Annotated in this window: 64 protein-coding genes and 2 pseudogenes (2 of these 66 cut by a window edge); 39 read left to right on the plus strand and 27 right to left on the minus strand. The window is 44.0% G+C overall.

What is annotated here, in order from left to right; all coding sequences use genetic code 11:
* Both recA and E8Q33_RS04555 read right to left on the minus strand, forming a co-directional pair.
* Nucleotides 1-91: the beginning of a recombinase RecA gene (recA, locus tag E8Q33_RS04550; protein WP_136553137.1), read on the minus strand. 950 nt of this gene lie to the left of the window's left edge; 91 of the gene's 1041 nt are visible here — the first part of the coding sequence; the start codon lies at nt 89-91; the stop codon falls past the left edge of the window.
* 120 nt (nt 92-211) lie between these two features.
* Nucleotides 212-724, minus strand: coding sequence for a CinA family protein (locus tag E8Q33_RS04555; RefSeq protein WP_136553139.1), 513 nt, complete (start codon nt 722-724; stop codon nt 212-214).
* A 16-nt stretch (nt 725-740) separates the two neighbouring features.
* Here E8Q33_RS04555 and mutS point away from each other — a divergent pair.
* Nucleotides 741-3289, plus strand: a pseudogene (mutS, locus tag E8Q33_RS04560) (DNA mismatch repair protein MutS).
* Nucleotide 3290: 1 nt separating this feature from the next.
* Here mutS and E8Q33_RS04565 read toward each other — a convergent pair.
* The 3 genes from E8Q33_RS04565 to E8Q33_RS04575 are packed head-to-tail and all read right to left on the minus strand — an operon-like array spanning nt 3291 to nt 4419.
* Nucleotides 3291-3566 carry a YcgL domain-containing protein gene (locus tag E8Q33_RS04565; protein WP_069295260.1) on the minus strand — a complete coding sequence of 92 codons (276 nt, stop codon included), beginning with the start codon at nt 3564-3566 and terminating at the stop codon, nt 3291-3293.
* Between the two features lie 12 nt (nt 3567-3578).
* Nucleotides 3579-3968: a VOC family protein gene (locus tag E8Q33_RS04570; RefSeq protein WP_069295259.1), complete on the minus strand. Its 390-nt coding sequence runs from the start codon at nt 3966-3968 to the stop codon at nt 3579-3581.
* Between the two features lie 31 nt (nt 3969-3999).
* The gene (locus E8Q33_RS04575; RefSeq protein ID WP_136553140.1) at nt 4000-4419 is read right to left on the minus strand and encodes an OsmC family protein; all 420 of its coding nucleotides are present in this window, start codon (nt 4417-4419) and stop codon (nt 4000-4002) included.
* Nucleotides 4420-4524: 105 nt separating this feature from the next.
* Here E8Q33_RS04575 and crp point away from each other — a divergent pair, with 105 nt between their 5' ends.
* Complete coding sequence (gene crp, locus E8Q33_RS04580; protein ID WP_069295257.1) at nt 4525-5211, plus strand: cAMP-activated global transcriptional regulator CRP; 687 nt, start codon at nt 4525-4527, stop codon at nt 5209-5211.
* Here crp and trpC read toward each other — a convergent pair.
* The 5 genes from trpC to rpe all read right to left on the minus strand — a co-directional run bounded on the left by trpC (nt 5191) and on the right by rpe (nt 10065).
* Nucleotides 5191-5988, minus strand: coding sequence for an indole-3-glycerol phosphate synthase TrpC (trpC, locus tag E8Q33_RS04585; protein ID WP_069295256.1), 798 nt, complete (start codon nt 5986-5988; stop codon nt 5191-5193). The two genes, crp and trpC, sit on opposite strands and share 21 nt — an antisense overlap.
* Before the next feature lie 14 nt (nt 5989-6002).
* The gene (gene trpD / locus E8Q33_RS04590; RefSeq protein WP_136553143.1) at nt 6003-7031 is read right to left on the minus strand and encodes an anthranilate phosphoribosyltransferase; all 1029 of its coding nucleotides are present in this window, start codon (nt 7029-7031) and stop codon (nt 6003-6005) included.
* Nucleotides 7024-7611 carry an aminodeoxychorismate/anthranilate synthase component II gene (locus E8Q33_RS04595; RefSeq protein ID WP_136553145.1) on the minus strand — a complete coding sequence of 196 codons (588 nt, stop codon included), beginning with the start codon at nt 7609-7611 and terminating at the stop codon, nt 7024-7026. Before E8Q33_RS04595 ends, trpD begins: the two co-directional genes overlap by 8 nt.
* Before the next feature lie 15 nt (nt 7612-7626).
* On the minus strand, nt 7627-9120 hold the full coding sequence (gene trpE / locus E8Q33_RS04600) for an anthranilate synthase component I (protein ID WP_136553147.1): 1494 nt from the start codon (nt 9118-9120) through the stop codon (nt 7627-7629).
* 252 nt (nt 9121-9372) lie between these two features.
* Nucleotides 9373-10065, minus strand: a complete 693-nt coding sequence (rpe, locus tag E8Q33_RS04610; RefSeq protein ID WP_069295252.1) for a ribulose-phosphate 3-epimerase — start codon at nt 10063-10065, stop codon at nt 9373-9375.
* Nucleotides 10066-10208: 143 nt separating this feature from the next.
* On the opposite strand from rpe, the gene E8Q33_RS04615 reads away from it, so the two are divergent.
* The 7 genes from E8Q33_RS04615 (at nt 10209) to E8Q33_RS04640 (ending at nt 16064) form a co-directional block, all read left to right on the plus strand.
* Nucleotides 10209-10991: a DUF3530 family protein gene (locus tag E8Q33_RS04615; protein WP_168800149.1), complete on the plus strand. Its 783-nt coding sequence runs from the start codon at nt 10209-10211 to the stop codon at nt 10989-10991.
* Between the two features lie 14 nt (nt 10992-11005).
* A complete protein-coding gene (locus E8Q33_RS15430; RefSeq protein ID WP_168800150.1) occupies nt 11006-11149 on the plus strand; it encodes a hypothetical protein in 144 nt (47 codons plus the stop codon).
* Entirely contained in the window at nt 11149-11955 is an 807-nt protein-coding gene (locus tag E8Q33_RS04620; RefSeq protein WP_136553152.1) for a spermidine synthase, read from the plus strand. Before E8Q33_RS15430 ends, E8Q33_RS04620 begins: the two co-directional genes overlap by 1 nt.
* Before the next feature lie 129 nt (nt 11956-12084).
* Nucleotides 12085-12630, plus strand: a complete 546-nt coding sequence (locus tag E8Q33_RS04625) for a murein L,D-transpeptidase family protein (protein WP_247869925.1) — start codon at nt 12085-12087, stop codon at nt 12628-12630.
* Nucleotides 12631-12671: 41 nt separating this feature from the next.
* Nucleotides 12672-14861 carry a YgiQ family radical SAM protein gene (locus tag E8Q33_RS04630; RefSeq protein ID WP_069295248.1) on the plus strand — a complete coding sequence of 730 codons (2190 nt, stop codon included), beginning with the start codon at nt 12672-12674 and terminating at the stop codon, nt 14859-14861.
* A 71-nt stretch (nt 14862-14932) separates the two neighbouring features.
* Nucleotides 14933-15478: a cytochrome b gene (locus E8Q33_RS04635; RefSeq protein WP_136553154.1), complete on the plus strand. Its 546-nt coding sequence runs from the start codon at nt 14933-14935 to the stop codon at nt 15476-15478.
* A gap of 16 nt (nt 15479-15494) precedes the next feature.
* The gene (locus tag E8Q33_RS04640) at nt 15495-16064 is read left to right on the plus strand and encodes a YceI family protein (protein ID WP_069295246.1); all 570 of its coding nucleotides are present in this window, start codon (nt 15495-15497) and stop codon (nt 16062-16064) included.
* Nucleotides 16065-16071: 7 nt separating this feature from the next.
* On the opposite strand, the gene E8Q33_RS04645 is transcribed toward E8Q33_RS04640, so the two are convergent.
* Entirely contained in the window at nt 16072-16311 is a 240-nt protein-coding gene (locus tag E8Q33_RS04645; protein ID WP_136553156.1) for a hypothetical protein, read from the minus strand.
* A gap of 14 nt (nt 16312-16325) precedes the next feature.
* On the minus strand, nt 16326-16454 hold the full coding sequence (locus tag E8Q33_RS16405) for a hypothetical protein (protein WP_256369435.1): 129 nt from the start codon (nt 16452-16454) through the stop codon (nt 16326-16328).
* Nucleotides 16455-16532: 78 nt separating this feature from the next.
* Here E8Q33_RS16405 and tsaB point away from each other — a divergent pair, with 78 nt between their 5' ends.
* The 3 genes from tsaB to cmoB are packed head-to-tail and all read left to right on the plus strand — an operon-like array spanning nt 16533 to nt 18915.
* The gene (gene tsaB, locus E8Q33_RS04650) at nt 16533-17219 is read left to right on the plus strand and encodes a tRNA (adenosine(37)-N6)-threonylcarbamoyltransferase complex dimerization subunit type 1 TsaB (RefSeq protein ID WP_136553157.1); all 687 of its coding nucleotides are present in this window, start codon (nt 16533-16535) and stop codon (nt 17217-17219) included.
* Complete coding sequence (gene cmoA / locus E8Q33_RS04655) at nt 17216-17947, plus strand: carboxy-S-adenosyl-L-methionine synthase CmoA (protein ID WP_136553159.1); 732 nt, start codon at nt 17216-17218, stop codon at nt 17945-17947. Before tsaB ends, cmoA begins: the two co-directional genes overlap by 4 nt.
* The gene (gene cmoB / locus E8Q33_RS04660; RefSeq protein ID WP_136553161.1) at nt 17944-18915 is read left to right on the plus strand and encodes a tRNA 5-methoxyuridine(34)/uridine 5-oxyacetic acid(34) synthase CmoB; all 972 of its coding nucleotides are present in this window, start codon (nt 17944-17946) and stop codon (nt 18913-18915) included. Before cmoA ends, cmoB begins: the two co-directional genes overlap by 4 nt.
* Nucleotides 18916-18974: 59 nt before the next feature.
* Here the strand turns inward: cmoB and E8Q33_RS04665 are convergent, their stop codons facing one another.
* Together E8Q33_RS04665 and E8Q33_RS04670 are read right to left on the minus strand one after the other, a co-directional pair.
* A complete protein-coding gene (locus E8Q33_RS04665; protein WP_245652031.1) occupies nt 18975-19358 on the minus strand; it encodes a hypothetical protein in 384 nt (127 codons plus the stop codon).
* 208 nt (nt 19359-19566) lie between these two features.
* Nucleotides 19567-19758, minus strand: a complete 192-nt coding sequence (locus E8Q33_RS04670; protein WP_069295241.1) for a CPXCG motif-containing cysteine-rich protein — start codon at nt 19756-19758, stop codon at nt 19567-19569.
* 140 nt (nt 19759-19898) lie between these two features.
* On the opposite strand from E8Q33_RS04670, the gene E8Q33_RS04675 reads away from it, so the two are divergent.
* A complete protein-coding gene (locus E8Q33_RS04675) occupies nt 19899-20831 on the plus strand; it encodes a ZIP family metal transporter (RefSeq protein WP_136553163.1) in 933 nt (310 codons plus the stop codon).
* Here the strand turns inward: E8Q33_RS04675 and E8Q33_RS04680 are convergent.
* Together E8Q33_RS04680 and E8Q33_RS04685 are read right to left on the minus strand one after the other, a co-directional pair.
* Entirely contained in the window at nt 20820-21278 is a 459-nt protein-coding gene (locus E8Q33_RS04680; RefSeq protein ID WP_245652030.1) for a GNAT family N-acetyltransferase, read from the minus strand. The genes E8Q33_RS04675 and E8Q33_RS04680 overlap by 12 nt on opposite strands.
* 49 nt (nt 21279-21327) lie before the next feature.
* A complete protein-coding gene (locus E8Q33_RS04685; protein WP_136553165.1) occupies nt 21328-23100 on the minus strand; it encodes an SLC13 family permease in 1773 nt (590 codons plus the stop codon).
* A 392-nt stretch (nt 23101-23492) separates the two neighbouring features.
* Between E8Q33_RS04685 and E8Q33_RS04690 the strand changes: the two genes are divergently transcribed.
* From E8Q33_RS04690 to E8Q33_RS04730, 9 genes and pseudogenes are all read left to right on the plus strand, one after another.
* Complete coding sequence (locus E8Q33_RS04690; RefSeq protein ID WP_168800151.1) at nt 23493-24860, plus strand: OprO/OprP family phosphate-selective porin; 1368 nt, start codon at nt 23493-23495, stop codon at nt 24858-24860.
* Between the two features lie 29 nt (nt 24861-24889).
* Nucleotides 24890-25903 (plus strand): sulfate ABC transporter substrate-binding protein, encoded by a 1014-nt coding sequence (locus E8Q33_RS04695; RefSeq protein ID WP_136553169.1) that lies wholly within the window; start codon nt 24890-24892, stop codon nt 25901-25903.
* 59 nt (nt 25904-25962) lie between these two features.
* Nucleotides 25963-26187 carry a molybdopterin-binding protein gene (locus E8Q33_RS04700; protein WP_136553171.1) on the plus strand — a complete coding sequence of 75 codons (225 nt, stop codon included), beginning with the start codon at nt 25963-25965 and terminating at the stop codon, nt 26185-26187.
* Nucleotides 26188-26214: 27 nt separating this feature from the next.
* A complete protein-coding gene (locus E8Q33_RS04705) occupies nt 26215-26901 on the plus strand; it encodes an alpha/beta hydrolase (RefSeq protein WP_136553173.1) in 687 nt (228 codons plus the stop codon).
* A gap of 29 nt (nt 26902-26930) precedes the next feature.
* Entirely contained in the window at nt 26931-27563 is a 633-nt protein-coding gene (locus E8Q33_RS04710; protein WP_069295236.1) for a peroxiredoxin, read from the plus strand.
* A gap of 388 nt (nt 27564-27951) precedes the next feature.
* Nucleotides 27952-28791, plus strand: coding sequence for a sulfate ABC transporter permease subunit CysT (gene cysT / locus E8Q33_RS04715; protein ID WP_136553175.1), 840 nt, complete (start codon nt 27952-27954; stop codon nt 28789-28791).
* Nucleotides 28792-29690: pseudogene (gene cysW, locus E8Q33_RS04720) on the plus strand (sulfate ABC transporter permease subunit CysW).
* Between the two features lie 17 nt (nt 29691-29707).
* On the plus strand, nt 29708-30799 hold the full coding sequence (locus E8Q33_RS04725; protein ID WP_136553177.1) for a sulfate/molybdate ABC transporter ATP-binding protein: 1092 nt from the start codon (nt 29708-29710) through the stop codon (nt 30797-30799).
* Entirely contained in the window at nt 30796-31716 is a 921-nt protein-coding gene (locus tag E8Q33_RS04730) for a CysB family HTH-type transcriptional regulator (RefSeq protein ID WP_136553179.1), read from the plus strand. The genes E8Q33_RS04725 and E8Q33_RS04730 overlap by 4 nt, the downstream gene beginning before the upstream one ends.
* Before the next feature lie 16 nt (nt 31717-31732).
* On the opposite strand, the gene E8Q33_RS04735 is transcribed toward E8Q33_RS04730, so the two are convergent.
* The 3 genes from E8Q33_RS04735 to E8Q33_RS04745 all read right to left on the minus strand — a co-directional run bounded on the left by E8Q33_RS04735 (nt 31733) and on the right by E8Q33_RS04745 (nt 33740).
* Entirely contained in the window at nt 31733-32263 is a 531-nt protein-coding gene (locus E8Q33_RS04735; RefSeq protein ID WP_136553181.1) for a lipocalin family protein, read from the minus strand.
* Between the two features lie 91 nt (nt 32264-32354).
* Nucleotides 32355-33164 (minus strand): ion transporter, encoded by an 810-nt coding sequence (locus E8Q33_RS04740; RefSeq protein WP_136553183.1) that lies wholly within the window; start codon nt 33162-33164, stop codon nt 32355-32357.
* A gap of 78 nt (nt 33165-33242) precedes the next feature.
* A complete protein-coding gene (locus tag E8Q33_RS04745) occupies nt 33243-33740 on the minus strand; it encodes an Arc family DNA-binding protein (protein WP_084002884.1) in 498 nt (165 codons plus the stop codon).
* A 192-nt stretch (nt 33741-33932) separates the two neighbouring features.
* Between E8Q33_RS04745 and E8Q33_RS04750 the strand changes: the two genes are divergently transcribed.
* From E8Q33_RS04750 to E8Q33_RS04810, 13 genes are all read left to right on the plus strand, one after another.
* A complete protein-coding gene (locus E8Q33_RS04750) occupies nt 33933-35993 on the plus strand; it encodes a GGDEF domain-containing phosphodiesterase (RefSeq protein ID WP_168800152.1) in 2061 nt (686 codons plus the stop codon).
* A 79-nt stretch (nt 35994-36072) separates the two neighbouring features.
* The gene (locus E8Q33_RS04755) at nt 36073-36453 is read left to right on the plus strand and encodes a MerC domain-containing protein (protein ID WP_069295227.1); all 381 of its coding nucleotides are present in this window, start codon (nt 36073-36075) and stop codon (nt 36451-36453) included.
* Nucleotides 36446-36856, plus strand: coding sequence for a TraR/DksA C4-type zinc finger protein (locus E8Q33_RS04760; RefSeq protein WP_136553187.1), 411 nt, complete (start codon nt 36446-36448; stop codon nt 36854-36856). The genes E8Q33_RS04755 and E8Q33_RS04760 overlap by 8 nt, the downstream gene beginning before the upstream one ends.
* Nucleotides 36837-38048: a zinc metallochaperone GTPase ZigA gene (zigA, locus tag E8Q33_RS04765; RefSeq protein WP_136553189.1), complete on the plus strand. Its 1212-nt coding sequence runs from the start codon at nt 36837-36839 to the stop codon at nt 38046-38048. The genes E8Q33_RS04760 and zigA overlap by 20 nt, the downstream gene beginning before the upstream one ends.
* 1 nt (nt 38049) lies before the next feature.
* On the plus strand, nt 38050-38712 hold the full coding sequence (locus tag E8Q33_RS04770; RefSeq protein ID WP_168800153.1) for a DUF1826 domain-containing protein: 663 nt from the start codon (nt 38050-38052) through the stop codon (nt 38710-38712).
* Between the two features lie 16 nt (nt 38713-38728).
* Nucleotides 38729-39295, plus strand: a complete 567-nt coding sequence (locus E8Q33_RS04775; RefSeq protein ID WP_136553193.1) for a DUF2796 domain-containing protein — start codon at nt 38729-38731, stop codon at nt 39293-39295.
* Complete coding sequence (locus tag E8Q33_RS04780; RefSeq protein WP_136553195.1) at nt 39295-39759, plus strand: Fur family transcriptional regulator; 465 nt, start codon at nt 39295-39297, stop codon at nt 39757-39759. The genes E8Q33_RS04775 and E8Q33_RS04780 overlap by 1 nt, the downstream gene beginning before the upstream one ends.
* Before the next feature lie 122 nt (nt 39760-39881).
* A complete protein-coding gene (locus E8Q33_RS04785; RefSeq protein ID WP_136553197.1) occupies nt 39882-40583 on the plus strand; it encodes an ABC transporter ATP-binding protein in 702 nt (233 codons plus the stop codon).
* A gap of 280 nt (nt 40584-40863) precedes the next feature.
* A complete protein-coding gene (locus E8Q33_RS04790; RefSeq protein ID WP_136553199.1) occupies nt 40864-42855 on the plus strand; it encodes a TonB-dependent receptor in 1992 nt (663 codons plus the stop codon).
* Nucleotides 42856-42857: 2 nt separating this feature from the next.
* On the plus strand, nt 42858-44276 hold the full coding sequence (locus E8Q33_RS04795; RefSeq protein WP_136553201.1) for a DUF3526 domain-containing protein: 1419 nt from the start codon (nt 42858-42860) through the stop codon (nt 44274-44276).
* The gene (locus E8Q33_RS04800) at nt 44277-45641 is read left to right on the plus strand and encodes a DUF3526 domain-containing protein (RefSeq protein WP_247869929.1); all 1365 of its coding nucleotides are present in this window, start codon (nt 44277-44279) and stop codon (nt 45639-45641) included. It begins immediately after the preceding gene.
* Nucleotides 45634-46665, plus strand: coding sequence for a GTP-binding protein (locus tag E8Q33_RS04805; protein ID WP_136553203.1), 1032 nt, complete (start codon nt 45634-45636; stop codon nt 46663-46665). The genes E8Q33_RS04800 and E8Q33_RS04805 overlap by 8 nt, the downstream gene beginning before the upstream one ends.
* On the plus strand, nt 46649-48292 hold the full coding sequence (locus E8Q33_RS04810; RefSeq protein WP_136553205.1) for a formylmethanofuran dehydrogenase subunit A: 1644 nt from the start codon (nt 46649-46651) through the stop codon (nt 48290-48292). Before E8Q33_RS04805 ends, E8Q33_RS04810 begins: the two co-directional genes overlap by 17 nt.
* 4 nt (nt 48293-48296) lie before the next feature.
* Here E8Q33_RS04810 and E8Q33_RS04815 read toward each other — a convergent pair whose 3' ends face one another.
* Nucleotides 48297-48872 (minus strand): DUF3299 domain-containing protein, encoded by a 576-nt coding sequence (locus E8Q33_RS04815; protein ID WP_136553207.1) that lies wholly within the window; start codon nt 48870-48872, stop codon nt 48297-48299.
* 94 nt (nt 48873-48966) lie between these two features.
* Here E8Q33_RS04815 and E8Q33_RS04820 point away from each other — a divergent pair, with 94 nt between their 5' ends.
* The gene (locus tag E8Q33_RS04820) at nt 48967-49662 is read left to right on the plus strand and encodes an ABC transporter ATP-binding protein (RefSeq protein WP_136553208.1); all 696 of its coding nucleotides are present in this window, start codon (nt 48967-48969) and stop codon (nt 49660-49662) included.
* Nucleotides 49652-50890, plus strand: coding sequence for an FtsX-like permease family protein (locus E8Q33_RS04825; protein WP_136553210.1), 1239 nt, complete (start codon nt 49652-49654; stop codon nt 50888-50890). Before E8Q33_RS04820 ends, E8Q33_RS04825 begins: the two co-directional genes overlap by 11 nt.
* 1 nt (nt 50891) lies before the next feature.
* On the opposite strand, the gene E8Q33_RS04830 is transcribed toward E8Q33_RS04825, so the two are convergent.
* On the minus strand, nt 50892-51257 hold the full coding sequence (locus E8Q33_RS04830) for a hypothetical protein (protein WP_069295213.1): 366 nt from the start codon (nt 51255-51257) through the stop codon (nt 50892-50894).
* 156 nt (nt 51258-51413) lie between these two features.
* Here E8Q33_RS04830 and E8Q33_RS04835 point away from each other — a divergent pair, with 156 nt between their 5' ends.
* Both E8Q33_RS04835 and E8Q33_RS04840 read left to right on the plus strand, forming a co-directional pair.
* Nucleotides 51414-51728: a hypothetical protein gene (locus E8Q33_RS04835; protein WP_245652027.1), complete on the plus strand. Its 315-nt coding sequence runs from the start codon at nt 51414-51416 to the stop codon at nt 51726-51728.
* A 42-nt stretch (nt 51729-51770) separates the two neighbouring features.
* A complete protein-coding gene (locus tag E8Q33_RS04840; RefSeq protein ID WP_247869930.1) occupies nt 51771-52568 on the plus strand; it encodes a hypothetical protein in 798 nt (265 codons plus the stop codon).
* Nucleotides 52569-52574: 6 nt separating this feature from the next.
* Here the strand turns inward: E8Q33_RS04840 and E8Q33_RS04845 are convergent, their stop codons facing one another.
* The 6 genes from E8Q33_RS04845 to E8Q33_RS04870 all read right to left on the minus strand — a co-directional run.
* Nucleotides 52575-53150, minus strand: coding sequence for a TetR/AcrR family transcriptional regulator (locus E8Q33_RS04845; RefSeq protein WP_136553211.1), 576 nt, complete (start codon nt 53148-53150; stop codon nt 52575-52577).
* A gap of 104 nt (nt 53151-53254) precedes the next feature.
* The gene (gene pqqA / locus E8Q33_RS04850; protein WP_081443609.1) at nt 53255-53326 is read right to left on the minus strand and encodes a pyrroloquinoline quinone precursor peptide PqqA; all 72 of its coding nucleotides are present in this window, start codon (nt 53324-53326) and stop codon (nt 53255-53257) included.
* A gap of 97 nt (nt 53327-53423) precedes the next feature.
* A complete protein-coding gene (locus E8Q33_RS04855; RefSeq protein WP_069295209.1) occupies nt 53424-54755 on the minus strand; it encodes a mechanosensitive ion channel family protein in 1332 nt (443 codons plus the stop codon).
* A gap of 438 nt (nt 54756-55193) precedes the next feature.
* Nucleotides 55194-55397 (minus strand): cold-shock protein, encoded by a 204-nt coding sequence (locus tag E8Q33_RS04860; protein ID WP_014706925.1) that lies wholly within the window; start codon nt 55395-55397, stop codon nt 55194-55196.
* A 281-nt stretch (nt 55398-55678) separates the two neighbouring features.
* Entirely contained in the window at nt 55679-56713 is a 1035-nt protein-coding gene (locus E8Q33_RS04865) for an acyltransferase (protein ID WP_136553213.1), read from the minus strand.
* 179 nt (nt 56714-56892) lie between these two features.
* On the minus strand, nt 56893-57671 hold the 3' portion of the coding sequence (locus E8Q33_RS04870; protein WP_247869932.1) for a sensor domain-containing diguanylate cyclase. Its footprint extends 229 nt past the window's final position; only the last 779 of its 1008 coding nucleotides appear in the window; the start codon falls outside the window, past its right edge; the stop codon is at nt 56893-56895.

Here is a 57671-nt window from a genome sequence, read left to right on the forward strand (position 1 = left end):
CATCGCCCAAACGCATGACCGCACCTTTGCCAAATTGTTTTTCGATTTGACCTAAGGCTGCGCCAAGCGCTTTCTTCTTGTTTTCATCCATTTGGTGTGCCCTTTAGCTGATATCAAAGAACTATGGATTATCACACAGATAGCCATGTCTCACCAGCGTCTATTCGTGTTTCAAGCAAGCATTTTGAGGATAATAATTTTGTAGTGGAGGTCAGGCGTAATATTCGGTGGAAGCTAACTTTTTAACTAAACCGTCAAGTGCGATAAATACCGCTTGGCGACGAATGAATTCGCGATTGCCACGCAGAAGAAATGTATTACAAAAGGCACTTTGTTTATCAGCCCAGGCAAAACAAACTGTTCCGACTGGCTTTTCTGCTGAACCACCATCCGGACCTGCAATGCCACTTATCGCAACAGCAATATCTGCGTCGAAATTATTGACTGCGCCGGTTGCCATTTCTATCACCGTTTGTTCGCTGACAGCGCCAAATTGCTCCAAGGTGCTGAGTTTGACATCCAGATGCTGTTGTTTGATTTGATTGCTGTAACTGACGATGCCGCCTTCAAACCAGGTGGAGCTGCCAGGCAAATCTGTGCAACATTTTGCCAGCCAGCCTCCAGTGCAGGATTCGGCTGTAACTAATCGCAAGCCTTTTGATTGAAGCGCTTGTGCCAGTTGCTGGGTAAGCTGATAAAGTGTTGCGTCAGAATAATCTTGCATACGCTAAACTATAAAAATGACTGAAAAACCCAATCATACGCCAATGATGCAGCAATATCTGCGCATCAAGGCCGAGCATCCAGAATTGTTATTGTTTTATCGAATGGGCGACTTTTATGAGTTGTTTTTCGATGATGCGCATAAAGCTGCTGAATTGCTGGACATTACGCTAACAGCTCGTGGCAATAGCAATGGTGCGCCGATTCCAATGGCGGGTGTGCCTTACCATGCTGCAGATGGCTATCTGGCACGTTTACTTAAAGCCGGAGTAGCGGTTGCTATTTGCGAGCAAATTGGTGATCCGGCAACCAGCAAAGGCCCGGTAGATCGTAAAGTGGTGAGGGTGTTAACGCCCGGCACATTAACCGATGAAGCCTTGCTCGACAGTAAACAGGAAAATCTACTGGTTGCGATTGCAAAGCAAAAGGATCACTACGGACTGGCTGTTGCTGAGATCAGCAGTGGACGATTTGAGGTATGTCAGCATCAATCGTTAAATGATTTATTAGCTGATTTAGCCAGACTGAAACCAGCAGAAATGCTGATTGATGATAGTCATGGCAATACATTTAACAGCTATGAGAAACAACTGAAATTTGTGCCAGAATGGCATTTTGGACTTGATGCAGCCCGTCGTCGCTTATGTGAGCATTTTGGTACCACGGATTTAAAGGGTTTTGGCTGTGATGATTTGCCGCTAGCCATTATGGCGGCAGGATGTTTATTGAATTACGCTCAGCAGACACATCGCACAGCACTGCCTCAATTACGCAAAATCACCGTTGAAACGCCAGCCGACAGTATTCGTATCGATCCTCAATCCAGACGTAATCTTGAGCTGGAACAAAACCTGTCGGGTGGTCGTGAAAATACCTTATTGTCAGTGATTGATAATACTGTTATGCCGATGGGAACACGTTTACTTCGACGCTGGTTATTACAGCCAAAACGCGATTTAACCATTCTGCAACAACGCCAGGCGGCGATTGGCAACCTTATTGAACAAGATGTCATTGCTGCTGTTCAAACCCTGTTAAAACCGTTAGGTGATATTGAACGCATTGTTACCCGAGTAGCGCTTGGCAGTGCCAGACCTCGAGACTTTGTGCAATTACGTCGAATGCTGACGGCGTTACCGAGTCTGCATCAAGAATTATCAGGCTCTCAAGCCCGATTGTTGAAACAGATTGATCGTGAGTTGGGTACCTTTCCGGAATTGCTTGAATTATTAAATGAAGCGATTGTGGAAGAGCCGCCGGTACTTATACGTGATGGAGGGGTGATTGCGGAGGGTTACCACGCGGAACTGGATCGGTTGCGTAATCTGCATCTGAATGCCAACGACTTTCTACGCGAACTGGAACTGCGAGAGCGTGAGCGTACAGGGGTTAACACCTTAAAGGTTGGCTATAACAAAGTTCATGGTTTTTATATCGAAATCAGTCGCGCTCACAACATTCAGTTACCGGCCGACTATCAACGCAGACAAACACTGAAAAATGCCGAGCGTTATATTACTGCAGAGCTGAAAACCCATGAGGATCAGGTGCTCAGTGCCAGTGAAAAAGCATTGGCCTTGGAAAAATCTTTGTATGAAGAGCTGTTTAAATTAATTCATCCGGAGCTGGCAGCACTGACCCATTGTGCAGCTGCATTAGCTGAGCTTGATGTGTTGAGTAATCTGGCGGAACGGGCACAAACGCTAAATTATGTCGCGCCGCAGTTAACTTCGGACAAAGGATTGTCGATTCAGGCCGGACGCCATCCTGTGGTTGAGGCGGTGCAGAAAACCCATTTCTGCCCCAATGATTTACAGTTAAATGAGCAATCGATGCTGGTGATTACTGGACCGAATATGGGCGGGAAATCCACCTATATGCGACAGACGGCATTGATTGTGATCATGGCGAATATGGGAAGTTATGTTCCCGCAGAATCGGCCGTTATCGGTCCGATTGATCAGATTTTTACTCGCATTGGTGCCAGTGATGATCTGGCTTCAGGTCGTTCAACCTTTATGGTGGAAATGAACGAAGCAGCCAATATTCTGAATAACGCTACAGCACAAAGTTTGGTGTTAATGGATGAAGTGGGGCGCGCACCAGCACGTTTGACGGGTTGGCGCTGGCCTGGAGCTGCGCTGAAAAACTGGTGCGAGATATCGGTGCTTATACTTTATTTGCCACACATTATTTCGAAATGACCCAGTTGCCAGGGTTGTATGACAAAGCCTTAAATGTGCATCTTGATGCGATTGAGCATGGCGACAAGATTGTATTTCTGCATCAATTAAAACCAGGTGCGGCCAATCAGAGTTATGGACTGCAGGTGGCGCAACTTGCCGGGGTACCCAATGATGTGATTCAAGCTGCTAAACATAAATTGGCGAATTTGGAATCACAACGAACTGTAGGTTCAAATATGCAGGAACAACTACCGCAACCTGATTTATTTGCTCAACAGGATAATTCAGTTCTGCTGAACAAAATTGAACAAATCAATCCTGATGAATTAACGCCTAAAGCCGCTTTGGAATTACTCTACGAGCTTAAAAAGCTCATTTGAATTAATGCAGTTGACCTGTTCGCTCACGATGCAGCAACAAATCGTTAGTGGGTGGCATTTGCACATGAAAGCCCTGACTTTGCAGATTATGAATAACTTTATTTACATCTTCGCGGGCCAGCTTTCGATCCGGACTAAGATCCAGTTCCATCACAAATAACGGCTCATTGCCCATTGAGCTATAAAGACTTGGCGGTACTTCTGAAAAATCATCTTTTTTGCTTAGATAAAGATACAGTTCTTCTTTTTTTCGGCTCTTGTAAATATACGTTTTCATAATCACTCTTTTTTACGAAATCGGGGGATGGTAGATGATCTGCACCACAGTGCCAGCCGGATCATAACAATAAAAGCTGCGGGCCCCATCACGATGGGTGCGGGGCGGTTGGCGCATGGGTACTGCATGATGATCCAGAAATGCATACCATTCATCAACCTGTTCAGGGGTCGGAATAATAAAACCAATATGATCCAAAGGTTGGACTGGGGATTTGTTAATGTTTTCTCCGCGGTGCAAGGCAAGGTTGTCATTGCCAGAAGTCAGATACACATTTTCTGTATCGGGTCGCCATTCGACTTCCATACCTAACAAATCAACATAAAATTGTTCGCAGGCTTCAAGATTTTCGACGGTTAATGCTACATGACGCAAACCGCCGGTTCGTGTTGGTCGCTGCATGGTTATGCTCCGTTATTAGGAAAAGTAGTATTTAGACTTGTTCAATCACTTCATAGTCGTGGGTGATTTCAGCTGTTTTTGCCAGCATGATTGAAGCTGAGCAGTATTTTTCGGTTGAAAGTTTAACCGCGCGATCTACAAAGTTAGCTTTAAGATTACGGCCAGTGACTGTGTAGTGCACATGAATTTTAGTAAAGACCTTTGGCGCTTCTTCACTGCGCTCTGCGGAAACTTCAACTACACAATCTGTTACATCCTGACGCGACTTTTTTAAAATATCGATGACATCAAATGAAGTGCAACCACCCAGACCTAGTAAAAGGAGCTCCATAGGCCGCATGCCGGTGCCGTGACCACCAGCTTCTTCTGGGCCGTCCATTACCACGGTATGTCCGGTTCCGGACTCACCGACAAATAAAACATCTTCGACCCACTTTACTCTTGCTTTCATTTAACTCATCCTGCATAAATTACGCGTAACAACGTTTAATTTTGCCATAATCATCGGAATTGGGCAGAATTAATCCTTATAAAAATAAAGCTGGGCCTTCAAGACATGGATTATTTAAAACATAAAGAGAGAGAAGAGCAGTTGGCAGAGTTTTTCAAACATTGCCATAGCAAAGTCTACCCTGCCAAAACAATGTTGGCTCGACCGGGTGATATTCCCGACAAGCTTTATTATATTCGTGAGGGTTCTGTCAGCATCTGTGTTGAAAATGAAGAGGGTGAAGAGTTAATCGTTGCCTATCTCAATCAGGGCGATTTTATCGGTGAAGTTGGTTACTTTCACGACATCAGTGATCGTATATCACTGGTCAAAGCCAGAACCGATTGTCGTACTGAAGAAATCAGTTATCAAACATTAAAAGCGCTTTCCAAAACAGAATTAAAAAGTTGTTACCCATACTTGCTGGAAACCTTAGGCGAACAGATGTCTAAACGTCTGCTGACCACCACCCGTAAAGCAACCAATATGGCATTTATGGATGTGTCAGGCCGAGTAGAAGAAGCATTAAAAGATCTGGCAGGACAACCCGATGCAATGCGTCACGAACAAGGCCGCCAAATTAAGATCACTCGTCAGGAAGTCAGTCGCATTGTGGGTTGTTCGCGAGAAATGGTTGGCCGGGTATTAAAAGAATTACAAGAACGCGGCGTTTTATGGGCGCATGGCAAAACGATGATCCTGTTTGACGAAGATCATCGCGGTGTTAATGCCTCAATTAAAAAGGTTGGCTAAAGCTTCACCTGGGTCATCAGCACGCATAAAGGCTTCGCCAACCAAAAACCCGTTTACGCCATGTTCACGCATCAAAGCGACATCTTCTTTGCCAAGGATGCCGCTTTCAGTGATGACAATGGTTTCATCAGGAATGAAGTTGAGTAACTTAATCGTTGTTTCTAACGACGTTTCAAACGTATGCAAATCCCGGTTATTGATCCCCATCAGTGGAAGATTCAAAACCATTGCACGATGTAATTCTTCTTCATTATGCACTTCGACCAATACATCCATTTCCAGCTGTATGGCCAACTGACTTAATTGTTCAAGTTGATCGTCATCCAACGCGGCAACAATCAGCAATATACAATCGGCACCAATTGCTCGTGCTTCAAATACTTGGTAAGGGTCAATAATAAAATCTTTACGGATCACCGGTAACTGACAGGCAAAACGTGCTTGTTTCAGATAATCTTCATGGCCTTGAAAAAAATCCTGATCGGTGAGGACTGATAAACAGGCCGCGCCACCATTTTGATAAGACAATGCAATTTCGGCTGGTTTGAAGTCTGCCCGCAGTACACCTTTACTGGGCGAAGCTTTTTTAACTTCAGCAATAACGGCACTTTGTCCTGCAGCCAGTTTACGTTCAATAGCTTCAACGAAACCCCGGACGGGATCTGCATTTTCAGCCAGTTGCTGTAATAAATTTATCGGCAAACGTTTACTGCGTTCAGCAATTTCCTGTTGTTTGCGCTGCAGAATTTTTTTCAGAATATCGGGAGTGTCAGTCATAAACGATCTTTAAATTAAAGTTGGCTGCACTTTATAAGTGCATCTAATTTTTGTTGGGCAATACCAGTATCGATAAAGTGTTTAGCCTGACGAACACCTTCGGCAAGGCTATCAGCCAGATCCGCTGTATAAATTGCCGCACCAGCATTGAGAACCACAATATCGCGGGCCGGACCGGGTTCACCGGCAAATACACGCTTAATAATATCCAGACTTTGCTGTGCATTGGTGACAGTCAGCTGACTGATATCAACACGTTGCATCACAAAATCTTCGGGTTTAATGGTGTAGGTAGAAATCTCACCATCTTTCAGCTCAGCCACAAAGGTGTCTGCGCCGATACTAATTTCATCCATACCATCATCGGCATGCACCACCATGACATGTTTACTGCCAAGTTTCTGCAGCACTTGGGCAATAGGTTCAACCCACTTCTTATCAAAAACGCCCATCACCTGATGTTTGGCTTTAGCTGGATTTGTCAATGGTCCAAGTAAATTAAAAATGGTTCTCACACCCATTTCACGGCGCGGCCCGACAGTATGTTTCATCGCCCCGTGATGACGTTGAGCAAACATAAAGCCAACGCCAGTAGTTTCAACACAGTGTGCCACTTGCTCAGGTGTTAATTCGAGATTAACGCCAGCTGTCTCCAACACATCAGCACTGCCACAAGTACTGCTGATAGAACGATTACCATGTTTAGCGACTTTTGCACCGGCTGCCGCCACTACAAATGCACTGGCCGTTGACACGTTAAAACTGCTGGCCCCATCACCACCGGTACCACAGGTATCAATTACATGATCGCCAGTGACATTAACCGGCGTGGCTAATTCACGCATAACTGAAGCAGCCGCTGCAATTTCAGTAACGGTTTCGCCTTTCATCTGTAAACCAATCAAAAAGCCGCCAATCTGGGCATCGGTTGCCGCGCCAGTCATAATCAAGCGCATTGCTGCAGACATTTGTTGTTCAGACAGATGTTGGTGCTGGGTAATTAGTTTGATTGCAGCTTGCATGGTGAATTCTGTATCAGCCATGATGTTCATCCAGAAAGTTTTTCAATAATTGATGACCTTGTTCGGTCAAGATGGATTCTGGATGAAACTGCACACCTTCAATCGGCAGCGTTTTATGTCGAACACCCATAATTTCATCAATAGTACCGTCGGCATTTTCTGTCCAGGCGGTTACTTCGAAACAATCAGGTAATGTTTCTTTTTTGATTACCAGTGAGTGGTAGCGGGTGGCTTGCAGTGGATTATTCAGGCCTTTAAAGACTCCGACATTGTTGTGATGTACTGGAGACGTTTTGCCATGCATGATTTGCCGAGCATGTACCACATTTCCGCCAAAAGCCTGACCGATAGCCTGATGCCCAAGACACACACCTAAAATCGGTTTCTTGCCAGCAAAGTGATGAATAACCTCTAATGAAATACCGGCTTCATTTGGCGTACAAGGGCCAGGAGATATCACAATAAGCTCAGGATTAAGGGTTTCTATGTCATTAATCGTCAGTTTATCGTTACGCTGCACTTCAACCTCAGCACCCAGCTCAGCAAAATACTGCACCAGGTTGTAGGTGAATGAGTCATAGTTATCAATCATTAACAGCATATTTTGTCCTGATAGTTATTCAGTCGGTTTTGGCGGTTCAAGACCAGCCTCGGCCATGGCAACCGCTTTGAATATTGCGCGAGCTTTATTCATCGTTTCTTCCCATTCCATCTCTGGAACAGAGTCGTAAACAATGCCTGCACCGGCCTGGATATGCAGTTGTTTATCCTTAATCACAGCGGTACGAATCGCAATAGCGGTATCCATATTCCCAGACCATGATAAATAACCAATGGCGCCAGCATAGACACCTCGTTTCACCGGTTCTAACTCATCGATAATTTCCATCGCCCGTACTTTTGGGGCACCACTAACGGTGCCTGCCGGGAAGGTCGCGCGAAGGGCATCCATAGCCGTCATGCCGGGCAACACCTGTCCGGTAACATTGGAAACGATATGCATCACATGCGAATAACGTTCAATCACCATTTTATCGGTCAGATTCACTGTGCCTGTCTGACTGACCCGACCTACATCATTGCGGCCCAGATCTATTAGCATTAAATGTTCGGCCAACTCTTTTGGATCGTTGAGCAGTTCCTGCTCCAAAGCTTTATCCTGTTCAGCGGTCACACCACGCCGCCGTGTGCCGGCAATTGGGCGAACAGTCACTTCGTTATCTTCCATGCGAACCAGAATTTCCGGAGAGGATCCGACGATATGGAAGTCTTCCAAGTTCAGGTAATACATATAAGGTGAAGGATTTAAGGTGCGTAAAGCACGATATAAATCGATTTCTGCAGCATGAAATGGCACTGACAAACGTTGTGACAATACCACCTGCATGATGTCACCATCATTGATATATTGTTTTGCCTTATTGACTGCTTCGATAAAACCATCATGAGTAAAACCGGAGACAAAATCCTGCTCTGATACCGAGTTTTGTGGACGCTTGTCGCTGAATTTAGGAGCTGATTCACGTAAATCTTTAATCAATTTATCCAAACGTTGCTGTGCTTGATCGTAGGCATCGGGCAATGTTGGATCAGCGTGCACGATCAAGAACAATCGTCCGCTAAGATTATCAAACACCACGAGTTCATCCGAAATCATCAGCAACACATCGGGGCAGCCCAAAGGATCATTTTCTGGTGCTTCACCCAAACGGGTTTCAACATAACGTACAGTGTCATAACCGAAATAGCCGACCATTCCGCCATTGAATTTCGGTAGATGTTCCAACACAGGAACATTAAATTTTGCTTGGAACTCCGCGATCCAGGTCAGCGGATCGTCGTGCTGAATTTCATTTATCAATACATCGCGTTGATAAATTTTGATCTGATCGCCGAAGACTTTGATAATCGATTCACAAGGCAGGCCAATAATCGAATAACGTCCCCATTTTTCACCGCCATGAACGGATTCAAATAGATAGGAATAGGGCGCATCTGCCAATTTAAGATAGGTACTTAATGGCGTATCCAAATCAGCGAGCACTTCGCGATAAAGTGGGATGCGGTTATAGCCTTCACTGGCCAGTTGGTCGAATTGTGCCTGTTTCATATCCGGCTTCTAAAAAAGAGTGTTTAACCCAGTAAAACTTTCAATAACCGCATCTGGATTAACCGAGCGGATATTATTCCCGTGATTGTTACCATAATTCATAAAAACAATTTAACTGACGGCGCGCTAATTTTTAACAGCACCACCTTTGTCACTTAACATCAAAAAAAACATGCCGAAAACGGCACACTGACAAGCAGTGTACCGTCTAAAATCAATGGTTTGAAAGCCGGCTGTTCTTGCATTGTTTGCTTAGATTTTAGCTTGGGCCAATTCAGCACGCAGTGCAGCAATCACTGTTTCATATTTGTTTGGATCACTGTCCTGAGCTGCGCCAAAAACTGCAGAACCTGCAACAAAAGTACGAGCACCGGCTTCAGCAATTTCGCGAATGTTTTGTACGTTCACCCCGCCATCGATTTCAAGGTCGATATCGTAGCCGCTTTCATCAATCATTTTGCGTGCCTGACGTAATTTTTCCAGCGTGTGAGGGATAAATTTCTGGCCACCAAAACCAGGGTTGACCGACATCAGCAGAATACGGTCCACTTTATCTAAAACATGTTCTGCCAACGTCAGTGGCGTAGCAGGATTAAATACCAAACCGGCTTTACAGCCCTCAGCTTTAATCAATTGCAGGCTGCGATCAATGTGTTCGGAAGCTTCTGGATGAAAAGTGATGAAACTGGCACCAGCTTTGGCAAAATCTGGAATGATGCGATCAACTGGTTTAACCATTAAATGCACATCAATTTCCGCTGTTACACCATGCTTGCGCAAAGCTTCACAGACTAAAGGTCCGATTGTCAGGTTAGGCACATAATGATTATCCATTACGTCGAAATGAACGATATCAGCGCCTGAGGCCAGTACATTTACCACTTCTTCACCAAGTCGGGCAAAGTCAGCGGAGAGGATGGATGGGGCAATTTTGAATTCGGCCATGTCGGATTCTCTTTAAGTTAGTTAAAAATTTGTTGTAAAAACCCGTTACTCTACCGTAAAAGATGGGTTTTTTCAGCTTTTGAAATTCACCGGCCCTCATTATACTGACGCGAATTGCTTAACCGACACTAATAGGAAAATTGGTGAAAATCCCAAGACTAACCATTCCAGCATTTTTTACACTGATTTATCTCAGTGTGGTTTTGTTTGCTGGCACGACGGAGAGCGTTGCTGCAGATAAATCACAAATTCTGCGCCAGGATTCGGTGACCAAAGGCTATGCACCGTTGGCGGTTGGTGATCAAAGTATTGCGGCTGCTTATTTACCACAAACTTTAGGTACGCCGCGTGGCGCAGTATTGCTGTTGCACGACATAAATGAGCATATTGATAGTGCGGCTATCGGCTTATTGAGACGGCAATTGCCCAGCCATGGTTGGAATACATTGGCGATCAAAATTATTCGTTTTAGTGAAATTAACGAACAGGCTGTACCTGATTTAGAAACCGCATCAGATCCCGCTGTCGATGCTGAAGTGCCGGCTGAAGCAGATGAAACAGCAGAATCTCCGGAAACCGAAGTAGAGGAGGCTTCTGCTGAAACTCCCGATACAGAAACAACCGATGCCAATGAAGAAACGGTTGCCCCACAGGAAACATTTGCTGAGATCACTACCGCCCAGCGTATCGATGCAGCTTTATTAAAGTTGCAGCAAGAAGGCCATGAAAATATTGTATTGATTGGACAGGGGGCTGGTGGACAATTGGCCTTAAAGACAGTCAATGAAACCGCTGTACCAGTGGCCGCTTTGATTATGATTAATACCGCTGAGTTAACTGAAGGCATGAGCATAACCGATGTCACCGTTCAACGTTGGAGATACTGGGCAGCCGGCAGCAGGATAATGTTAAACAAGCCATCATGACACGGCAGACACAAATGAAAACCGAGCAGAGAGACAACTACCACTTACGGCAGATTACTGGAGCAGATCATTATTTCAGTAGTGTGCCGCAACAACTAACTAATCAGGTTCATGGTTGGCTATTTAAGCAATTGCTGGATGAAGAGGCTGAACGTTAATGCAGTTGTATTATGGTGGGCATGTTGTCTATCAGGCGGCATCCGATGAGGGTGTTATTGAGGTCGTAGATATCGAGAATACGCGATCCTTACATTTCGGGACTTACCCTCGGCAGAGCAGCATGTCTTTGCAATCTCCGCATTCGCTGGAATTAAGTTACACCCGTGCGATGATGGCTGGATTATTGTTTCAACCACAACCCAAAAATATTTGTGTGATCGGTTTGGGCGGCGGATCGCTGGTTAAATTTTTATTACATCATTTCAAAAACTGTCAGATTGATGTGATCGAATACCGACAAGACGTTATTGATGTAGCGCAGCGCTATTTCAAAGTGCCAAACAATGATGCCCGGTTAAGAATTCATCATGGCGATGGTTACCGATTTGTCAGTGACCAATTTTTCACCAATGGTGCTTTTTATGACATGTTGTTGGTGGATGCCTATGATCATTTAGGTATGTCTGCCAGTGTTGAAGGACAGGCTTTTTTTGATGCTTGTTTCGGCGTGCTCAATGAGCAGGGCTTGATGAGTATTAATTTGTGGGGAACTGACCGACCGGGATTCAGTCAATCTATGCAGCGAATTAATCGTAGTTTTGCCGATCAGACTTTAGTGTTGCCGGTTGCTGATAAAGGCAATGTGATTGGTCTGGCATTAAAGCAAAAATTCAATGTAAGTCAGTTAAAAAAACACCGTGATTTAGCAGAAAACCTCGATCAGCAGTTTGATGTAGGATTACCACAATTCTTGCGCGATCTGATAAAGCAAAATATTTCCTTTTTAAATCGATTATTTCTTTAAAAATATTTATTTACGGGTGATAATTAAGGCGTTTTATGATAAAAGTCGTTTCACAATTCTTAGCGGATTAATTGCCATATGTTCAGGCTGCTTTTCATAGCCCTTTTATTTCACCTCCCAACCAGTGCGATGGCAACATCGGGCGAGATTGAGTTGGTCATCGTCCGCTCCGAAAACAAATTACTGGTTAGAAAAGACGATAAAACTCTGCGAAGTTTTAAAGTGGCTTTAGGCAGTGGTGGCAGACAGCCAAAAGTGCAGGAAGGTGATCGCAGAACGCCTAAAGGACATTATCGGATCAGGGATATCCGCAGCAGTGAACGTTTTTATCTGTTTATGCATCTGGATTACCCCAACATGGATGATGCAAAACAAGCTTTGAAAGAAGGACGCATTACCCGCAAAGAGTATCGCCAAATTCTAGCCGCATTCATTTATAACGAAACCCCGCCGCAAAATACACCTTTAGGTGGACAGATCGGTATTCATGGAATTGGTGATGAGACGCCTGACAAACTCGATATTCATGAGGTGTCCAATTGGACTCAAGGCTGTATCGCCATGCGTAATTCTGAAGTTCGAGAACTTGCCATGTGGTCGAAAAAGGCACACCAGTCATTATCGTTGATTCTCTGGATTCATTTAAAGCGGCCGTTAATCCCTAGTCTTTGTTAGAATAAGCCTTTGATTTTTCGCTATTGTTGATCTGAGGTTCTATGCAAGCCGCTCCTGATATTTTTTCCTACCGCAAGTTTTGGGCTCACCGCTTTGGTGTTGCACCACAATTGCCTATGTCACGCAGCGAAATGGAAGCTCTGGGTTGGGACAGTTGTGATGTCATCATCATTACCGGCGATGCTTATGTGGATCATCCTAGTTTTGGTATGGCATTAATCGGCCGATTGCTTGAATCACAGGGTTTTCGTGTCGGTATAATCTCGCAGCCCGATTGGAACAGCACTAAAGATTTTCAACGATTAGGTAAACCGAATCTGTTTTTTGGCGTCACTGGCGGCAATATGGATTCGATGGTCAATCGATACACTTCAGACAAAAAAATCCGTCGTAATGATGCTTACACCGCTGATGGAGAGGGTGGTAAACGCCCTGATCACAGCGTCGTTGTATATAGTCAACGTTGCCGCGAAGCTTATAAAGGTGTGCCAATTGTTATTGGTGGTATCGAAGCCAGTCTGCGTCGAATTGCACATTACGATTACTGGTCAGAAAAAGTACGTCGCAGTGTGATTATGGATTCCAAGGCTGATTTGCTGGTTTATGGAAACGGCGAACGACAGGTGGTAGAAATAGCCCATCGACTGGCACAGGGTGAAGCAGTAAGTGAACTGACAGATGTTCGTGGCACGGTCTATACAAAACGCCATGGCCGCCGTGAAAACTGGTGGGAGAAAGATTCCACCAGTATTGATAAACCCGGCCAGCTTAATCCACCCATTGATCCGTATCAAATGCAGACCGAAGAGAGCTGCGAGCAATCCAAGGCTGAAACTGCTGAGCAAACCGCTGTTCCGGCTGAACCTGCTACCAATGTCATTAAAATTCATCGTGTCTCACCACGCAATGCCGATAAAACGGTTATTCGTCTTCCGCCTTACGAAACCGTTAAAGATGATCCGATTATCTATGCACATACTTCGCGGATTCTGCATTTGGAGACTAATCCCGGTAATGCGCTGGCTTTAGTACAACAACACGGAGATCAGGATGTCTGGCTGAACCCGCCACCAATCCCTTTAACCACCAAAGAGATGGACGCGGTGTTTGACCTGCCTTATAGCCGTTTGCCACATAAAGAATATGGCAAAGCCAATATTCCGGCTTATGAAATGATTCGTTTTTCAGTGAATATCATGCGTGGCTGTTTTGGTGGGTGTACCTTCTGTTCGATTACCGAGCATGAAGGTCGCATTATTCAGAGCCGCAGCGAAGATTCGATTATTCGAGAGATTGAAGCGATTCGCGATACCACCCCGGGTTTTACCGGCATTATCTCGGATCTGGGCGGGCCGACCGCCAATATGTACCGACTGGCCTGTAACAGCGAAGAAATTGAAGCCAGTTGTCGTCGTTTATCCTGTGTTTTCCCTGGTGTTTGTAAAAACCTCAATACCGACCATACGCCGTTAATTAATTTATACCGTCGTGCCCGCAGTTTGCCGGGTATCAAGAAGATCCTGATTGCTTCCGGACTGCGTTATGACCTCGCCGTTCTATCGCCGGAATACGTTAAAGAACTGGTGACCCATCATGTCGGCGGCTATCTGAAAATTGCTCCGGAACATACCGAAGAAGGTCCATTGTCGCAGATGATGAAACCCGGCATTGGCACCTATGACAAGTTCAAGGCCATGTTTGATAAATTCTCTAAACAGGCCGGTAAAGAACAATATTTGATTCCTTATTTTATTGCGGCTCATCCGGGTACTACTGATGAAGACATGCTGAATTTGGCGCTATGGCTGAAGAATAATGGCTTTCGTGCTGATCAGGTTCAGGCATATTTGCCCTCACCGATGTCTGCAGCCGCAGCAATGTATCACTCAGGCAAGGACACCTTGCATAAAGTCCGACGTCAGGGCGGAGATATTACGGTACCAAAAGGTTTAAAAGTACGTCGTTTACATAAAGCATTTTTGCGTTATCACGACCCAGAGAACTGGCCATTGTTACGTGACGCCTTGAAGAGCATGGGAAGATCTGATTTGATCGGTAATGGGAAAAAACATTTGATACCCAGCTTTCAACCCAAAGGCACTGGCGAAATGGGTGAGGGTAAACGAATTACCCATAAGGCAAAAACGCCGTCAACGCAGCCGGCTTTTCGCACCCAGCATGTACGATCCAAAAAGGTTAAAAGTGGAACGCAACGTTCCCGTAAACGCTAATCATTAACGGAACCCTACGAAAACAGTAGGGTCAGATTGTCATTCTGAAAGTTTCCTACGGAGAGGAATGCATGCGTTTTAAGAACAGCTCTGAACGTTATGGATTGATCAGCATATTGCTGCACTGGTCTGTCGCACTGCTGACTATCGGTTTGTTTGTTCTCGGTCTATGGATGGTTGATCTTGGTTATTACGATGACTGGTATTACCAGGCACCGTGGTGGCATAAAGGTCTTGGATTTATTGTCTTGCTTTTGGTATTGATACGCTGGCTATGGCGTCCGTTTGCCGGCAAACCTGCAGCAATTTCAACTACCCCGGTTTGGCAGAACTTAGCAGCAAAAACAGTACATCAACTGATGAATTTGGCGATTATCGTATTGGCTGTTACCGGCTATCTAATTGTCACCGCGAAAGGCCAGCCACTGGGTATTTTTGACTGGTTCAATATTCCTGCTCTCACTCAACTAACTGTCTCGACCAGCGATTTGGTTAGCAAACTGCATTTATGGTCAGCGTATTTCATTATTGCGTTGGCCTCAATTCACGCCCTGGCGGCGTTAAAACATCATTTCATTAATAAAGACGCCACCTTGCGTCGCATGCTTAATCTTTAAACCAACAGGAGTTCACATGAAAAAAACCATTTTTGCCTTAGCGATAAGTTCGGCATTTGTATTGCCAGCACAAGCGGCTGACTATGTGATTGATACTGAAAAAGCACATGCTTTTATTGATTTTCGCATTCAGCATCTGGGCTTTAGCTGGATGAGCGGACGTTTTAATGATTTTGAAGGCACGTTCAGCTATGACGCAGAGAACCCAGAAGCATCAAAAATTGATGTGAAGATTGATGTCGCCAGTGTCGATACCAACTTTGCTGAACGTGACAAACACTTGCGTGAGCAATTTCTGAATACGGCCAAGCATCCAGAAGCACGTTTCACCTCAACCAGCTTTGAACAGCAGGCAGATGGCACTTTATTGATGAAAGGTGATTTTACTTTGCATGGCGTGACCAAACCGATGACTATCCCGGTGGAAAAAATTGGTGAAGGTGAAGATCCATGGGGTGGTTACCGTGTGGGCTTTCATGGTGAAACCAGCTTTATCATCGAAGATTATGGCATTGATGTCAGCAAATTAGGTCCAAGCTCACAGGAAGTGTTTCTGACACTTTCTATTGAAGGCATCAGAAAATAATTCTGAGTTAAGCTTTACCGGCGAGTGTATACAGTCTTTGTAACTCGACATCTAAACTGTTTGCTGGTACAACCTCGTTTGCTCGGTTGTACCAGTAAGCAGCGTTGGAAAGATCACCTTCAATTCGATGCAGGTATCCATGGATTAAACAAGCCAGTGGATCACTGTATTGCTGTATAAGCTGATGAGCATCATCCCACTCTTTATCACGAATTTTATCCAGTGCTTGCAGATGAATGACGCTCATTTAGTTCCTCAATATTATGATTGCCAGGTAACGCTTCCCAGCATTAGCAAACTGCCAACGACCGCGAAAGGTGATGTTACCACCACAAACAACAGTTTCATCAATTCACGAAAAATATAGATGGTATCAGCGATATAACCCATAGCGAACCTCCTTTGTAGTCGACGGTTGAATTATAATGCGCGTCTATGACGTTCAAATGACATGATGATAACCAACCAATGAATCTGCTTGCCCTTGATACCAGTACCGAAAGTTGTTCTGCCGCAATCACCATTAACGGCGTGTTGTATCAGCAGCAGCAAATGACTCAACGTGGTCACTCAACCCTTATATTGGGGATGCTCGATCAGCTTTTCAAGCAAGCAGATGCGTCAATTGCTGATATTGATGCTTTGGCATTTGGTCGTGGGCCCGGCTCATTCACCGGGGTTAGAATCGGTGTGGGTGTTGCTCAAGGAATTGCGTTTGCTCGTGAGCTTCCGGTTATTCCAGTCTCCACTTTAGCAGCAGTCGCCCAAGCTGCTTATGAGCAGACCCAACAACAAAATATAGCGGTAGCGATGGATGCGCGAATGGATGAAATCTATGCCGCCAGTTTTCAGGTGCAAGATGGAAGCGTTGTGCTGATAGGAGAAGAAAAAGTATGTCCTGCAGAACAATTCTTACCCGCTAATACTGAGAAGTGGTTAGGTGCAGGCACTGGCTGGCAAGTTTATGCAGATCCATTGCAAAGCAATTTTTCCGGACAATTAATTGGTCAGCAACCCGATATTTATCCGCAAGCCGCGATTATTTTGAAACTTGCCGAGCAATTATACGCACGGGGCGAATATGTCAGTGCTGAAAAAGCTTTACCCGTTTACCTACGCAATGATGTGGCTAAAAAGAAGGCACAACAGGGATGATAAAAAAAGCCGATAACATTTTTGCTTCACCACTGGAACAGATGGTGGACTTTCGCTTTGATGAACGTGTGGTGGACGTGTTTCCCGATATGATCCAGCGCTCGGTACCTGGCTATGGCACTCTGATCTCCAATATCGGCATTCTGACCGCTCGTTATGCTCAGGAAAACAGCAGTTGCTATGACCTGGGCAGTTCATTAGGAGCCGTTACTTTATCAATGCGCCAGCGTATTAAAGCTGAAGGCTGTCAGATAATTGCGGTTGATAATTCAGCCGCAATGATTGAACGGGCGGAGAAAATTATCGCGGCTGATAATAATCGAGTTCCGGTTGAGCTGCGCTGTGAAGATATTAACCAGACGCTTATTGAAAATGCCTCGGTAGTGGTGATGAATTTCACGCTGCAGTTTATTGCACCGGCTTTACGGGATGAGTTGATTCGACAGATTTATCAGGGCTTGAAACCGGGCGGCGTATTTATCCTGTCGGAAAAACTGGCTTTTGACAGTGATGAGCAACAGACTTTTTTTACTGAAGCACATCATGATTTCAAACGCGCTAATGGCTACAGTGATCTGGAAATCAGCCAGAAACGCAGCGCGTTGGAAAATGTATTAATCCCCGAAACTCTTTCAACACATCAACATCGTCTCAGCCAAGCGGGTTTTTCTCGCAGCGAATGCTGGTTTCAATGTTTTAACTTTGCCTCTTTGATAGCTTTTAAATGACCGTATATGAACCGTTTTACCGTTGGCTGGAGTCCGTTGGACAAGCTGACTGGGCCGAGCAATTGGCAACTTTTACTGCTGAAAGGCTGGCTGATGATTTTCATGGCAAGATGCCGTTATGGCAACAGGCATTGGCGAATTTACCCTCTGTAAAACCTGCACAAGTAGAGCTAAAACAAGCCGTGCAGATCGGCACATCGGAGGATATATCCAGTATTGATAAACAAGCCTTTATTGAGCTGATCAAAACTTTTCACCCGTGGCGCAAAGGTCCGTATCAATTATTTGATATCGATATTGATACTGAATGGCGTTCCGACTGGAAGTGGGATCGGGTTTTACCTCATCTCAGCTCTCTGCAGGGTCGTAAGGTTCTGGATGTCGGTGGTGGCAATGGCTATCACGGCTGGCGCATGGTGGGTGAGGGTGCCAGCATGGTGATGGGCATAGATCCGACACTGGTTTTCAGTATGCAGTATCAACTGATGCAGTTTTTTATCCAGAGTGATAGGCATTTTGTCTTGCCGATTGGTATTGAACATATGCCGGACAAATTACACCTGTTTGATACGGTGTTTTCGATGGGCGTTTTATATCATCGCCGTTCACCATTAAAGCATTTAATGGAATTGCGCCATTGTCTTCGCTCAGGTGGCGAACTGGTACTGGAAACTCTGATCATTGATGGGGAAGAAGGCATGAGTCTGATACCAGAAGAACGTTACGCCAAAATGCGTAATGTCTGGTTTATCCCATCGGTGCCAACCATGTTGTTATGGTTGCGTAAATGCGGATATAAAAATGTGCGATGTGTGGATGAAAATCTCACCAGTCTTGAAGAACAACGTGCTACCGAGTGGATGACGTTCGAGTCATTACGGGATTTTCTGCATCCCCTGGATATTAGTAAAACGGTTGAAGGTTATCCTGCACCCAAGCGGGCTGTCTTTATCGCGGATGCGCCCTAAGAAATCTTGATTGGTACATTTCAGCCACAACAGAAGTGGCTATGAGAACTCAACAGCCCCTAAAAAGCCATTGAGCTAGGCGAAACAGAAATCCATTTACCACTGCGATGCTGACATGCGTCCAGCGATTTTTCCTGCAAATCTTCACCGTTTTTAATTTTTAACTGATAGGCCAGACAAGGATAGTGGCCATAAGAATAGCTGCGTAACAGCTTGATTTGATATTGAATTCCTGTGTGGTCATTATGCCAGACATGCTCGGATTCAAAATTATTGGAGGATAGGGCTTCCTGAGTTCGATCCAAATCAATGGTGGTCATCGCAGTATCGGTTTCAATACCTGCTTCTACGCCCGCTAACAAATCCAGTGATGCGTAGGCTTGCGGTAATAATAGCGCGATGAGCAGGGCAGGATAAAAAGCATTATGCCAAATACGATTCAATGTTCATTCCCATCATTGGTTTTGTTCCATTAGATAATGAAATATAACATCCTTCAATAAGCAAACTATCCTTGTTTATACAGGATATTTTTCCTTTAAATCCAGGAGCTTAATATTTGATTCATCCCAATCATCACGCGGTACGATTGAATATCAAGATTGTTAGGAAAGTTAGTGTTGATAAAAAGACGTTTAAAATCCTTTATTTTTAAGCATTTTCATCGGTTGCATCGACCTGAAAAGTGCCATCACCATTTACACTGACCGAAAATTGTATGGGTCTGCAACACACAAAACAATCCTCGATATATTGTTGATAATCAATCGTGCAATCCAGCAAAACCTCAATGGTTTCGCCGCAATAAGGACAGCTTAGCGAATGTTCTTGTAAAGCCTGCATCGTCCTGCTCCAAATTTTGTTGCTCTAACATATGAAAATAGCGAGAAGCAATTAGTTCGAGTCAACCACAGTTCAATTTGTTATTTGTGTTTGTGCTCTCAATCTTTTATAAGGTTGATGAAGTTATTCGAGATAAATCAATGCAGCAGGCCATTAGACAAACCCTATCGTTGCTTTTAAAAAGTTGGCGTGAACAATTTAATACTCGGCCGGGCATCTCGATCTTCATTTTGTCTGCCATCAGCTTAATTGTCGGATTGTTGCTGGTGAGTCTGCTGAATATTCACTCTAATATCGATCCACAATTTTTAAAATGGGCCTTGATTGGCGGTGGCGTCGGAGCATTGTCGACAGCATTAGGTGCTGCACCTGGTTTATTTGTAAAAAAACTTCCAACAATTACTGAAGACACGATGCTCGGTATGGCAGCTGGCATGATGTTGGGGGCAAGCTTTTTTTCTTTGATAATTCCTGGAATTGAGGTTGCCACTGACTTAACAGGCCATGCCGTAAGTGGTGTTGCAATCATTATTTTCGGCATGATAGGTGGCGTGCTGTTGATGTTGGGGTTGGATTATTACTTGCCCCATGAACATCAACATTCCGGCCCTTGTGGTGCCGGACATCAACAGGTTGGCAGAGTCAGTCTGTTTGTGTTGGCTATTGCTCTGCACAACTTTCCCGAAGGCATGGCGATTGGCGTAAGTTACACCGATGGTAATTTGTCAGTTGGTATTCCACTGACAGCGGCGATCGCTTTACAAAATATCCCTGAAGGGCTAGCGGTTGTGTTGGCACTCAGACGAATCAATATATCTGCTGGCAAAGCTGTGGCGATTGCAGCAGCTACCGGATTGGTTGAGCCCATAGGAGCGTTGGTCGGCATAATATTGTCCAGCGGTTTACCGGTTTCCTATCCTTTAGGTTTAGGCATTGCTGCTGGTGCGATGATTTTTGTGGTATCTCACGAAGTGATTCCTGAAACACATCGAAATGGACATCAAACAAGAGCGACCGTTGGCCTCATGGGCGGTTTGTTTGCCATTATGCTAATTGATACATTATTGGGATGAATGCGCGAACTCAAACAGGTATCGATGATCGCCCAAGCCAATACCTTCAGCGATCTGCTTGAAGCCGAATTTTCGATAAAAATCCAATAACTCCGGATAATGAGAGACAGCATCCAATTGCATCGTACCGTCACCGATTAAGCCCAGACAATATTGGAGTAATAATCGTCCATAACCAGCTTGTTGATGATCAGGATGAACAGCCAATTGGGTCAGATAAAAATCAGCAGCTGGGATATCGGGCCAGCAATCAGCATAATGATCAGCAGGGTTTAGGCCCAGTGCAACACAGCCAATAATCTTTGAATCCTGTTTGATGATATAAACTGATTTTTGCAGCAGATTTTGGCGTACAAATTCCTCATCATAAAGGTCGAGCCAATGCGACATGCCATTTAGATGCATATGATGGGCACATTCATTTAATAATGAAGCAATAGCAGGCACATCCTTCCAGCAGGCGAGTTGAATCTGAGTGTTAACCATAAGAGTAAATTTAGTTTAAAGGCCAAATCAGCATGATCACGCTGAATGTAACTGCGCCGATAAATAAATTCATCGGCACACCGACTTTTAAAAAGTCACGGAAGTGGTAGCCGCCCGGACCATAAACCATAAGATTGGTTTGATAACCTAGCGGGGTGGCAAAACTTGCCGAAGCCGCCATCATAATGGCAAATACAAACGGCTCATTATGTAGCCCGGCTTTCGCGGTTAACTCAAGCACGATGGGTAACATCAATACAGCCGCAGCATTATTGGTAATGACTTCGGTTAATACCGAAACAGCAATATAAGTCATGACTAACATTAACCAGGGTTGATTCTGACTAAGCGAGACGATACCTGTCGCTACAAAGTCTGCTACCCCAGTTTGCTGTAATGCGACACCTAACGCAAATGATGCGGCAATAGTTAAAATAACCGTCAAATCCAGACTTCGTTCTGCCTGACTCACTGAGCAACAGCCAGTCAGTATCATTAACGTTGCACCAATTAACGATGCGTGAAGCATATCGATTAAACCAAATCCTGCAGCGGTGACCAAGGTTATTAAAATCACCCAGGCAAGGGCGGCTTTATCGTGATTGGGAGATTCTTTACCCAAATCATTTATCAATAAAAAGTCTTTGTTATAACGTTGACGACTGACAAAAGCAGGGCGCGCCTCCAATAGCAGAGTATCACCAGCCTGCAAAACAATATTGCTTAAGTTGCCTGGAATACGTTCACCATTTCTTGCTACTGCCATGATGACGGCACCATACCGCTCCAAAAACATCGCATCACGAATGGTTTCACCAATAGCAGCACAATGCGGAGACACAACGGCTTCAACTAGGCTACGTTCAGGTCTTTCTGAGGCCAGCACGCTACTTTCTGCATCAGAAGTTGACGCGACAATACCGCGAATGCGAAGCAAGTCCGTAATGCCTTGCGTGTCTCCGGCAAAAACGAGGCGATCGCCACTCTGTAATCGTTCTTCAGAAGGAACGGCGGTTAATAATGTGCCGTTACGCTCAATTTCGACCAAATAAACACTTTTCTGATCCCTCAACCCAGCCTGTTGAACACTTTGACCTACCAATACTCCATCCGTCTCAACCATCACTTCAAGAGTGAATTCGCGAACATTCTCAAAAGCATGATTTTTGCCGATGTCAGGTAACCATTTAGGGAAAAATAACCAGATGAAAATCAAACCGCAAATGGCAACTGGCAAACCAATAATAGTAATGGAAAAAATTGAAAAACCGGCCTCACCCGTTAAGGATTGATACTGGCCATTCAACACAAGATTAGTACTCGTGCCAATCAAAGTGAGAGTGCCACCCAAGATAGCGGTATAGCTAAGCGGAATCATGATTTTGGATGGATTGATATTAATTCGTTTACACCAGGCAAGCAGGCCTGGAACCATAGTGGCGACTACGGGAGTATTGTTTAAAAATGCACTGAGGAAAACCACCGGGGTAAACATTCTAAGATAAGAACCGCGAATAGATTTGGGGGAACCCAACAGCGACTTAACTAAAATATCGACGCCACCAGAAGCATGCAAACCAGCAGCAACTATGAACATGGCTGCAACGGTAATAAGGCCTGCATTACTGAATCCTGCCAATGCCTGTTGTCCATTGAGAATTCCCGTAGCCAATAATGTAGTCATCGCCGTAATCATGGCGATATGTGGTCTGACACGAGTAAAGGTCAGAACCAACAATACGGACAATGTAACGGCTATGGTAAACCAGCCTTCCCAACTCATTTTCAACCTCAAAGCATTTTCAAAGCGCTAATAATGACAGGTTTATAAATAAGTGGAATTAATAAGCAAGAATATATATATCTTTAAAAGTTATATAGAAAGAAAATTTTTGCCTTAAAGTTTAATGAAATCCATACCTCAAACTTTCTCCGCCGCATCCACATCCCATACTTAGCTTGTGAGTTTAAACGCGCTTAACAAAATTAATTTCTTACTAAATACCCTGTTTTAATAAATTAAATCACCATTTTGATAGCTGTCTTTTATGGCTAAACCTGCATTTTTATTTACTTAACATACCAGTGAATAAACAATCCAATTTTTATTGGTTCGGATTATAAAGCCGCTTTCCTACTATCTCCCTGCACTTAACACAACCAGGAGATAGCAAGGTGTCATTCAAACTCAAACCTATTACACAGAATCTATTTTTGGCCGGTTTAATCAGCACGTTTCCCATTGGTGTTTACGCTGCTGATAGTGAATCCGAGCTACGAATTCAGAAACTTGAACAACAAGTAAACCAACTGATCGAGAAACTGGCAGCACAGAGCGCGCAAATAAATCAACACCAGGAAGACATACAAGAGACTAAGTCGGTCACTAAAAGTGCTGTTATTGCTAAAAGCAATGGCCGAAGCTTGTCATTTGAATCAGCTGATGGCGCTTTCAAAGCCCAAGTGGGTGGGCGGTTACAAATTGATGCTGCAGCCCATAATGAAGATGAGATTGCTTTAGGGGATGGAACAGCATTTCGTCGTGCTTTCCTAGATATTCGCGGCAATGTTTATGAAAACTGGAACTACCGTTTTCAATATGATTTCGCTCGTCCAAGCGGCACCGGAGAAAATGCCACAGGTGCACGTGGCATTCGTGATGCCTACATCCAATATACGGGATTAACTCCAGCAATAACTGTTGGGCAGTTCAAACAAACGTTTGGATTGGAGCATCTGACCAGCAGTTTAAACACCACCTTTATCGAACGATCATTGACCAATGTATTTAATCCAGACCGTGCGATTGGTCTTGGTTTGAGCCATGGTGGTGATAATTGGAGTGCTTCGGCAGGTGCGTTTGGTGAAAAATCAGAAGTCGATCCAGGTGAAGAAGGTAATGAAGGCTGGGGGCTGGTCGCCCGTGGCACATTTAACCCGATTATCGAGAAAAATAAATTAATTCACCTTGGTGCAGCCGTTTTACATCGTAATCCGGAAGATGGTCAATTACGTTTTCGTGAGCGTCCAGAAGCCAATATTAGTGGTGTTCGCCTGATTGACACTGGTGTTTTAGAGAATGTGGATGACTTCCAACAATACGGTCTGGAAGCCGCAGCAGTATTTGGACCTCTGTCAGTACAAAGTGAGTACATCAATACACGCGTTCAGCGTGCTTCAGCTTCAACTGATCTTGATTTCAATGCATGGTATGCCTATGCCAGCTATTTCCTGACGGGTGAGTCTCGCGGTTACAAAGCGAACACTGGCACATTTGATCGTGTGAAACCTAATTCAACAGTGGGTCAGGGAGGTATCGGCGCCTGGGAACTTGGTATTCGCTACAGCTCAGCTGATCTTAACGACAGCAGTTTCATCGGCGGTGAACAGGACAACCTGACCTTTGGGGTGAACTGGTACACCACTGACAACATCCGCCTCTCAGCAAACTACATAAAAGTACTTGATGTAGACCGTCCAGGTAATCCAGCCGATGGCGAAAAACCGGATATCGCTTTAGTACGTGCACAAATTGATTTTTAAACAACCAACTTGAATTTTGGAGAACAAAAATGAAACTGAAAACCTTAATTAAAACTCTGCCATTCGCTATCAGCATTGCTGTGTTTTCTGGCGGTTCACTGGCGAAAGATATCGAACTACTAAATGTCTCTTATGACCCGACACGAGAGCTATACCAGGAGTTCAATCCGTTATTTGCCAAACATTGGAAACAGCAGACGGGGGATAACGTCAAGATTAGCCAATCGCATGGTGGTGCAGGCAAGCAGGCACGAGCGGTTATTGATGGCCTGGCCGCGGATGTTGTCACATTGGCACTCGCTTATGACATTGATGCCATTGCAGAACATACCGGCAAATTACCTGCTGATTGGCAAACACGTCTGCCAAATAACAGCTCACCTTATACGTCAACTATTGTGTTTCTGGTTCGTGCTGGTAACCCAAAAGAAATTAGGGATTGGGAGGATTTGGTTAGACCGGATGTAGCGGTTATTACGCCTAACCCCAAAACCTCTGGCGGTGCTCGGTGGAATTATCTGGCGGCCTGGGGCTTTGCTGAAGCGAAATATGGCAGTGCTGAAAAAGCAGAAGAATTCGTCAATAAACTCTTTAAGAATGTCCCCGTTTTGGACTCCGGTGCACGCGGTTCGACCAACACCTTTGTGCAGCGTGGAATTGGTGATGTGTTTATCTCATGGGAAAACGAAGCTTTTTTAGCAATTAACGAATTAGGCAAAGATCAGTTTGAAATCATTGTTCCTTCGGTTTCTATCCTGGCTGAGCCGCCGGTGACCGTCGTTGATGGCAATGCTGAAAAAAATGCTACACAAGAAGTTGCCAAGGCCTATCTGGAATATTTGTACTCGCCGGTTGGTCAGGCGTTGGCAGCTAAACACTATTATCGTCCAGTGGCACCAGAGCATGCTGATCCGCAGGATATCGCCCGCTTTCCGCAAGTAAAAACCTTCACCATTGACGAAGCGTTTGGTGGTTGGCAAAACGCCCAGAAAACACACTTTAATGATGGCGGAGTGTTTGACCGAATTTATTCCGGCCAATAATTCATAAGTATTTCGCCTGAATGGTTCAGGCCGAACTTTTAAAAACAAAGGAAATAATCATGACAATCAAAGCAATAAATAGTCGAAATCAGTTTAAAGGCATTATCAAGCGAATAAAACGTGGTGATGTGGTCAGCGAAGTTGAAGTGGATACAGGTGTGGGCGTGATTACCTCGGTAGTTACAACCAGCTCACTTGATGATTTAGGTCTCAAACCCGGGTTTGAAGTGATTGCCTTGTTTAAATCCACTGAAGTTGCTCTGGCCAGTTTTAGCAAAGTATAAAAAATACAAAGGCCCAGGAGAAAAACAATGAAAACCAAAATCTTAACTGTGCCGGGATTCCATGGCAGCGATGAAAATCACTGGCAGACATGGCTGGAACAACAATTTTCAGACAGTGAACGCTTAACCGGCGTTAATTGGGAATCGCCGCGAATTTATCCATGGGCAGAAGCGCTGGAAAAGCAGCTTGATACGATGCCGGGACAAGCGATTTTAGTCGCTCACAGTTTTGGTTGCTTGGTGAGTGCATTGATAGCTTCCTGGCGTCCTGAAAAGGTGGCAGGCGTTATTTTAGTGGCACCAGCCGCTCCACAGCGTTTTTCGCTTTATGGGGCGATTAAAGAGAGTCAAAAGAATTTACAAACCATCGCGGGCACATTGCCCGACCAACATTTAAATATGTTGGGGGTATTGGTAGCCAGTAAAAATGACCCATGGATGTCAGTTGTTCAGGCTGATCAACTGAGTCGCGATTGGGGACTGGCATTTTACAATGCAGGAAACGCCGGTCATATAAATAGTAAGTCAGGTTATGGCGCATGGCCATTAATTAAAGACTTTGTTTCAGCCATGCTGGAAGCTATTGAACCCTTACCTGGTGATGAGGTCTTTCAATTAAGTAGCTGGAACAGCTCTCGTAAACGTCTTCTACCTAAAACATATTCAACAATTGGTTTAACAACGCATCAAAGTGCATTTTTACAATACGCCTGATATGCAGGCTTGAATAATGGAGAATTAACATGTCAATTCGATTGGGTGATGAAGCCCCTGACTTTGAACAAGATTCAACAGAAGGGCATATTCGTTTTCATCAGTGGCTGGGAAACAGTTGGGGTGTTTTATTTTCGCATCCAGCGGATTTTACCCCAGTGTGTACAACAGAGCTTGGTTTGACCGCCAAGTTAAAAGCCGAGTTTGACTCTAGAAATGTCAAGGCATTGGCATTATCCGTTGACCCCGTGGATAAGCATCACCAATGGATTGAGGATATTAACGATACGCAAAATACCACGGTGAATTTTCCAATATTGGCCGATGCCGATCGCAAAGTGTCTGAGCTTTACGACATGATTCATCCCAATGCCAGCGCGACACTCACAGTACGATCTTTATTTATTATTGATCCACAGAAAAAGGTTCGGTTAATCATTACCTATCCCGCCAGTACAGGACGGAATTTTAATGAAGTGTTGCGAGTAATTGATTCGCTGCAATTAACCGATAATGAAAAAGTAGCGACGCCAGGTAATTGGCTACCAGGCGACCGGGTGGTGATTGTGCCATCTCTGCAAGATGAAGCAGAACTTGCTAGTCGTTTCCCTCAGGGATATGAAGCCGTGCGACCTTACTTACGTTTTACAAAGTTAAAGTGATCTAATCTAGCTATAAATAGCTATTCCATTTGTGATATCAGCCAGTAGTTCTTATCGGACTACTGGCTTTTTATTATCTAAAACCATAACCATGGCGCAGCAAAAATTGTTTTAGTTGCAAAAAGAGATATTTAAAGACAAAACATTAACTTTTTTAAATGCTAAAAAAGCAGTTGGCTTAACTAAGTGACTGTAAATTAATACTAAAAACTCTAATCCAGTGCTATGCATAAGCTTTGCATATTTTGTTATTTCTCAGTCTAAAACTGCCTCTCTACACTTTGCGAACATTGTTTTGACAAGGAATAAACATGTTACGCAACCACCTGAAAAAGGCTAGGCAGGTCATCGCTAGCGGTTCATTGAACCTTGATGAGGGGAATGACTGATGACCTCAATAAAATCATTTTCCGTTTTACCCGGCTTCGGTTTATCAATGGGGTTCACCTTGGTGTACCTGTCGCTTATTGTTCTGATTCCATTAAGTGCCGTGTTCATTTTTACCAGCCAATTAACTTGGGCAGAGTTCTGGGAAATTGTCAGCGCGCCACGAGTTGTGGCCTCTTATAAACTTTCATTCGGCGCTTCATTAGCCGCTGCTGCTATTAATGCAGTATTCGGATTGATGCTGGCGTGGGTGTTAGTACGTTACTCGTTTCCGGGTAAGAAAATTGTCGATGCGTTAGTCGATTTACCCTTCGCCTTGCCCACAGCGGTAGCAGGTATTGCGTTAACAGCTTTGTATGCTCCAAATGGCTGGATAGGCCAGTTTATTCAGGGAACCTTAGGCATAAAAGTGGCCTTTGCGCCGTTAGGTGTTCTGGTGGCGTTGGTGTTTATCGGTTTGCCGTTTGTAGTCCGAACAGTGCAGCCAGTGCTTCAGGATCTGGAAACCGAATTGGAAGAAGCGGCATCCAGTCTGGGGGCTAATCGCTGGCAGACTTTTCGTTATGTGCTGATACCCATACTGCTGCCGGCGTTAATGACGGGTTTTGCATTGGCTTTTGCCCGTGCAGTAGGTGAATACGGTTCAGTTATTTTTATTGCCGGCAATATTCCGATGGTTTCAGAAATCACCCCACTGATGATCATTACCAAATTAGAGCAGTACGACTACGCCGGAGCCACGGCCATTGCGGCAGTGATGTTGGTGGTGTCCTTTGTGATGTTGCTGATTATTAATGCGTTGCAGGCGTGGGCTGGCAAACGTACTGGGAGGGATCGATAGATGAGGAATGCTGCTGTTGTGAATAAACCGTTGAGCAATTTTGCTTGGGTATCACCAACAAAATATGAAAGAAATATCGCTACACAAGAATCCAAGTGGATAAAAATCAGTGTGATCAGTATTGCATTGGCTTTTTTCGCCTTATTTTTAGTCATGCCTTTGGTTGCAGTTTTTACCGAGGCATTGCGCAAGGGATTTGAAGTTTATTGGTTGGCGTTAAGCGATTCAGATGCCTTATCTGCGGTGAGATTGACCTTACTGACGGCACTGATTGCTGTGCCATTAAATCTGGTATTTGGTGTGGCGGCCGCATGGCAATTGCCAAGTTTGAATTCAAAGGTAAGCAGCTGTTGATTACGTTTATCGATCTGCCTTTTTCCGTTTCGCCAGTCATTGTCGGTCTGGTTTATGTATTGGTATTCGGTGTAAATGGCTGGTTTGGTGAGTGGCTGGTGGCTAACGATATCAAGATCATTTTTGCGGTTCCCGGCATTGTGCTCGCCACCATATTTGTGACGTTTCCGTTTGTTGCTCGCGAATTGATTCCATTGATGCAGGCACAAGGTAAAGAGGAAGAGGAGGCTGCTGTTGTTTTAGGTGCCGGTGGCTGGCAAACCTTCTGGTATGTGACATTACCGAATATCAAATGGGGTTTGTTGTATGGCGTGATTCTGTGTAATGCCAGGGCAATGGGCGAATTTGGCGCGGTATCAGTTGTATCAGGTCATATCCGTGGCCAGACCAATACGATGCCGTTACACGTTGAAATTCTTTATAACGAATATAACTTCGCGGCAGCCTTTGCAGTAGCGTCCTTGCTGGCCTTACTGGCTTTAGTCACGCTGGTATTAAAGACCTGGGTGGAACACCGCGCTGGAACCAATGCTTCGGCACACTAATTAAAAGAGATACGAAAATGAGTATAGAAGTTAAAAATTTACACAAACAATTTGGCAGTTTTACTGCACTTGATGATATTTCGTTGAATTTTCCGTCAGGTGAACTGGTTGCACTGTTGGGGCCATCAGGTTGCGGTAAAACTACATTACTGAGAATTATTGCAGGTCTTGAACAGGCAGATTCAGGTTCAGTAATTCTGGATGGCGAAAATGCCTCACAAACCCATGTCCGAGAACGGCAAGTTGGTTTTGTGTTCCAGCATTATGCGTTGTTCAAGCACATGACCGTATTTGATAACGTCGCGTTTGGTTTGCGAATGAAACCCCGTAAATCCAGACCCAGTGAAAAAGTGATTGCTGAAAAAGTCCATCGTTTACTTGAACTGGTGCAATTGGATTGGTTGGCTGATCGGTTTCCATCACAATTATCGGGTGGTCAACGACAACGAATCGCATTGGCAAGAGCATTAGCCGTTGAGCCAAGGGTTTTATTGTTGGATGAGCCGTTTGGTGCATTGGATGCCAAAGTGCGTAAAGAGTTACGTCGTTGGTTGCGTAAATTGCATGATGAGTTACACATCACCTCAATTTTTGTGACCCACGATCAGGAAGAGGCACTTGAAGTAGCTGACATAGTGGTGTTGATGGATCATGGGAAAGTTGAGCAGGTCGGTACACCTGATGAGGTTTATAACCATCCGCAAACACCGTTTGTTTATGGTTTTTTAGGATCGGTAAACCTGTTTCATGGCCGGGTAGACGATGGACATCTGCATGTAGGTGATGATGTGCTGCATGACCAAGGTGAAAATTACGGCCCCGGTTCAGAAGTTTACGCTTTCGCACGACCACATGAATTGGATATAGTCGTCGATACACAACAAGTCAGTGGATTATCTGCCAAGGTGAATCGAGTTTTGTCGTTTGGTCTTAATTCACGGGTGGAGTTGGATGGTATCAATAGTGCTCACGGCCAGCATTTTGAGGTGGAATTAAGTCCACAACGGGTGCATGAATTATCATTAACACAAGGCCAGATTGTTAAGTTAGTGCCTTCGAAATTAAAGCTGTTTCAACGAGATAGCCTACATAAGGATCACCACGCTTGAACTTTCAACAATTAAGAATTATCCGTGAAACGGTTCGACGCAATTTCAACCTGACAGAGGTGGCCAATCATTTGTTCACCTCACAGTCAGGGGTGTCGAAACACATAAAAGATCTTGAAGATGAGCTTGGGGTTGAATTGTATGTCCGTAAAGGCAAACGCTTGACCGGACTGACTGAACCGGGCAAAGAGATGTTGCAGATTGTGGAACGCATGTTACTTGATGCCAACAATATCAAACGCCTGGCCGAGCATTACAGTCAGCAGGACACCGGCAAATTAACCATTGCGACAACGCACACTCAGGCCAGATATGTGTTGCCGGAAGTGATTACCCAATTTAAACAACGTTATCCAAAGGTACATTTAAAACTGCATCAAGGCAGTCCGGATGAGATTGTGAAAATGATGATAGAAGGCGAGGCGGATATTGGCATTGCCACCGAAGCCTTAGGCAATATTCCTGAGCTGGTCAGCTTTGCTTATTATCATTGGCAACATGCATTGGTGGTGCCAAATGGCCACTACCTGACCCAGTTGGACAAACTCACGCTGACCGACATCGCTGAGTTTCCAATCGTTACCTATCATGAGGGCTTCACTGGACGGGCAACCATTGATAGAGCATTTCTCAATGAAAATATCGATGCTGATATTGTCATGTCAGCGCTCGATGCGGATGTGATTAAATCTTATGTTGAGTTGGGGCTCGGAGTCGGTATCGTAGCCGCTATGGCCTATGATGCGGAGCGTGATGTTCGACTAACTCTGTTGGATACCACGCATTTATTTGACGAAAATATTACTAAAATTGCCATCAGAAAAGGGCATTATATGCGCCAGTTCGCTTATGACTTTATCCAATTGTGCGCTCCGGATCTGCATGAAGAAGATGTTATAGCAGCGATTACTCAATAAAACACACGATGGCCCGTTAATCGGGCCATTGCTGAGGTACTTTTTGAATCTGTGAAATGTCATACCCCTGCTCGGCGAGCAGTTGCAGCATTTTCAAGTAATCCTGTTCGGGAATCTGGGGTGTTCTTGCCATTATCCATACGTAATCACGTTTTTCCCGGCCGACAATGGTCTGTGTGTAATCTTCATTTAAATAGACGATTCGATAGTCAGCTTTGATAGGCCAGATAAATTGCATGCCCCACACAGCGTTTGATTCTGTGTCGGTTATAAAACCCTTTGGATGATATTGTTTTTGCTCGCCATCGAAACTGCCTTTGTTAAAGGTAAAGGTGGTGGCAATAGTACCGTCATCATTCAGCTCATAGGTTTCAACGGCGTTGTGAGCACCTTTTTCAATAAAGGTCGGAATATTGGCAATCACATACCAGTCGCCCATAAAGCGATTGATATCAACATAATTTTCCGTGCGAATCGGCTGTGACATTGACTGACATCCTGCTAATAGCGTGATAAACAGCAACAGAGATAATTTACGACCAGACATCGACATCCCTCCTGAAAGAAATGTCGATGATGGTGGGTTAGCTGTGAACCGGATGTGAAGGCATGTTTAAGCGAGCTTGCAAATGATGAAATCAGGCTTTTGCCTTGATAAGCTGTTTCAGCTCTTCAATCTGCACGGATAAATCTTCAATGGTCATATCGTATTTATGGGCTTCTTCACGCTCTTCGGCGCGTTCCTGTTCCATCACATTGACCACAATACCGATAAGCATATTGAGAAAAGCAAAAGTATTGAGGAAGATAAATATCAGATAGAAAATCCAACTAAAAGGGTAGACCTCCATCGTTTCGTACATGACATCGGTCCAATCCTCAAATGTCATTACCCGGAAGAGTGTCAGCATCGATACTGCAATATCACCCCATAAAAAATCATTTACTTCAGCAAACAGTGTGGTGCCGATAGCGGCAAAAATATAGACGATGATAAACATCATCAAGGCGACGTAACCAAGCTGTGGTAAAGCTTTGAGTAACGAATTCAATAGATGGCGTAATTCCGGAATCACCGATACCATCCGTAGTACGCGGAAGATACGAATCAACCGGGCAACATACGCCAGTTCACTGTCATTGACGGGTATTAAACTGACCGCGACGATAATGGTATCGAACACATTCCAGCCGCTTTTAAAGAAATCCCGCTTATTAGGTTCGGCTAGGAATCTAACACTGATTTCCATCACAAAAAACAGTGTAATTGCGTAATCCAGCCAATCCACCAATCGTAAAATCTGCAGCGGAATTTCATAGGTTTTAATGCCAGTGACCATGGCCGAAAACAAAATCACACTGACCACGATGATTTCGAATAAACGATTTGCGCGCAGGCGTTCTAGCTTGTTTTGAAAAGAGACAGGAGAGGGAGTTGAAGTTTGCATAAAAAAGCGACCATAGGTTTTATACCAAGGCCGCGATCATAATCAGAATTTACAGCAGGTCAATGACGTTTACATTTACTACGAAGAATTGGTTGAGTCGTGATCAGTAAGATTGTTGATAAGCGTCAGGATAACCTTGCGGTTTGCCTCATTTAATCCACGGAATAAATCCAGCAAATGTTGCTCAGATTCAGTTATTCCAAGAGGTAGAGTACGGTATGCGTCAGGTCTTATTTTTGCTGCAACAGTTTGACGTTGGTGTTTCTCATAATGATGAGCAAGACGCATGACGATTTCCATATTCAGACTCATACCATGCAGCAAACTAAAATCGCGCAAACGTGTTTTTAAATCGTCAGGAATTCTTAGGCCAAACGCTTCTGAGTTGGTGTCGGTGGGATGTTTTTTTATAAACTCCCGAACAGCCGTTTTTCCGAAGCGATGGGTAAGGCTGTTTTGTAATAAAAACAACGCCTCACTGGTCGTGCTCCGATTGTGTTGTTTCGCTTCGAAACGCAGCCAAGACATCAGCTCAGCAGGTAGTCGAAGGCCAAAAGGTCCTTTTCTTTCGCTCATCTATTTAAGAGTGTAAACAGTTGTTATTGACATAGTTAGTTACCATCTGTAGTTTCATTACCACTGGTATCTATACCGAGGTAATTGGTTAGGCTTAGTGTGACTCAGTACTCGTGAACCCTTTGTGAAAAGGGGCGGTACAACTGACGGAACGTATTGCTAAAGATCAACGTTAAGGACAAGGCACGTAGTGTGAGAAACACATTATTAGAAAATGCTTTCAAGTTCGCACACGAAGGTATTGTCATCACGGACGAACACCATAAAATTGTTGATATCAATGATGCGATACAACAAATTACCGGGTATTCACGTTCTGATCTTATCGGCAGCGATCCCCAAATACTTAGCGCTGAAAGCCAAAATAAAATTTTAAATCAGACCGTATGGCAATCTTTGCAACGTAACGGTTTCTGGCATGGCGAAGTTTCAAACAAACGTAAGGATGGTTCACATTATGTTGCCCGTTTAAGTGTGAAACGGGTAAATGCGCTTGGGAAGGTGTTTTACCTGGGACATCTCAGCGATATTACTGCCGATAGGAAATATCGTGCCATCCTTTCCGACCTGGTTCTGAACCGTAATTCTCATCAGATTCTTAATAAAAACCGGCTGGAAAATGAATTTCGGCGTATGAGCATGATTGCCGATAATCAGAATGAAAAACTGGTTGTGGCATTTATGGATCTGGATGAATTTAAAACTATTAATGACATTCATGGTAAGGCTGCTGCAGATAATCTTTTGGATCAGGTTCCGGCACGTGTCAGAAGTGTATTGTCGGAAACGGACAGTATTGTGCGTTATGGCGGTGATGAGTTTGTGCTAATTATTGGGGGCATGAAAAATCATGCTGCTGCCACCGAGATTATTCAGAAAGTACTGACAGCAATTGGCCATCCATTTGTTTTTAACGACGTACCGATGATGGTGACGGCATCGCTTGGTTATACACTTTATCCAGAAGATAGTGGCAGTCTCGACACCTTAATCCGCCATGCTGATCAAAGTATGTATAAAGCCAAACTGGATGGTAAATCAACGGTTATAGCCTATGATCCAGGCGAAGAAGTACAAATAACCGAACGTAATCAGCAATTGCGTGAAATTGCCACGGCCATTAACGAAGACCAGTTTGTGTTGTTTTTCCAACCCAAAGTCACCCTGAGTACCGGCAATATTTTCGGTTTTGAAGCCTTGATCCGTTGGCAACACCCACAAAAAGGGCTGCTGATGCCCGATAAGTTTATTGATCAGGTATATGACACCGAACTGGAAGTCAGTCTGGGGCAATGGGTTATCTGTCGGGCTTTAAAACAACTCGCTGAATGGCAGCAGGCAGGTCATAACTATCAGTTAAGCATTAATCTCACTGCCTACCATTTATCGACCAGTGATTTCATTGATTGGCTGCAACAGCAGATTAAACGTTACCCTGATTTGGATACCCGTCGCTTTCAGATAGAAATTCTGGAAAGTAATCGCTTAAGTGATCTGAGCCTTATCAGTAATGTAGTTGAATTTTGTAAGTCAGAATTTGGTATCACTACAGCATTGGATGATTTTGGTACCGGTTATTCATCACTAACGCATATCCGGGTTTTACCTGTTGATGTAGTAAAAGTCGATCAAACCTTCGTTAGACGAATGTTGACCGAGCCGGAAGACTGCAAAATAGTGGAGGGCGTAATTGCCCTGGCACAATCATTTAATATTCAGGTAATTGCCGAAGGCGTTGAATCCATTGCTCACGGTGAGGTGTTATTAGCGATGGGCTGTAATCAGGCCCAGGGTTATGCCTTGGCTAAACCTTTACCGGGCGAACAAATTAAGAACTTTTTAGCGAACTATGAGCCATTCACTCAATGGTGTGCCCAATCTGACTTATTAAAAAATCATAAACAAGCGCGATTGAGTTTATTTTATTTTTATTTGAAGCATTGGATGCATCAACTTCAGGAAAGCCTGTTTGCTGAACCAGAGATCAAAACTGAGTGGCCAATTACTCAAATAGCAGATTCACATTGTGGGATCTGGTTGGAAAAAGCGAGTTATCATCATTATTTTGATAACGAAACCATTGCTAAAATTACTCAATACCATCATTACATATTTCAATCTGGAAATGATTTGCTCGCTAGCTACCTGGCAGGTGACGTTCATGCCAGCCGGGCAGGCTATCAGGCTCAAGTAAATACCTTCGAATCGGTGCTCGCGGAATTGAATTCCTTAATCAAACGAATGACAGACTAAACAGACTTTCTAATAACTTCTTGACATCACTCTTTAAGGTTGAAATGATATGATATATCATTATTTAACGGGTTCAGTGATGAAAGATAATTTGGCGGTCGCGTGTTCCGGAGCTTGTATGCTTCATTGTTTGCTTACTCCTATAGTCATCGGATTTAGTGCCGCAGGGTTATTAGGAGAATGGTTAAGCTCCGAATGGGTGCACAAATTGATGTTGGTCCCCGTGGTTTTGTTGGCGTTATTAAGTTTACCCAGCTCTTACAGGCAACATAAAAATCATTGGCCAATGTTATTGGGAATCCTTGGCATATCAACCATGGTGTCAGCGTTAGTCGGACCCGAATCATTGGAAACCTGGATAACCATTAGCGGCGGCATATTGCTGATTACAGCGCATCTATGGAATCGCAATTTAGCGCTGCAGTTGCTGCCAGCCCAAAGAGGACAGGTTAATGGATGAAGAGGCTTTATTAGCCGCTCCCGAAGCGGAATATATGAATGCTGAACAACTGGCATTTTTTGATCAACGTTTACAACAACTACGAACCGAAACCCTGGATGAAATCACCGCTATCAAAAACCAAATGTTAGGTAATAGTCAGGTCAGTGATGTTCTGGATAGGGCGCAACAGGAAGAAGAATCACAAATTGCTCTGCGAATTGCTGATCGAAAACGCCAGCTGATTCCAAAAATTGATGCTGCCCGCCAACGGATTCGTAGTGGTGAGTATGGTTATTGTTTGCAAACCGGAGAGCCAATCGGCATCGCTAGGTTATTGATAAGACCGACTGCTGAATATTGCACTGACGCCAAAACAATTAACGAACAAAAAGAAGGGGTTTATGAACACAAATCTCGATAAACGTTTGCCGGTCACGGTATTGTCCGGTTTTCTGGGGGCAGGTAAAACCACGGTACTCAATCATATTCTGAATAACCGCGAAGGACTAAAAGTCGCAGTTATCGTTAACGATATGAGTGAAATCAATATCGATGCTCAACAAATTCAGCAGGACGTGCAACTGAATCGTGCCGAAGAAAAGCTGGTGGAAATGAGCAATGGCTGTATATGCTGCACATTGCGTGAAGATCTCTTGATTGAAGTGCGTCAGCTTGCTGCAGAAAAACGTTTTGATTACCTGGTAATTGAATCAACTGGCATTTCGGAACCACTTCCGATAGCGGAGACTTTTACTTTTGCTGATGAAGATGGCGAAAGTTTGTCCCAAATTGCCCGTCTGGACACCATGATTACAGTAGTGGATGCAGTGAACTTTCTGCGGGATTTTAATGAAGCCAAAAATCTACAAGAGACGGGTGAAAGTTTAGGGGAGGATGACCAGCGTAGCGTAGCCGATTTGCTGGTGGATCAAGTCGAATTTTGTGATGTGATTTTGATCAGTAAAACTGATTTGTGTACGGCAGAACAGTTAACCGAACTCACCGGAATTTTGAAAAGCCTTAACACTGAAGCTGAATTGATTGCGATAGAAAATGGTCAGGTACCTTTAGATAAAGTGTTGGGAACGCAAAAATTCAGTTTTGAAAAAGCCGAGCAGGCCGCCGGCTGGCTGAAAGAGATGCGTGGTGAACACATACCTGAAACAGAAGAGTACGGTATTAGTAGTTTTACCTACGTTGCAAGAAGACCTTTTCATCCACAGAAATTCTTTGAGTTTCTGCACCAGGATTGGCCGTGTGGCAAGTTGATCAGATCTAAAGGCTACTTCTGGTTGGCCAGTCGTCCACAATTTGCCGGTCAGTGGAATCAGGCTGGCGGTATTGCTCGTTATGGTTTTGCCGGAATGTTCTGGAAAGCCATACCCGAAACTCGCTGGCCTCAGGATGCCGAAAGTTTACAAACCATCAAAGAAAATTGGCAGGAGCCCTTTGGTGATATGCGTCAGGAGTTAGTGTTTATCGGTCAGAATTTAAATCCACAAGCTGTGACTGCTCAACTTGATGGCTGTTTGCTAAACGATGATGAGTTACTGGCCGGCAAGCAGCTTTGGGAAACACTGCCAGATCCTTTCCCTGCATGGGATGCAGCTTGATATGAGTATCGCATTAGCAAGTCAATCTGTAACTGAGGAGCATCTGCGAAAGGATGTTTCACCATTAGTAATGACCGCAATTTACGATCCGCATATCAACCTGGTGGTTTGGCAGCGACAATTGCAGATAGAATTGCAGAATTACATTGACGCATTAACTCAAGGTCTCAATGCGTTACAATTGCGCACAGTTATTGCTCCTGCCGAGGTTGGGGAGTGGTTATCCGGGTTATTACCTGAAGATCCACGACGCGGTTTGTTTGTTGATGATGTTAGACAATTGGCAGAAATGTATGCAGATTTGTTTGAGTTAACAACCGTTGGCTTGCGGCTGAGTCTGATACACGAGACGATGTGTCCCAGATTTCATACTGACCATTTAATATGCCGAATGGTAACGACTTATCATGGTCAAGGCAGTGAGTGGTTGAAAGAAGAAGATGTGGATCGTTCAAAGCTTGGTGCCGGTGCAAAAGGACTACCGGACCATTTATCGGGAATATACCGGCATCAAAATGCCATTCAACAACTGCAACAGGGTGAAGTAGCATTGTTGAAAGGCGATGGTTGGATGGATAGTCAGGTGAGCGGCATTGTGCATCGTTCGCCACATATTCATAAAACTGAGAAAAGATTATTGTTAACTTTGGATTTTGCTGAGTGATTGGGAGCGGTTGAAAATGCGAGTAGCACCTTATTTATTTTCTGCGGTTTGTGGCTTTGGATTTATGTCCCTAACCTATGCCCATGAAGAGACTCATGATCATAAGCATCACGAGCATCACGAACATGAAGGTCATCGTCACCATGGAGCACATGTTCATGGCATGGCAACCTTGGATTTGGTGATGGATGATCAGGAATTGATGTTGCATTTGCAATCACCGTTAATGAATTTCTTAGGCTTTGAACATGAGCCAGAAACCGAGCAGCAAAAGGCTATTTATCAAGATATGTTGCAACAGCTTGAGCGTAAGGATAGCTTACTGACAGTTGAAGGTACCACTTGCCAAGCCGAATCAATAGAAATCGAAGATCCTTTCGCCAATCAGGACGAGGCAGGACATGCAGATGTTGATGTCAGTTATTTTCTTCGTTGTGAACAACCCGATAAAATCACCGGATTAAAAATCAATTTGTTTGATTTGTACAACCGTTTGGAGACACTACAAGTGCAAATGGTATTGCCTACTGGACAGCAACAATTAGAACTTAACCCGCAACGCACCACTATCCGGATCAACTAATGGCGACATTTGATGTAGATAACGTATTGCAACAAGCTGAGCGCAGTTGTGTTGAGCATGGTGCGCGTTTAACCAGTAAACGCAAACATATTCTTGAGGTGTTGTTAAAGGCTGAAGCACCTCGCTCAGCCTACGAAATTGCAGATTTGTATCGCCAACAAACAGATGAAAATATTCCGGTTATGTCCGTATATCGCATGCTGGATTTTCTGATGCAAAATAGTTTGGTCCATAAGCTGGCTTCTAATAATAAATTCATTGCCTGTGCTCATATTGCCTGTTCACATTCACATCAGACACCACAGTTTCTGATTTGTGATAAATGTCAGCAGGTGCGGGAAATCGGGGTTGATAAACAATTAATCCATGCGCTAGAAGAAAGTATCGAAAATAATCATTTCCAACTTAATAGCCCACAGCTCGAATTACATGGCGTTTGTGAAAGTTGCCAAGAACAACGCTAAACGGATAATTTCATACGTAATGTGACGTATTTTAACAGAAAGATGATGTGATATATCGTAATAGTTAATAGTGGGCCATAATTTTCGTCAGATTCTGCATAACTAAAATCTCAGGAGAAACCATGCTGGAAGTGAACCAGTTAACCAAATCATTTGGCAATCGGATTGCCGTTGATCATATCAACTTCCAAATTGCTTCCGGTGAAGTGTTATGTTTATTGGGGGCCAATGGGGCAGGTAAGACCACCACGTTAAATATGTTGTTGGGCTTCACCGCACCAAGCAGCGGTAGTGCCACATTAGATGGCGATGACCTCTATCAACAGGCTTCTTTATGTCGGCAAAAAATCATGTATGTGCCGGAAAACGTCAATCTTTATCCGCGTTTTAATGCCATTGAAAACATTCACTATCTGGCAGTGCTGGCCAAAATGAAATTAACTGACCAGCAAATCCACGAGGCTTTAAGCAGTGCCGGGCTTAAACAGGCTGACTTTACCAAGCATCTCGCAGAATATTCCAAGGGCATGCGCCAAAAAGTAGCCATTGCGTTTGCGTTGTTAAAACATGCTCGTTTGATTTTGATGGATGAGCCGACATCTGGTCTTGATCCTGTCGCCACACAAGACTTTATACAGGTGGTTAATACCATCAAAGAACGTGGAGCAGCGGTGTTGATTGTTACACATGATTTGTTATGTGCCCATCAATTGGCTGACCGTATTGGCATCATGAAACAAGGTCACCTGACCGATTTAATCACCACGCAATCATTAACACTCGACCAGCTAACGCAACGCTACTTTGACCAGTTTGCTGCTTAGTCGGTTCTGTTTATCCATCATAGCCGCCTCTGTTGTGACTGAAAATGTACCAATCAAGGCGCGAGGAGAGCAGTTTAGTGACGCTAAATAAACAACGAGCAACGCAGAGTGGTGGATTTTCAGCCACAACCCGAAGGGCTGGGACTATTTTTCCGCCCTACGGCGTTGGAAATGACTTATGTAGAACGACTACATCTCATCATTTCCGCCTTGTAGAACAAAAAAATAGTCTCCAGCAGTGGTGGCTATGATGGATAAATAGAACCTTGAGGAATAAACCGTGAAAAAAACACTTATCAGCAGCCTGATTGTGTCTGCTCTACCATTATCTGTGGTATTTGCTGAGACCGATAATGAACCCGCCGCCCGTATTGATCCCTTAGTGGTACTGGGTACTCGTCCGGATTATGCCGATGAGAACCTGGCCGGTTCACAGGATATTATCTCGCGAGAAGAGTTATCCATCAGTCATGTGAACAACACCATGGAGCTGTTTACTAAAATCCCCGGTGTTTATTTTTCCCGCTTCAATCAAGGGATTATTAATACGGATATTGGTATTCGTGGCTTTGCAGCCGAGGGAAGTACTCCCCACGCCAAGCTGTTAATCGATGGCATTCCTTCCAATTTGCATAATGGTTACAGCGAGATGGACCAGCTGTTTCCGGGCAATATTGACACCATTCAGGTTTACAAAGGCAACAGCGATCCGCGTTACGGTACGTTCAATGTAGCTGGTAACTACAATATTGCAACCCGCTCAGATATTGCCCGTGAAGTTGAAGTCACTCTTGGCAGTTATAACGCGCGTGAGATTCAGGGCTACTGGGGCGAACAGACCGGTAACCTGCAGCACAGTTATTTTGCCGGATATCGTGAATCGGAAGGTTACCGCGATAATTACGATATTGATAAATACAGTGTCGGTGGACGCTGGTTTTATGACTTATCAGACGATACATCACTCGGCTTTATTGCTCGTGTGGCGGAGTATGATGCCGATGCGCCGGGTTATCTAACCCAAGACGAAGCCCGTAAACATCCGACCCGTTCTGCAGCTTATGCCAGCCAGGATGGTGGCAATAAGGAAACCCAATCGTATAGCCTGCATTTTGATACGGCACTTCGTGATGATCTGACCTGGTCAGCTAAAGCCTATTACAACTATTACGAACGTGAACGTTGGGTGCGGTTTACCGAAAACAGAGGTTTGCAAAATCGTTATGACGAGCAGGATCACTATGGATTTATCTCGACGTTATCGTGGGATATTAATGAGCAGTGGGCATTAAACTGGGGATTTGATATAGAGCGTCAGGATGTATTGGAGCAGCGCTTCGGCACTATTGACAATATGCGGCAACGAGATACCACTAGTGTTGGTCGTAATTTTGATTACGATTTTATCAGCAAAGGAACCTACCTACAGGTATCGCACGCACCCAATGAGTTTATTGAATGGAATGCAGCGATCCGTGCTGACCAGATTGATGGGGATTTTAAACAGCTTAATGCGGCGGATGAGGTAATCAGTAATCAAGATAGTTATGACTATGGAACCATAGTTCAACCTAAATTCAATCTGTTTCTTTACCCAACGGATCAAGTTACTTTATTTGCCAATGTAGGACGTAGTTTTCAACACCCGGTGAGCAGCAGCGCTTATACCGCAGGGGATCGTTCCGCCCTTGATGTTTCCATCAATGATGGATGGGAGCTGGGGGTGAAATGGATGCCAACCTATAGTCTCGAATTTCGACTATCTTACTGGGAACAAAAAGCAGATGATGAGTTCGCGCTCGTAGATAACCTTCCCGTTAATATCGGCAAAACTTTCCGCAATGGCGCAGATTTTGGCATAAGTTGGATGGCAACGGATCGCCTTTCTGTATGGAGTAATTTCAGCAAGATTGATTCAGAGATCCAAAACTCTGATGCTAACAAAGGCAATGAATTACGCAGTATTCCATCCTACACCGCTTCAACAGGTGTGAGTTACTTGTTTACCCCGGTACTGACAGGACGTCTACATTACGATGCTCAGGGCTCGTCTTATATTAATGAAGCCAATAGCGGTGGCAAGTTCGGTAAATACAATCTGGTCAATGCCAGCATGGATTATGCAACAAGCTGGGGCAATATCAATTTCCAGGTGAATAACCTGTTCAATGAATACTACGAATATGTCTACGATAATGGCGGCGTGGATGGTGTGATTTATTCACCTGGCGATGGCATCAATGCAAGTGTTTCAGTGGCGTATAAGTTCTAATCATGATGAAAACCATTATTGAAATTGCTCGACATGAGCTGATCACACAATGGCGTAGTCAGACCTTGAAAATTCTATTGCCATTGTTATTGGTGTTAACGTCATTAATTGCGTTTTCCCATTGGCAACAGCAGCAGGATTTTATTGAGGCGCAAACCATTTGGCAGCAGCAGAATGATGCCAAATGGGAAGCCCAGCCAGATCGACATCCCCATCGTGCTGCACATTACGGCACGATGGTATTTCGTATCATCTCACCGCTTAGCTTTATTGATAGCGGCGTGAATCCGTTTGTCGGTAATGCCTTGTTTTTGGAAGCGCATCGGCAAAACAGCAGTAGCTTTAAACAATATGTCAGCAGCACGGCCTATATGGGGCTTGGCTATTTGTCAGGAGCGACCATTATTTTGGTTATCTGGCCATTGGTGTTGATCGCTTTAGCGTTTAATAGTGTGAGCGGTGAACGCGGACAAGGCACATTACGACAGTTGGTCTCCCAAGGTATCAGTGTAAAACAACTGTTATTTGGCAAAACACTGGCCTACCTTGCGATATCGCTGATTTTTCTGTTAGTGATTTTCGCCATTGCTATTGGATTTATGCTGTTATCGCATGTGCATGGCAGCGATGTATTACGTATGGGGCTAATGTTTTTTTTGTATTTGCTCTACTGTCTTTTATGGACCGTCACAGTGGTGTTGTTCTCTAACTGGTGCCGCACTAATCAGCAAAGCCTTTCAGCATTGTTACTGTTCTGGTTATTGACGGTTATTGTGATGCCTAAAATGGCTAACACTGTGGCAGAGATGCAATATCCGATGCCGGATCGTGCGGTATTTGATATTCAAACTGCACAGGAAATTGCCAAAGTGGGAGATTCGCATAACCCTGACGATCCACATTTCACCGAGTTTCGTGAAAAAGTGTTAGCAGAATATGGCGTCTCGAGTGTTGAAGATCTTCCGGTAAACTGGCGCGGTGTAGTGATGCAGGAAGGCGAGCGCATTACCAGCGAAGTCTTTACCCAACAATATGAAAAACTGATGCAAATCGCTGAACAGCAAAATCAACTGGTCGGTCATGTAGCGTGGTTTTCACCCTATTTATTAGCCAACAAGTTATCGTCTATTTTCGCGGCGACCAATGCAGGTAGTTTTTTGCATTATGAAAACGCTGCGGAGCAATTTCGCTTTAATTTCATCAAGCAGCTGAATCAGATGCATGCAGAACAAATCGACCATGCCCATGACCGTGAACAAAAAGTCTCGAATGAGCATTTGGCAAATCTGCAGCAATTTGATTATCAATCTCCTACCTTGCAGGACGAACTGAATTTGATTTACCTACCTTTATTAATATTACTGGGGTGGTTATTCATCGGTGTGTTGTTACTTTCCCGCAGTCGGAACGAGGTTGATTAGGTGAGATTTATTCAATTTGAATTACGCTTGTTATGGCAGAACAAGCTCTTTAAATGGCTGATGGCAGCTTATCTTCTAGCAGCTTTATTAGCCATTATCTGGGGCCAGATAGGACTACAACGTGAATATCAACAGCGGGCTATCAGCGAAGCAAATTACCAAGCCGAATTGGCAGGCTATAAGAAGGATGCTCCGTTAGCTCCATACGACTCGGGTTATATGAGTTATTACCAGTTTCATCCTGTCTGGCAAAAACCTTCTGCCTGGTCGGCATTGATACATGGTGAACGAAGCGAAGCGGCCACCCACACACGGGTTCGTTTATTAGGTTTGCAAAGCCAATTGAGCAATACGGCGACTGGCAATATTGCTGCTATGCCCATTGGTAAGCTGGACTTAAGTTTTATCTGGATTTACCTGATGCCGTTATTAATCGCTGCCTTAAGTTTAAATCTGCTTGCAGAAGAGAAGGCCAGCGGACGCTGGTCGTTATTGGCCTCCCAGGTGGCTAATAGCGGACTGTTATTAACTAAAAAAATGCTCATTGCTGCAGGCTTGCTGGCAGTCGTTAATATTGTGATATTACTTGCAGCGGTTGTACTGACGGATATCAGCTTAGATGGCTTATGGTGGCAGATTGCAGCGGTATTGTTAACCTACCAACTCTGCTGGTTTTTGATTACCGGCTGGATTATCAGTCTGCAACGTACTGCTATCTTTAACAGTTTGTTATTTATCAGCCTGTGGATTGTGTTTGCTTTTGTATTGCCAGGTTTGGCTTATCTGTATCAAACACAACAACAGCAACCCGCGGAGCATGTCTCAATGCTGTTTGATCAGCGTGAATATATGCATGGCAGCTGGGATAAAGATAAACAAGCGGATTTTGATGCCTATCTGCAAGATTATCCACAGTGGCAGACTACCGAGCCGATATTGCAACAACCATTTGACTGGCGTTGGTATTATGCGATGCAGCATATGAGCGATGTGATTGTGGCGGACGCTGTAGCGCAGTTTCGTGAGAGTCGCGTTAATTCATACCAAATTGGTAATCAAGTTGCCTGGTTATCGCCGTTGATGCGTTTGCAATACAGCATGAATCATTTCGCCGATACCGATATGTTGGCAAGTCAGGCATTTCTGGATCAGATTGGTGATTATCACCAGCAATTGCGCGAATATTTCTTTAACTTCTATTTTTTCGACAAGCCGTTTACCGAGACTGATTTCGCTAATATTCCTGTATTTGAATATCAGCCCGTAATGCAAAGCCATACGTTAAAAAGCTTAATTAATTTGGTGTTGATAGGCTTGTTTTTTGTTGGATTAATTATGCTGCAAACTCGCCGAAATCGTGGCTGAACAAACTTTTAAGCTGTTTCAAAAAGCGATACCGACCAATGTGATTACTGGTTTTCTCGGTGTCGGTAAAACCACGGCCATTCAGCATCTTTTAAATACTAAACCGGCAAATGAACGCTGGGCGGTTTTGATTAATGAGTTTGGCAAAGTGGGAATAGATAGTCAGTTACTGCAAACCGATGAGCACTCTGTAGGTGAGGTCACGATTCGCGAAGTACCCGGGGGCTGTATGTGCTGTGCTGCTGGTTTGCCGATGAAGGTGGCACTCAATCAGCTTATTGGTAAAGCTAAACCCGACAGATTATTGATTGAACCCAGTGGGTTGGGGCATCCGGAAGAAGTGATCGCCGTGCTGTCAGGAGACTTTTATCAATCGATCATTGATTTACGCGCCACGCTGACATTGGTTGATGCACGTCATATGTCTGATGCGAAATATCGCGAACATGAGACTTTTCAGCAGCAGTTACAGATCGCCGATCTGATCGTGGCGAACAAGGCTGATATGTATGGTCAGATTGAAATTGATGCGTTAACTGCCTACCTGGATGAAATGCATCTTCAGGAACTACCATTACAGGTTACTCAAGATGCAAAAATTAATCCTGAATGGTTAAAGCCAAAAGCTAAATTTAATCAGGCCATCTGGCATGAACAACCAGCGGTTTTTAATCTTGATAATGAAGAACAGCTTATTCTCGATTGTGGCTACCTGGCGGCGGCACAAAAGTTGAGTGGCTGGTATAGCTATGGTTGGCGGTTCAAATCAACATTTTGTTTTGATTACCAACCGCTGATGAAGTGGCTGGAGCAATTTAAACAGGTGCGGCTTAAAGCTGTTTTTCGAACCAGCGAAGGCTTTGTTGCTATCAATCAAGCTGATAACAACTTGATGATTAAAAGACTGCCCGGTCAGGCTGTGGAAAGCCGTATTGAGTTCATCACCGACAAGCCGCTTGATGCAAAAATAATGGAAAATCAACTACTCCAAATATGTGGGATAAATCATGCTAACCCGTCTTAAAAACGCTCGCGTATATGACCCAGTACAAAAACTCAATGGGGAACTCATGGATCTGTGGATCCGTGATGATCGAATCGTTGACCCGAAAAACATCAGTGATAAAGATTCGGCTATTACCTATGATTTAAATGGGGCCATTACCATGGCGGGCGGTGTTGATATCCACAGCCATATTGCAGGGGGTAACGTAAATACCGCACGTTTATTACTGCCGGATCAACATCGAAATCATCTGCAAAGACAGGAAAACCTGCCGTTTTATAATGCCCGCTGGTCGAGTTTTGAAACCGGCTATCGCTACACTGAAATGGGTTACAGCATGGTGGTGGAACCAGCGATGTTGCCGGTCAATGCGCCACAGGTGCATCGAGAAATGGCAGATATTCCCATCATCGATACGGCTGCGCTGGCGATTCTGGGTAGTGATGATTTGCTGGTATCCATGTTGCGAAGTGGTGCTTCCCAGGATCAGATTAATGACTATGTCAGCTGGACGATTAATACCACCCAGGCATTAGGATTGAAAGTGATTAATGCCGGTGGTTCACAGGCGTTTAAAGCCGGGGTTGAACAGTTTGGTCTGGATGATGAAGTACCGGATTATGGCATCAGCTCACGGCGCTTATTAACTTCATTGCAGACCGCCGTGCATCAATTGGGTATTCCGCACCCGGTGCATGTGCATTGTAATAATCTTGGTGTTCCCGGCAATGTACAAACCGCCATTGATACCATGGAAGCCGCTCAAGGCTTGCCGATGCATCTGGCTCATGTGCAGTTTTATGGCTATGGAGCCGAAGGCACTCGAGGTTTTTCTTCAGCTGCTGCTCAGTTGATGGAAACATTTAATCGCCACCCCAATATCACTATGGATGTCGGGCAGGTGTTATTTGGCCAAACAGTCACCATGTCTGGGGATATCATCGCTCAATTCTCCCGTCGTGGTGATGCCAGCCCACAAAAATGGGTAATGTGGCATGCCGAAAACGAAGGCAGTGGCGGCATCGTGCCTTACCAGTATAAAAAGGCCAGTTTTGTAAATGGTTTGCAGTGGGCCATTGGTCTGGAGATTTTCCTGTTATCCGGAGATCCCTGGCGTTTGTTTTTCACCACCGATCATCCTAATGGTGCACCGTTTACCCGTTACCCGGATTTATTGCATCTATTGATGGACTATGATTTTCGTATGGCCTGTCTGGCAGAACTGGATCCAGAGATCATGGAGTTGACCCTGCTCAAAGATCTGAAGCAGGAATTCAGCTTATACGATATTGCCATTATGACGCGGGCGGCCCCGGCCAAATTACTGGGATTGAATGACCGTGGGCATTTGCAACCTGGCGCTTTGGCCGATATTGCAGTTTATCGGGAGCAGGATGATAAAGCGGCGATGTTCAGAAAGGCGCAATGGGTCTTCAAAAACGGTCAGCTGATTATTGAGAACGGCGAGTTTGTGAAGCGTCAGTTTGGTCAAACGATGACCGTTAAACCACATTTTGATAGACAAATTGAAACCACAGTTAAAAACTACTTTGATCGTTTTTACTCGATGAATTTATCTAACTATGGGGTGCAACAGGATTTGTTATTTGATCAGCCTGAGCGTTTTTCTGCGATCAGGCTGTAATCATTTATTCTGTATATAACTCAATGTTGTCGGCTTTCATCGAATAGGCTGAAACTGCCACTTCATTTTCGGTGATGGTTGTTGTTAGCGTGCCCTCGACCCAATAGGGATCATAAAGATTTTGTTGGGCAACGCCTTCTTTGGAAGTGACATAAATAATTTGATTGGGCGGCGGCGGGGGATAATGGATACAGGCTCCGAAAAACGGCACCAGAAAGAATTCGGTCACCAGTTGTTGTTCGTTCATTTCAACCGGAACCATAAAACCGGGCAGACGAATCTGCCGTTGATCATATTCAGGTTTGACCTTGGCTGAAGTTAATGCCTGCTGGTAGCGATCATCTGCAGAATTTTCCAGTGCGCCGAGTAATTGGCTGCTGATTTCATCTTCAAATGAGCCGTCTTCTATTTCACTAAGGTATTCGGGCGGATTCATCAGTGCTTCCAGATCGTCCTCTGGCATCAAGTCTACCCAATCAATGGATTGGTATTTATTATCGGCAAGCAGCGGTTGAGTGAATATCAAACCCATTAATACTAAGAAATAAAGCCAGAACTTTGCAGGTTTTAGTGCGGTCATGGTGTATCCGAGAGGTTAAAAGTCGAGCGAAAATGTTATGTTATAACAATTATCAGGCCTACCAAAATTATCCTTTATTTAATCCGGTAAATGTATGACTAATCGTCCCGCTATCCAAATCGAAAATTGCCAATTTCGTTATCAGCCAAACTCAGACAAGGCTTTATTGCAAATTGCTCACTGGCAGGTTGATAAAGGTGAAACAGTATTTGTTTATGGCCCATCTGGTTCTGGAAAATCCACCTTGTTAAATCTACTGGCGGGCATCCTCTTGCCTCAACAGGGAACCATCAAACTGGATGAGATAACACTTAACCAACTCAGTCATCGCAGACGTGATGCCTTTCGGGCACGTCATATTGGCATGGTATTCCAGCGGTTTAATCTGATTCCTTATTTAACCGTGGCCGATAATATCAAGCTGGCCAGCCATTTTTCCAGTCACGATAAACCGTATTTGCAGCAGCGCAGTCTGGAACTGATGAACGACTTACAACTGGATATTGAATTGCTTGAACGACCTGCATCTCAATTGAGCGTCGGTCAACAGCAACGCGTGGCGATTGTCCGCGCTCTGATTAATCAACCTGAATTATTGATTGTCGATGAACCTACTTCGGCACTGGATAGCGATGCCCGCGATAGTTTTGTAGATTTATTACTGAAACAGGTCAAAGTGGCTGGAGCGACAATCATTTTTGTCAGTCACGATCGCAGTCTTGCACAACATTTTTCCAGACAGCTGGATATCCAGTCATTTATGGTCACGGGAGAAAAACATGCTGTTTAAACTGGCCTGGAAAAGTTTATTGGCAAGACGCGTCAGTGTGCTACTGACGGTGCTGATGATGACAGTGAGTATTTTTGTGTTACTGAGTGTGGAAACCATTCGCTATCAGGCCAAAGACAGTTTTAGCAAAACGGTTTCTGGCGTTGATTTGATTGTCGGCGCACGCACCGGTCAGGTGAATCTCCTGTTGTATTCGGTATTCCATATTGGTGTGCCAACCAATAATGTTTCCTGGCAGAGTTATCAGCAATTTGCGACCAATCCATCTGTAGCCTGGAGTATTCCAATTTCTCTCGGGGATTCGCATCGAGGTTATCGGGTGGTTGGTACTAGCACCGATTTTTTTGAATTTTTCCGCTTTGGAAATAAACAAGCGCTTACCTTTCAACATGGCAAAGCGTTTGATGAACATTTTGATGCAGTGATTGGCTCAGAAGTCGCCAAACAACTGGGTTACCAAGTAGATGATGCGATTGTTCTGGCACATGGTATTGCTAGTACCAGCTTTAGTAAACATGATGATCATCCGTTTAAAATTACCGGTATTCTTGCCCCAACTGGCACGCCGGTCGATCAATCTGTGTATGTGAGTTTACAAGGTATTGAAGCGATTCATTACAACTGGCAGGGCGGGGTGCGAATGCCGGGCACAGCCACACCAGAGTTAGAAGATTTGCAGCCAAAAACCATAACTGCATTTATGCTGGGACTTAATTCGCGGATACAGACATTTAATCTGCAACGCCAAATCAATGAGTACCGGCAGGAACCATTACAGGCAATTTTGCCTGGTGCGACATTGATGTCGTTATGGACAATGCTCAGCAGTGTTGAGCAGCTATTATTGTTGATTGCATCACTGGTGTTACTGGGCGCTTTAATTGGCATGGCAAATATGCTGCTGGTCTCGATGCGCGAGCGCCGCCATGAATTATCCGTGCTGCGTGCGTTGGGTTATCGACCAGGATTTTTGTTTGCCTTGCTGCAGCTTGAGGCCATGCTGATTAGTCTTGCAGCCGCTTTTACGGCATTTATCAGCTTGCAGTTAAGTATGTATGTACTTAAAGACTGGTTGTTGCAGGAGTATGGGATTTTGCTGACACGGTTATCTATCATCAATGAGTTTCTGTTTATGTTGCCGTTAGTACTTATCGCGAGTTTTCTTGTGGCGCTTATTCCGGCAATCAGTGCCTATCGACAAGGCCTCCATCAGCAATTGAATCTGTAACTCAAATGCGTTTGAGTTTTGGCAGATGCTGTTTTAGATGGGATTTAATATCTTCGACGTCGGCTGAAAATACCAACGCATAGATCTCACGCTGCATGGTATCAGTGATAAACGGGTAAATTTCATAACCTTCGGCGTAGAGTTCAGCCCTGGCACGACAGACTTTGCGAATGCCTTCGCTAAAAGCCAGGTTTTCTACGGCGGGTAAATCCGATTCGCCCATGGTCCATTGTTGCTCTTTCCAGTTATCAAAACACCATTGGCTTAACTGTAGAACAGGATCCGTTTTATCTTTTTCAACTTTATCCGCTTGCTCGCTACAGCCTAACAAGCAAAACAGACTGAGCATCAGAAAATGTTGTCGCATCGCTTAAGCCCCGCTGCAATTGTAATTGAAACCATATTGCCTGTTTTTACCATCAAACACCAACCTTTGATGCCCTGGAAAAATGATTGATAACAAGCAATGACAAAATGAATTTATCGCGTCATTATCAGCAGATAGTCATCATAAACGAGGCTGATGATGGATAAGTTTTCAACGGTTGGAGTGATTTTACTGCTGATTCTGGCGATTGTCGGTGGCTATATGACTGGCCTGTTTGCCGCAGGTTTATATGAATTGGGAAAACGTCGTTTAGGCAAGCTGCTCACGGTGATGCTTAATCTGGTGTTTTATATCGTTCCTGCCTGGGCGTTGATTAGTATTGTCAAAGAAGACGGGTTGCTATTTTTTTATGTGTTATTGCTGGTGTTCTATTTCCTCGGAATTCATGACTCAAAACAGACGTCAGTAGGTGAGAACAAACCGGATAAAAATTATGAACCCTATGACTAATGTTTAATATTTTGATTATGCACTTCTGACGGGAGTTAACTATTGAAAACGAACTATCATCGCAGTCAGCTTATTGTAGTTGTTATTCTGCTGGCTTGTGTCGTTTTGGCATTGCTCCCTTTCGAATCAAATGTCGGAAACCAATTAAGCCAAATGCTCAAAGTGACACTCACTGTCTATGCCATTGCCAGAGGATTGAACGCGGTTATTTCGGTAGCGCAGGGCACTGAACTCTCAATCGAGCCGATGGGGGTAGGCTTAACGTTAACACCTGGGCAGATATTGGATCCGCTGAATGATTTGATTGAACAATTTTCTACCGTTTTATTGATGGCTTCTGCATCACTGGGCATCCAGAAGATCCTGTTATCAATGGGGGATATCGCCATATTCCGCTGGGTATTAGCTGGCTTTGCGGCTGTCGTTATTGTGTTGATTCTTTGGCAAAAGCTGCCAGAACGTTGGGCTGCGAGATTGTTCAACCTGGTGTTGGTTATTACCTTATTGCGTTTGGCAATACCATTGACGATCCTGGCATCCAATCAAGTACAGGTTTGGTTGGAACATGACAGACAGGATGCGATAGCAGTTTTGCAAACGACCCAACAGGAAGTGGCTGCGCTTCAACCCGATCCTGATGAGCCTCAACGCACGTGGTATCAAGGCTTTAAAGATAATTTAGATGTGAAAGCCAGATTACAGGATATTCAACAGAAAGCAGAGCAAGGGATTAATGCTGCAATCTATTTATTAGCTGAATTCGTATTGATTATGTTGATTCTGCCTATTGGATTTCTGTTTTTTGCCTGGCGATTGATAAATAGAATCACCAGGTCCTAAGCAGGATTATTTTAAAAACCCAAGCTTTGTTGCCACCGTTAACTGTCGGTCGAGACAACGTTTTGTTCGGTTAAACAGAGGGCTTTTATCGGTAAGCCAGCAGCAAAAAGTGATTAAATAAATGCTGGTTAAAACGGTTTCGTCGAATGCCCGCCAAGGTAAGGTTGAGTTTTGGTTTGCCCCTTCACGCAGCCATTGTACGGTGCGGCTGATACGAAGCAGTGCAGGTATCTGGATATGCAGATGACCAGGCTCCAGCTTGTTTAAAATCATTTGGCGGGTCACTTTGTGATTAATTGCTAGTGAGTCGAGCCAAGTCATCAGTAGATTGTGAAATTTCTGTTGATTGCTAAGTGTTGGAAAGAGTGAAGCTTGGGAAGCTGAAAGCATTTGTCTATCTGCCCGTTCGAACCAGGCATCGCTGATTTGTTCTTTTTCAGCGAAATATTCATAAATATCGGCAAGGGAAATATCCAATTCGGTAGCGATATCATGCAGACGCAATGATTCCCAGGACGACTTGGCAGCCAGATTAACGGCACTATCAATAATGGCGTTATATAAATCAGTTTGTTGCGTCATGATTTACCTCCATCTTGCGGCTAATTCAAGCATAACCTGATTTATACAGCAGACACAAAAAAGCGACTAGTCGGGGCTTTTTTGAGGTTTCGCTTTTCTGCAGATTAACGGTTGCAGATGTACATTGTTACTTCAAAGCCGAAACGCATATCTGAGTATTCTGGTTTAGTCCACATGTCTATTTCTCCAAATTTGTTAAGCAATAAATTTTGCTACGGTTCAAATCATACGCTGGCAAAAATATTAAACCCTCAGCATTCGGCTTTACGCCTCTCAGGATTTTCCTGAATTGATAAACATTTTTTCGCCAGCATTTACAATTTTGATTTCACGCTGGGGATAAGGTATCTCAATATTATTTTCTTTCAAGGCATCCCAAATCATTAATAACAAATCTGCACCCACACGATTTGGCCCGTCATCGATACCTTCCATCCAGAACTCAATCAGGATATCGACACCTGATTCCCCGAAACCAGCAATCTCAGCATCAGGACGTTCTTCAATCGGCACATTATCACCACTGATAACCCGTGGGTGACTGGCAACGACTTCACGAAGTAAATCAAACAAGAAATGTAAATCGGTTTTGTAGGAAACCTGGAATTCAATGTCGTAGCGTTGTTTAAAGTTTTTATGCGTCCAGTTGGTAAAACTGGTGGTGATAAATTGCTCATTGGGCACCATGATATCTTTACCATCATAGGTCTCTAGCGTAGTGGAACGCATATTCAGCTCACGAATTACGCCTTTGCGTCCATCTTCCATTTCAATGTAGTCACCTACACTCAATGAGCGTTCAAGTAACAAGATAATACCGGAGATAAAATTTGAAGCGATGGATTGTAATCCAAAGCCTAAACCGACACCTAACGCACCACCGAATACGGCTAGAGCTGTCAGATTAATGCCCATGATCTGCAATAGCAGAATGAACACAATGAAAAACAGAGCGATTTGAAATAGTTTGGCAAACACCTCACGGGTGCCAACATCTAAATCTTCCTGACTGCGAATGATTTGCTGCCCGGCATTGCTGGAAATGCGTCCTAACCAGAACAGAATCGTGCCGAATATTAATACTCGAATGATGCCATAGGCAGAAATATTAATATTGCCGACTTCAAATGACATGGATTCTAGGTAGGCAATAACTGCATCAAGCCAACCAAATAATTGCAAAATGGCGATTGGCAAAATAATCCACAACGCGAGCTTCTTAAATAATGCTTTATGAACCAGGCGATCTATTAATTTATAGAGCATGAAGATCACTGCCCAGCTCATGCAGACTTGAATCAACCAGCTTTGACCTATCCACATTTGGCTAATATCGGCGGCAATGGAAAATGCCAGAATAAGCATTAACGGTAAGATCAAATTACGACTTTGATAAATACGATTACGCATTTTCAGTAATGGGCCGGTAGCCGGGATTTGTCTTAATAAGGGTGAGCGATTTTTCAGAAAACTGGCAAATGAATAGGCCAGCAGCCCTGATAAAACGATTAAGCCGATTTGAGAATAAAATTTCGGACTGCTTGCCCAATCCATGACAATGCTCAGAGCTTGAAAGAAAAGGGTTTCAATTTGCTGGATATCCATTCTCATACCGTAAGCTGCGTTTAAAGAGTGCCAATGTAAGCGAGCATCGATCCATGATCAAGCCAGTTCATGCGTGACATTTAATTTCATCGATTGATTTTGAAAAAGGCAAAATGCACTAATGGAAAAAATTGAAGATATCTCTGCGGAAACTACTGATGTAACAGCTGCTAACAGTGGAAGTGTTAAGCGGTTTGTGAAGTATTTTTTTAGGGGTAAATGAAAAAAAATTATTGATTCAAGTACATTCTGAGTTCAAACAGAGCAATATTGGCGCAATATGCGAAACAGCTTTTGAAGTGGCATAACCGTTCAATAAACTCTAGAGATTAGTAATCTATCTTGTTAGCGATTAATAACCGCCAGATACAAAAAAGCCCCGGATACCGGGGCTTTTCGTTTCACCCGAAGGTGAAAAACAAACTGTTATCGTAGCAATTATGCAGGAACGATGTTTTCAGCTTGTGGACCTTTTTGACCTTGAGTAACATCAAATGTTACACGTTGGCCTTCAGTCAATGTTTTGAAACCGTCACCTTGGATTTGACGGAAATGTGCGAAAACGTCAGGGCCGTTTTCTTGTTCGATAAAACCAAAGCCTTTAGCTTCGTTAAACCATTTAACTGTTCCAGTTGAAGACATAAATCATCCTATTTTTTGTAAATCTAAAAATGCCCTAATCGGGCGGGTATGCTGTAAGTGGAGCGGGTATTTTGAAAACAGGACGAGTACTCTTTGGATCTAACATTAAAGCGGAAACATCGAACTTGAAAACAAATATCTGTCGTACTTGCAAGCACAATCGACTATATAGAGATTATTTGTAAAGGTCAAAGCTTATTTTAGTAATAATCACAATATTAATCTCCATATGGTAAATGTTGGGTTTAGTTTAAGCAGACTCAAGCGTTTCATTGAGTGGCTTAGACTAGTTTGTCGCTGGTAAAGGTGGCGTTTTTTTGACGTCTTTCACGGAACCACCTTAATGAGGGTTTTTCGACGTAATAGTGCATTAATATCGCCAGGATAAACGAAACGACAAGGGCAATTGAAACGCCCATCAAACCAGATAATCCAAAGGCATAGCTTTGATCTATGATGCCGTAACCAATATTCTGATGTACCAGATAAAGAGAATAAGACAGGCTGCCCAACCATAGCGTGACTTTGTTAACGATGAAGTTTAAATAGCCACTTATTGCTAATACAAACACGCCGTAACAGCTCAAAACAAAGATATTGAAAGGTGCCGGATAGGCGATCAGTGCATGACTCATTGATAAGGCCAAGAAGAAAACCTCTATGGCAGCCAGACTACCGGTTTTATGCCAGCGATATAACAAAATCCCGCTAATAAATAATGGTGCGTAGCTAGTAAATAATAACTCAGTTGCAATAAATAACATTGTTGGCGATAAACTTTCTAAATTTATAACACCCACGTAACTCAGTATTATCCAGCCAAATAACACTGTGCGTAATTGCTGCCAGCTTTTCAATGTGTAAAACAGAAGTGCCATCCAGGCATAAAAGGTCACTTCAATCACCAGACTCCAATAAGCTCCATCAACATGTGCATGGTCCAGGTAACTATGTAACAGCGTAAAGTTCAACAATGCCGAACTTAACGGCACGGCACGGTCATATGGCCCGAGGGCATGCACAAACAAAAAGGTAAGAATAATACCAACCCATAAGGCCGGTAATAAACGAAAGGCACGGGCTAAACCAAACTTGGTTGCATTTTCTGTTCGTTCCAGTGTCATGAAAATAACAAACCCACTGAGCATAAAGAAGAGATGTACCCCATAGCGGCCAAATTCGAGAAAATCTGGTGGGGTAAAGGCGTGACCGTATAGTTCGTTGTAATAAGGAAGGTAATGAAAAAGGACTACGCCTAAAGCTGCTATGCCTCTTAATGCATCAAGTGCTTGAAGCCGGTTTTTGGCCGGTGTCATACAACGCTCCTGCTATAAAAATAAAGATGACTATAACGTCAGAGTCTTAACTCAATCTTAACCTAGGCTATATGAACAGGAATTAATGTTATTTGAGAATGGATGAAGTTTGATAAAAACTAGGGTTTGTTGATCTTTCTTAGCCTCGGGCTGTGGTGGCTGTGAAAGATAAACAGGGCTTAGGCTACGACGCAGTTTTTACCCTGGTGTTTGGCAATGTAAAGATTGCGATCTGCCCGGCTGAGCAGGGCAAAAATCCCATCATCCTGTTCACTATATTCGGTCAGCCCAATACTGACAGTGAAGCTAACATTTTCACCACTAACGAGTGGCAAGGTTAAATTTTCAACGCATTCACGCATACGTTCAGCTAAAGTCAATGCTGAAGCCAGTTCGGTTTCAGGTAGGATCATGGCAAATTCTTCACCTCCAATACGTCCGAAAATATCGTATGAGCGCTTGGAGGTCATGATGCATTCACTGAATAACTTGATAGCTTCATCACCCGTGTTATGACCATGTAAATCATTTATCCGTTTGAAGTCATCAATATCAAACATCAACAGACACAGAGTTCGGTTGTATCGTGATGTGCGTTGCAGCTCGGTTTCTGCCTGGGCAATAAATGCTCGGCGATTCCACAGTCCGGTTAGATCATCCGTATTGGCCAAATATTCCAGTGTTTTTGCCACTTCTTCCAGCTCGAAATTCTTTTCCATAATATCCAGATTAGCTTCAAAGATATTACGTAACTGCACCATCATTTTTATTTGCAGCTCACTGTAATAATGGGTTTTTGTATCCAGCACGCATAAGGTGCCAAATGGATCTCCGTTAGGCCAGATAACAGGTACTCCAAGATAGTTGACCATGCCTAAGTTGTGATCGTATTTATCTTTCCATTGTGGATCTTCATTTGCATTAGCAACAAACAGCGTTTGTTGCTGACGAATGGCAA

The organism is Methylophaga sp. SB9B, assembly GCF_004832235.1.
Taxonomy (GTDB): Bacteria; Pseudomonadota; Gammaproteobacteria; order Nitrosococcales; family Methylophagaceae; genus Methylophaga; species Methylophaga muralis.

Coding starts and splice junctions, on each gene's coding strand:
- E8Q33_RS04775 (WP_136553193.1), top strand. CDS start 38,729: ATGCGAGTAGCACCTTATTTATTTTCTGCGGTTTGTGGCTTTGGATTT.
- E8Q33_RS04770 (WP_168800153.1), top strand. CDS start 38,050: ATGAGTATCGCATTAGCAAGTCAATCTGTAACTGAGGAGCATCTGCGA.
- E8Q33_RS04810 (WP_136553205.1), top strand. CDS start 46,649: ATGCTAACCCGTCTTAAAAACGCTCGCGTATATGACCCAGTACAAAAA.
- zigA (WP_136553189.1), top strand. CDS start 36,837: ATGAACACAAATCTCGATAAACGTTTGCCGGTCACGGTATTGTCCGGT.
- E8Q33_RS04855 (WP_069295209.1), bottom strand. CDS start 54,755: ATGGATATCCAGCAAATTGAAACCCTTTTCTTTCAAGCTCTGAGCATT.
- E8Q33_RS04670 (WP_069295241.1), bottom strand. CDS start 19,758: ATGCAGGCTTTACAAGAACATTCGCTAAGCTGTCCTTATTGCGGCGAA.
- E8Q33_RS04725 (WP_136553177.1), top strand. CDS start 29,708: ATGAGTATAGAAGTTAAAAATTTACACAAACAATTTGGCAGTTTTACT.
- E8Q33_RS04695 (WP_136553169.1), top strand. CDS start 24,890: ATGAAACTGAAAACCTTAATTAAAACTCTGCCATTCGCTATCAGCATT.
- E8Q33_RS04825 (WP_136553210.1), top strand. CDS start 49,652: ATGCTGTTTAAACTGGCCTGGAAAAGTTTATTGGCAAGACGCGTCAGT.
- E8Q33_RS04785 (WP_136553197.1), top strand. CDS start 39,882: ATGCTGGAAGTGAACCAGTTAACCAAATCATTTGGCAATCGGATTGCC.
- E8Q33_RS04795 (WP_136553201.1), top strand. CDS start 42,858: ATGATGAAAACCATTATTGAAATTGCTCGACATGAGCTGATCACACAA.
- cmoA (WP_136553159.1), top strand. CDS start 17,216: ATGATAAAAAAAGCCGATAACATTTTTGCTTCACCACTGGAACAGATG.
- trpE (WP_136553147.1), bottom strand. CDS start 9,120: ATGAAACAGGCACAATTCGACCAACTGGCCAGTGAAGGCTATAACCGC.
- E8Q33_RS04595 (WP_136553145.1), bottom strand. CDS start 7,611: ATGCTGTTAATGATTGATAACTATGACTCATTCACCTACAACCTGGTG.
- E8Q33_RS04630 (WP_069295248.1), top strand. CDS start 12,672: ATGCAAGCCGCTCCTGATATTTTTTCCTACCGCAAGTTTTGGGCTCAC.
- E8Q33_RS04555 (WP_136553139.1), bottom strand. CDS start 724: ATGCAAGATTATTCTGACGCAACACTTTATCAGCTTACCCAGCAACTG.
- E8Q33_RS04635 (WP_136553154.1), top strand. CDS start 14,933: ATGCGTTTTAAGAACAGCTCTGAACGTTATGGATTGATCAGCATATTG.
- E8Q33_RS04820 (WP_136553208.1), top strand. CDS start 48,967: ATGACTAATCGTCCCGCTATCCAAATCGAAAATTGCCAATTTCGTTAT.
- E8Q33_RS04835 (WP_245652027.1), top strand. CDS start 51,414: ATGATGGATAAGTTTTCAACGGTTGGAGTGATTTTACTGCTGATTCTG.
- crp (WP_069295257.1), top strand. CDS start 4,525: ATGGATTATTTAAAACATAAAGAGAGAGAAGAGCAGTTGGCAGAGTTT.
- E8Q33_RS04700 (WP_136553171.1), top strand. CDS start 25,963: ATGACAATCAAAGCAATAAATAGTCGAAATCAGTTTAAAGGCATTATC.
- E8Q33_RS16405 (WP_256369435.1), bottom strand. CDS start 16,454: ATGGGTTATATCGCTGATACCATCTATATTTTTCGTGAATTGATGAAA.
- E8Q33_RS04640 (WP_069295246.1), top strand. CDS start 15,495: ATGAAAAAAACCATTTTTGCCTTAGCGATAAGTTCGGCATTTGTATTG.
- cysT (WP_136553175.1), top strand. CDS start 27,952: ATGACCTCAATAAAATCATTTTCCGTTTTACCCGGCTTCGGTTTATCA.
- E8Q33_RS04755 (WP_069295227.1), top strand. CDS start 36,073: ATGAAAGATAATTTGGCGGTCGCGTGTTCCGGAGCTTGTATGCTTCAT.
- E8Q33_RS04860 (WP_014706925.1), bottom strand. CDS start 55,397: ATGTCTTCAACTGGAACAGTTAAATGGTTTAACGAAGCTAAAGGCTTT.
- tsaB (WP_136553157.1), top strand. CDS start 16,533: ATGAATCTGCTTGCCCTTGATACCAGTACCGAAAGTTGTTCTGCCGCA.
- E8Q33_RS04685 (WP_136553165.1), bottom strand. CDS start 23,100: ATGAGTTGGGAAGGCTGGTTTACCATAGCCGTTACATTGTCCGTATTG.
- E8Q33_RS04625 (WP_247869925.1), top strand. CDS start 12,085: ATGGCAACATCGGGCGAGATTGAGTTGGTCATCGTCCGCTCCGAAAAC.
- E8Q33_RS04745 (WP_084002884.1), bottom strand. CDS start 33,740: ATGAGCGAAAGAAAAGGACCTTTTGGCCTTCGACTACCTGCTGAGCTG.
- trpC (WP_069295256.1), bottom strand. CDS start 5,988: ATGACTGACACTCCCGATATTCTGAAAAAAATTCTGCAGCGCAAACAA.
- E8Q33_RS04575 (WP_136553140.1), bottom strand. CDS start 4,419: ATGAAAGCAAGAGTAAAGTGGGTCGAAGATGTTTTATTTGTCGGTGAG.
- E8Q33_RS04815 (WP_136553207.1), bottom strand. CDS start 48,872: ATGACCGCACTAAAACCTGCAAAGTTCTGGCTTTATTTCTTAGTATTA.
- E8Q33_RS04645 (WP_136553156.1), bottom strand. CDS start 16,311: ATGAGCGTCATTCATCTGCAAGCACTGGATAAAATTCGTGATAAAGAG.
- cmoB (WP_136553161.1), top strand. CDS start 17,944: ATGACCGTATATGAACCGTTTTACCGTTGGCTGGAGTCCGTTGGACAA.
- E8Q33_RS04565 (WP_069295260.1), bottom strand. CDS start 3,566: ATGAAAACGTATATTTACAAGAGCCGAAAAAAAGAAGAACTGTATCTT.
- E8Q33_RS04735 (WP_136553181.1), bottom strand. CDS start 32,263: ATGTCTGGTCGTAAATTATCTCTGTTGCTGTTTATCACGCTATTAGCA.
- E8Q33_RS04710 (WP_069295236.1), top strand. CDS start 26,931: ATGTCAATTCGATTGGGTGATGAAGCCCCTGACTTTGAACAAGATTCA.
- rpe (WP_069295252.1), bottom strand. CDS start 10,065: ATGGCCGAATTCAAAATTGCCCCATCCATCCTCTCCGCTGACTTTGCC.
- E8Q33_RS04845 (WP_136553211.1), bottom strand. CDS start 53,150: ATGACGCAACAAACTGATTTATATAACGCCATTATTGATAGTGCCGTT.
- E8Q33_RS04620 (WP_136553152.1), top strand. CDS start 11,149: ATGCAGTTGTATTATGGTGGGCATGTTGTCTATCAGGCGGCATCCGAT.
- E8Q33_RS04865 (WP_136553213.1), bottom strand. CDS start 56,713: ATGACACCGGCCAAAAACCGGCTTCAAGCACTTGATGCATTAAGAGGC.
- E8Q33_RS04760 (WP_136553187.1), top strand. CDS start 36,446: ATGGATGAAGAGGCTTTATTAGCCGCTCCCGAAGCGGAATATATGAAT.
- E8Q33_RS04740 (WP_136553183.1), bottom strand. CDS start 33,164: ATGCAAACTTCAACTCCCTCTCCTGTCTCTTTTCAAAACAAGCTAGAA.
- E8Q33_RS04705 (WP_136553173.1), top strand. CDS start 26,215: ATGAAAACCAAAATCTTAACTGTGCCGGGATTCCATGGCAGCGATGAA.
- E8Q33_RS04830 (WP_069295213.1), bottom strand. CDS start 51,257: ATGCGACAACATTTTCTGATGCTCAGTCTGTTTTGCTTGTTAGGCTGT.
- trpD (WP_136553143.1), bottom strand. CDS start 7,031: ATGGCTGATACAGAATTCACCATGCAAGCTGCAATCAAACTAATTACC.
- E8Q33_RS04570 (WP_069295259.1), bottom strand. CDS start 3,968: ATGCAGCGACCAACACGAACCGGCGGTTTGCGTCATGTAGCATTAACC.
- E8Q33_RS15430 (WP_168800150.1), top strand. CDS start 11,006: ATGAAAACCGAGCAGAGAGACAACTACCACTTACGGCAGATTACTGGA.
- E8Q33_RS04780 (WP_136553195.1), top strand. CDS start 39,295: ATGGCGACATTTGATGTAGATAACGTATTGCAACAAGCTGAGCGCAGT.
- E8Q33_RS04675 (WP_136553163.1), top strand. CDS start 19,899: ATGCAGCAGGCCATTAGACAAACCCTATCGTTGCTTTTAAAAAGTTGG.